Below are 56628 nucleotides of genomic sequence, written 5' to 3' on the forward strand. Positions count from 1 at the left end.
CATCCAGGTGGCCGCCCAGGTGATCGGCAACGACACTACCGTGGCGCTGTCCTCCACCAACGGCGCGTTCGAGCTGAACGTGGGCATCCCCGTGATGGCCGCGAACCTGCTCGAGTCCATCCGTCTGCTCGCCAACTCCTCCCGCGTGGCCGCGGAGAAGATGGTGGACGGGCTGCAGGCCAACGAGGATCGCTGCCGCTTCCTGGCCGAGGCCTCCCCTTCGATCGTGACCCCGCTGAACAAGGCCATCGGCTACGAAGCCGCCGCGAAGATCGCCAAGTACGCCGTGGCCAACAAGGTCACCGTGCGCGAGGCCACCATCGAGCTCGGCTACGTGGACGGCGAGAAGCTCACCGAGGAGCAGCTGGACAAGGCCCTGGACGTCACCACGATGACCGGCAAGCACTGATCCGCTCGTCCCGTAGGGCGCTCACCGGCCCCCGGTGAGCGCCCCGGGAAACAGGGGCGTGCTCGCGGCACCCCGTCAACGGCAGAACTCGGCCACCCGTTCACCGGGTGGCCGAGTTCTTCGTCGCGGCGGGGACCTCCTGACCGCCGAGCGGTCGGGGAGGTCCTACGGAAGGTCACGCCTTCCGGGGTGAGGAGGCCGCGCACCGGGAGACCCCGGTGGCGCCGGCCACGGCGCAGGAACGCTGCGCCCGTGCCACGGTTCGAGCACCCGCACCCGGGTGTTCCCCCACCGCCCCGCTGATGCGCGACATAGCCCGAGGCGCTCCCGCGTTCCCGCGGCCGCTCAGATGCACGTGGAACTGCGGCGCCGTGGTCCCCGCATGGGACACGGTGGGCTCACGATCGGACGGGGTAAGTGTGCGAATGCTCACGGGCTCCATCATGTCATGTGCGGGGCGATCGCGCGGCGGCGCGGGACCGAGCGGCCGCGGGGCCCTCGTGGGACGCCGCACGCACCGGTGTTCCGTTGCCCACAGATCTCTTTGACCGCAAGGATCCGGGACTATCCTGGGTGGCAGAGACATTCGTGATGCCAGCCCGGGTGCTCCCGCGGCGGGCCGTTCCCCCGAGGAGACAGTGTGAAACTTGCAGAGCAGATCGTCCAGCAGCTAGTGGAAGCAGGTGTGGAACGGATCTACGGCGTGGTGGGCGACAGTCTGAACCCCATCGTGGACGCCGTGCGCCGCACCGGCGGCTCCGCCAAGGGTGGGATCGACTGGGTGCACGTGCGCCACGAGGAGGCCGGTGCGTTCGCAGCGAGCGCCGAGGCTCAGCTGACTGGCAAGCTCGCCGTGTGTGCGGGCTCCTGCGGGCCGGGCAACCTGCACCTGATCAACGGGCTCTACGACGCCAACCGCTCCGGTGCGCCCGTGCTGGCGATCGCCTCCCACATCCCCTCGCAGTACATCGGCTCCGAGTACTTCCAGGAGACCCACCCGGACCGGATCTTCACCGAGTGCTCCGTGTACTCGGAGCTGGTGAGCACCCCGCAGCAGTGCCCCGCCGTGGTGAGCTCCGCGATCCAGTTCGCCGTCACCAGCCCGGGCGTCTCCGTGGTCACGCTGCCGGGCGATCTCGCGGACTCGGACGCCGCTGTGGAAGCCCGCCCGTTCGCCGTGCCGGCACCGAGCGCCGTGGTCCCCTCAGACGAGACGGTCGAGCGCATGGCCCAGGCCCTGAACTCGGCCAAGAAGGTCGCGATCTTCGCGGGCATCGGCGTGGCCGGCGCCCACGACGAGGTGATTGCCCTCGCGGACACCCTCAAGGCGCCCGTGGGCCACTCGCTGCGCGGCAAGGACCAGATCCAGTACGACAACCCGTTCGACGTGGGCATGACCGGGCTGCTGGGCTACGGCGCCGCGGCGGAGGGGCTGCACGACGCGGACGTGATGGTCATGCTCGGCACGGACTTCCCGTACGACCAGTTCCTCCCGGACGTCACCACCATCCAGGTGGACACCGATCCCACCGTGATCGGGCGCCGGACCGGCGTGGACATCCCCGTGCACGGTGACGTGAAATCCACGATCCTCAAGCTGCTGCCCGAGCTCACGGTCAAGTCCGACCGCTCGTTCCTGGACAAGACCCTGGCCAAGCACGACAAGCTCATGAACAAGGCCGTGGGTGCGTACACCCGCAAGGTCGAGAAGATCGCGCCTATCCACCCCGAGTACGCCGCGTCCATCCTGGACCAGGTGGCCGCCGAGGACGCCGTGTTCACCGCGGACACCGGTATGTGCAACGTGTGGAGCGCCCGCTACATCAACCCGCTCGGCACTCGTCGCATCCTGGGCTCCTACCTGCACGGGTCCATGGCCAACGCCCTGCCGCAGGCGATCGGCGCACAGCTGGCCCATCCGGGACGCCAGGTCATCTCGATGTCGGGCGACGGCGGGCTTTCCATGCTCATGGGCGAGCTGCTGACGCTGGCGACCTACAACCTGCCCGTGACCGTGGTGGTGTTCAACAACTCCACGCTGGGCATGGTCAAGCTGGAGATGCTCGTGGACGGGCTACCGGACTTCGGCGTGGACGTGCCCCAGGCGAACTATGCGCAGATCGCAACCGCCATGGGCATGCAGGGCATCCGGGTGGAGAAGCCCAAGGACCTCGAGTCCGCGTTCACCACCGCACTTGCCCACCAGGGCCCGTCCGTGGTGGAGGTCATCACCGACCCCAACGCCCTGTCCATCCCCCCGGAGATCAAGAAGGACCAGGTCTTCGGCTTCGCCACAGCGATGTCCCGCATCGTGCTCAACCGCGGCGTCGGTGAGGCCGTCTCCATGGCCCGCTCCAACCTGCGCAACATCCCGCGCGGCTGACCGGCGCGGCAGTCCCGCGCAACTGACCCACGCTCCGGGTCGGAGGCCTGACCCGCTCTTCGGCCCGGGCGACGACGCCGCTCGGCCCGTGCGTCCCGAAGGCCCCGGGGACCCCTGGTTACCCGGGGCCTTCGCCATATCCGGGTCGTGAACCAGCGGGGTGGTGTGAATCACACGCGACGGATATGCTCACATTTGAGAGTGAAGCACTTCACTTTTGTGCCCCTTTTCTCCCACGGATCGTCCGGCACGTGCCTGCCGGGAAAGAGGATCGCCATGTCGAGCGTGCAGTACGAACACGTCACCTGTCATTACCCGGGCGCCGAACGCCCCTCCGTCAGCGATCTCAGTCTGAAAATCGCCGACGGGGAGTTCCTGGTCCTCGTGGGACCCTCGGGTTGCGGCAAGTCCACAACCCTGCGCATGCTCGCGGGCCTCGAGGACGTCAGTGACGGCGCCATCCGAATCGGGGGTGAGGACGTCACCCACGTGGCCTCCCGCGACCGGGACATCGCCATGGTGTTCCAGAACTACGCGCTCTACCCGCACATGAGCGTGCGGGACAACATGGGATTCGCCCTGAAGATTGCCAAGGTTCCCGAGTCCGAGCGCAATCAGCGCATCGAGGAGGCGGCCAGGATCCTGGACCTCACCGACTACCTGGAGCGCAAACCCAAGGCCCTGTCCGGTGGCCAGCGGCAACGCGTGGCCATGGGCCGTGCGATCGTACGCTCGCCCCAGGTGTTCCTGATGGACGAGCCGCTGTCCAACCTGGACGCCAAGCTGCGTGTCCAGACCCGCACCCAGATCGCGTCCCTGACCCGCCGGCTGGGCGTGACCACGGTGTACGTGACCCACGACCAGACCGAGGCCATGACCATGGGTGACCGGGTCGCGGTGCTCAAGGACGGCCGCCTCATGCAGGTCGACACCCCGCGGGAACTCTACGACCGCCCGGCCAACGAGTTCGTCGCCGGGTTCATCGGCTCGCCCGCCATGAACCTGTTCCGCGCCACCGTGAGCCCCCAGCACACCGTGGAACTCGGAACGCTGTCCTGGCAGTTGAGTCCGGCCGCGCGGGAGGCGCTCACGGGTCCCGAGGTCACCGTGGGGGTGCGCCCCGAGGACCTCGTGATCTCCTCCGAGGGTCACGGACTGGCCGTGGTCGCGGACGTCGTCGAGGAGCTCGGCGCGGACGCGTACGTATATGGCCACCTGGACCAGCGCACCGCCCAGCACGTGACCCCCGTGGCCACGTCCCACGGCGAGGACGAGGACACCGTTCCCAACACCGGCCTGAACACCGAGGCGGATGCGAGCCCACTCGTGATCCGCGTGGACGGTCGGCAGCCACCGCGCGTGGAGACCACCGTGTGGGTGGCCCCCGATCCCGAGCGCGCCCACCTGTTCGACACCACCACGGGCCTACGACTGCCCGACTGATCCCACGCCGCGGGCTCCGCTCAGCCGTCGGTGCCCGGACCCCTTCCGAACCGACGAGGAGAACGACACCGTGAGCGACACCTCCTTCCAGATCCCCACCGAGATGCGCGTGAGCGTCCTGAGCGCCCCGGGCGAGATCCACGTGGAGCGCCGACCCGTCCCGCGCCCCGGACCGCACGACGTGCTGGTACGGATCGCGTCCGTGGGCGTGTGCGGATCGGACACCCACTACTTCGAGCACGGGCGGATCGGTAGCTTCGTGGTCAAGCAACCGCTCGTGCTGGGCCACGAACCGTCCGGCACGGTGGTGGCCGTGGGTTCCGAGGTCACGGATCGACACCCGGGCCAGCGCGTGTCCTTGGAACCCGGCGTCCCCTCGGCCTTCTCCCCCGAGACGCTGGGCGGGCATTACAACCTGGATCCCGCGGTGCGCTTCTTCGCGACTCCCCCCGTGGACGGTGTGTTCAGCGAGTACGCCGTCCACCCGGCGACCTTCGCGCACCCCGTCCCGGATTCCGTGTCCGACGACGCCGCCGCCCTCCTGGAGCCGCTGTCCGTGGCCGTGAGCGCGGTGCGCGCCGCGAACGTGACGCTGGGCGACCGCGTCCTGGTCAGCGGCGCGGGCCCCGTGGGTCTGCTCGTGGCACGGTGTGCCCGGCTGGCCGGGGCCGTGGCCGTGGTGGTCACTGACACTCGGGAGGACCGGTTGCGGGTCGCGGAGGCCTACGGCGCCACCGACACCTTCGCGGTCGCGTCCGCTCCCCCGGACTCGGGCCCGTTCCCCGGTTCCGGGTACACCGCCCTGGTGGATGCGAGCGGTGCGGAGGCCGCGATCCTCGCGGGCATGCGCCGCGTGGCCCCACGCGGCAGGATCGTGCTCGTGGGCATGGGCTCGGACACCCTGTCCGTTCCCGTTCCGCTCCTACAGGAACGGGAACTACAGCTCACGGGCATCTTCCGCTACGCCAACACGTGGCCCACCGCGATCGCCCTGGCGGCCTCCGGGGACGTGAACCTGGACGCCCTCGTGACCTCCCGGCACACATTGGACGAGGTCCCCGCGGCCTTGACCGCGGGGACCTCTCCGGGGGCCCTCAAGGCGATCGTCACGCCCTGAGCCCGAGCGCCGTCGACTACTTGATGGCGCCCATCGACAGACCGCGAACCAGCTGCTTCTGGGCGACCCACCCGGCCACCACCACGGGCAGGGACGCCAGCACGCTCGCGGCGGAGAGCCGGGCGAGATAGAGGCCCTCGCTCGTCATGGTGGACACGAGCATGATGGGTGCGGTCGCGGCCTCGGCGGCGGTGAGGTTCAGCGCGAAGAAGAACTCGTTCCACGCGAAGATCACGCAGATCAGCGCGGTCGAGGCGATGCCAGGGGTGACCATGGGGATCAGGATCGAGCGCATGGTGGTCATCAGCGAGGCACCGTCCATCTGGGCGGCCTCGAGGACCTCGCGCGGGACCTCCTGGAAGAACGAGCGCATCATCCACACCGCCAACGGGAGGTTCATGGCGGTGTAGAGGAACACGAGCGTCCACACGTTGTCGAGCACCTTGAGCTTGCCCGCGACCACGTAGATGGGCATGATCACGGCCACCACCGGCAGCATCTTGGTGGAGATGAAGAAGAACAGCACGTCCCGGGTCTTCTCCACGGGGCGGATGCTCACCGCGTAGGCCGCGGGAACGGCCAACAGGATCACCAGCAGCGTGGAGACCACGGTCGCCACCGCGGAGTTCCAGAAGTACCCGCCCGCTCCGGCCTCGAAGACCGCCTTGTACTGGTCCAGCGTGGGATCGAAGAAGAACGTGGGAGGGTCGGACGCGGCGTCGGCCTCCTGCTTGAAGGACGTCAGGACGAGCCACAGGACGGGCATGAAGAACCCGATGGCGACGAGCCATGTGAACAGGGTCAGGGCCGCGGAGCCCGCCCCGGAGGAGTTCCTGCGGGAACGGCGCGGCGCGCGGGACGGCGCGGTGGTCTGGGCGGCGGCGGGGGTCCCGGCCGGGGACGCTGCGGTGCTGGTGCTCATCAGTTCTGCTCCGTGCTCATGAAGCCCTTGAAGATCAGACGCAGGGCGAAGTTGGCGATGATGATGGTGGCGATGACCACGACCACACCCATGGCCGCCGCCTGGCCGATGTCGAAGCCCAGGAACGCGCGCTGGTAGATGTAGTAGGGCAGGTTCGCGCTGCTCGTGCCCGGACCACCGGCGGTCATGAGGTAGATCTGGTCAAACGTGTTGACCACGTAGATCGCGCCCAGCAGGACGGACAGTTCGATGTAGCGGCGCAGGTGCGGCAGGGTGATGTGCACGAACGTCTGCCACCGGGTGGCGCCGTCCATCTGGGCAGCTTCCAGGACGTCACGGGGCTGGGACTGCAGGCCCGCCAGGATGAGGAGCATCATGAACGGCGTCCATTGCCACACGAGCGCGATCAGGATGGACAGCACCGGGTAGGACGAGGTCCAGTCGATCGCCGGGATGCCCACGAGCCCCAGCAGCCAGTTCACCAGCCCGAACGTGGGGTTGAACATGGACACGCCCCACAGGGTCGCGGAGGCCACCGGCATGATCAGGAACGGGGTGATCAACAGGGTCCGTACGATGCCCCGACCCCGGAACTTCCGGTCCAGGAGCAGGGCGAAGACGGTGCCCAGCACCATGGCGGCCAGGACGCAGCCCAGGGTGTAGATCACCGAGTTCAGCGCCACCTGGCGGAAGGTGCTGTCCGTGAAGATCGCCGCGTAGTTGGCCAGGCCCACGAACACGTCCGAGGCGGGGTTCAGCAGGTTCCACGAGCGCAGCGAGTACCAGATGGTGATCAGGAACGGGATCTGGGTCGCGATGATCGTGAAGATCAGCGCGGGCAGCAGCGGGAGCCTGCGGGACCACGCGTCGTGACGACGGCGCTCGTCACCGGTGGCCGGCGAACGGCCGGCACCGTGCGGGCCGGCCAGGGCGCGCACGCGGGTGGAGGTCGAGGAGGACGACATGGTCACTGCCCTTCTTCACGCTGGTAGGTACGGGCCACTTGCTGCGCGTACTCCTGGGACTGCTGCAGGGCCTCGTCCACCGAGGTGCTCCCCGCGATCGCGGCCGACATCTGCTGTCCCACCCGGGTTCCCAGGTCCTGGAACTCGGGGATGGACACGAACTGCAGTCCCTCGTACGGGACGGGGTGCGTCATGGAGGTCTTCTGGGACGCCCCGTCCATGGCGCGTAGGGTCGGCTGGGCGTAGGCCTGGGAAATCTTGCGGTACTCGGGGATCTCGTACGTGGAGTAGCGCGAGCCCGGGGGAACCCGTTCCCACCCGAACCGTTCACCCACGGTCTTGATGTACTCCTTGTCGGTCACCCAACTCACGAAGTCCCATGCGGCGTCCTTGTGCTCGGACGTGGTGGGGATCGCGAGCGACCAGCTATACAACCACCCCGCGGCTTCCGTGTTCATCACGGGCGCGGGTGCGTACCCGTTCTTGTGGGCCACGGTGGAGGACGCCGGGTCCTCGATCGCCGAGACCATGGCGGTCGCGTCGTACCACATGGCCGCGTTGCCCTGGCTGTAGCGGGTGATGCAGTCCCCGTACCCGGACGTCGCGGCACCGGGTTGACCGTGCGTGCGCACGAGGTCCACGTACTCGGTGACCGCTTCCTTGGTCTCGGGGGACGTGAGGGTGGGGTTCCAGTTCTCGTCGAACCAGCCACCGCCGTAGGTGTTCATGACCGTGCTCAGCGGTGCCATGACCTCACCCCAGCCGGCCAGACCGCGCAAGCAGATCCCCGAGACACCGTTCGCCGGATCGTCCAGCTTGGCAGCGAGTTCGGCGACCTGGGGCCACGTGGGCTTCTCGGGCATGGTCACCCCGGCCTTCTCGAAGAGTTCCTTGTTGTAGACCAGGAACGAGGACTCGCCGTAGAACGGGACCGAGTACATGTCCCCGTCCTTGCTCAGGGCGGTGCGGATGGAGCCGATGAAGTCCTTGTCGTCGTAGCCCTCGGTGCGGTCGATGTAGGGCTGGAGGTCCTCGATCCACCCGTTCTCGGCCCAGATGGGGGTTTCGTAGTTGGAGATCATCACCACGTCGAACTCACCGCCGCCCGTGGCCACGGACGCGGTGATCTTGGCCCGCGCCTCGTTCTCCGGAAGGGACACGAATTTCACGTCCACCCCGGGGTGCTCCTTGCGGAACTCGTCCTGCAGCTGCATGGCGTCCTGCATCTGGGGGTTGGACACGATCGCCACGACGATCTGGTCCGTGGTGTCGTCCGCGGCGGCGGCACATCCCGTGAGCGTGAAGCCCGTGAGCACCGCGACGGCGGCCGCGGGCCACCACGCCGAACAGCGCGTCCCATGCCGCCCTCGCCGGGGCGGATGGCCGGAGGCGCAGGGTGGGTCCGTGAATCGTCGACTCATGATCTTCCTTGTCCTCGGGGCACGTGATGCGCGGGAGGAATCACTGGTCGAGCCCCAGAATCTCATCTGAGATCACCGCATTCCTCAAGTGTGATGTGATGCTAGTCATATAGACTCAGATGAGCAAGGCCCTCGGGCACGAATGATGACCCCGGATGCGGTGAGATATGCCAACCACGGCCCCCTGGCCCCCCACTGACCCGGGCCAGCGCCAGCGTCTGCTCGCGCACCTGGCCCACGAGTACTTCGTGGAGGGCACGTCCAAGATCGCGCTCGGCAAGAAGTCCGGGCTCTCTCGCTTCCAGGTGGCCGCGCTGCTGCAGGAGGCACAGGACACGGGGATCGTCCGGATCGAGATCGCGGTCCCGCTCGAGAACTCGGACGAGGGCCTTGCGCGCGCCGCGGGGCTGCAACGCCTCGTCACGGTGGGTTCCGCGCAGTGGCCCGCGGACCGGGAGGCGCTGGCCAAGGCCGTGGCCCGGGAGATCACGCGCGTGCTGCACGACGACGACGTCCTGGGGATCTCGTGGTCCCGTACCCTGCAGCTCGTGGTCCATGACCTACCCGCGCTGCCGCACAACGACGTCATCCAACTCGCGGGAGCCCTCAGCACCGACGACCGCGCGGCGGAGTCGCCACGGCTGCTCGCGTCCCTGCACTGTCGCTCGGTCTGGCCGCTATGGGCACCGCTCGTGGTGGAACAGGCCGATTCGCTCAAGAAGTCCCGCGAGATTGAACTGACGCTACGGCGCGCAGATTCCCTCGACGTCGCCGTGCTGGCCGTGGGCGGGTGGACGCCCGACACCTCCACGGTGTGGCCCCGGATCGCGGACGACGTCGCTCGCGCCGCCCAGCGCGCGGGCACCGTCGCCGAGGTCTCCGGGCACCTGCTGGACGCCGAGGGCCACGAACTGGACACCCCCGTGAGCGGGATGATCGTCGCCGCGAGCGTGGCGCAGCTGCGCGCCGCCCGCCGCAAGGTGGCCGTGGCCTCGGGTGCGGAACGCGCACCCGCGGTGCTGGCAGCCGTCCGGGGCGGTCTCGTGGACCACCTCGTGTGCGACGCCGCCCTGCGCGACGCCCTCGAGGGCCTACTCCCCCGTGCCAATCCGGCCAATGGCGAGTGACACCCGGCCGCACCCATACCCAGCCCGTTCCCACGGAAAGGACCCCATGACCACGGTCGTTGGCATCGATTCCTCCACGCAGTCCTGCAAGGTCGTGGTGGTGGACGAGCGCACCGGGCGGACACTCGCCCAGGCGAGTGCCCCGCACCCGGACGGGACCAGCGTGGACCCCGCGGCATGGTTGGCCGCGCTGCGCACCGCCTGGCGGGACGCCGGGGTCCCGGATCGCGGTGACGTGGTGGGCGTGGCGGTGGCCGGTCAACAGCACGGCATGGTCGCCGTGGACCGCCACGGTGAGCCCGTCCACGATGCGCTGCTGTGGAACGACGTCCGTAGCGCAGCCCAGGCCGCGCGCATGCTCGCCGAGCACGGGACCGAGTGGTGGATGGAGCGCGTGGACATGGCGCCCGTCCCCTCCATGACGCTGTCCAAGCTCGCGTGGTTGCGGGAGAACGACCCCGGGGCCGCCTCACGGGTGGAGCGCGTCATGCTCCCCCACGACTGGTTGACCCTGCAGCTGTGCGGTGAGTTCGTCACCGATCGCTCGGACGCCTCCGGCACGGGGTACTTCGACGCCGCGCACGACCAGTACCGCCCCGAACTGCTCCAGGAGTACTTCGGGGCCGTTCCCCAGCTGCCCCGCGTCCTGGCGGCGGGCGAGGCCGCGGGAACGCTGGGTGAGGAGTGGGGCTGCGGCAGCGGCGTCGTCGTGGGCCCCGGCGCCGGGGACAACGCCGCGGCCGCGCTGGGACTGGGCCTGGGCGAGGGCGAGGTCACGATCTCCGTGGGGACCTCGGGCACGGTGTTCGCGTGCAGTGCCGAACCTCCACGGGACCCGAGCGGGGTGACGGCGGGCTTCGCGGATGCCACGGGCCGGTTCCTCCCGCTGCTGTGCACGATCAACGCCGCGCGCGTCATGACCTCCACGGCGGAGCTGCTGGGCGTGGGGCTCGACGAGTTCACGCGCCTGGCCACGTCCGGCGCGTCGGACGCCGGCGGCCTCACATTGCTGCCGTATTTCGACGGCGAGCGCACGCCCAACCTGCCCAAGGCCACCGGTCGGCTGGACGGGATGACGCGCGCGTCCCTCACGCGGGAGAACCTCGCGCGCGCCGCCGTGCTGTCCGTGGCCAATTCACTCGCGGACTGCCTGAGCGTGCTGCGCGGGCTGGACGTCGCGGTCGAGCGGGTCCTGCTGATCGGTGGGGGCGCCAAGTCCGAGGCGCTGTGCAGCGTCCTGCCGGACACCCTCGGGATGCCGTTGGACGTGCCGGACACGGGCGAGTACGTGGCGCTGGGTGCCGCGCGGCAAGCAGCGTGGGTCGCTACCGGGTCCTTCCCGGAGTGGGAGCGTTCGGTGGGGCGGCGGTTGCACCCCTCCTCCGACACCGGTGCGCAGCGGTTCCGGCAGCGGTACGGGGACGCTCGCGCGAACCTCGAGACCGAGCTCGCGGCGGACCCCACGGAGCAGCGGCCGGAACCGACGGACTGAGACGGCGGGCCGGCACCCCGGCGCACCCCCATGTGCCCTGGCGCGATGCCGGTACCGGGGCCGACCCGTGAGGCCGTACCGGTCTCGCACGTCCTCCGGCTACCGCGCGAACCGGGCGACGGCGTCCTCGATCGTCGCGCGCGCCCCGCGCTCGTGGAAGCTGCGCAGCGCCTCGAGGTAGGGCCGGGTGAATTCCTCGTGGTCCGCGAGATCCCCGAACAGGTCCGTGTCCCGCACGAACGCGAGCTCGTCCTCGGACTGCCGGGCCGCGGCCGCCATGACACGTTCCTTCCGACCGTCCACCACGGTGATGGGTGCTCCGTGCTCGTCCGTGCCCTCCGCGTAGCGCGCCCAGGAGGCCACGATCGTGGCACCGAGCTCGACCGGGCGACCGTGGGCCAGGTTGTCCTTGATCACCGGGACCAGCCACTTGGGGATCCGGTCGGAGGATTCCGCGCACAACCTCGCGAGGGTGTCCCGCACGTGCGGATTGGCGAAGCGCTCGATCAGCTGGTGCTTGTAGGCGTCCAGGTCCACACCGTCCACCGGTCGCAGCGTGGGAGTGGCCTCACGGTTCATGTACGCGAGCAGGTAGGAGACGAACGTGGGGTCCTGGCACACCTCGTGCGCGTACTCGTACCCGGCCAGGAATCCGGGGTAACACAGGGCCTGGTGACTCACATTGAGCAGGCGCAGCTTCATGAGTTCGTACGGCTCCACGTCCGGGACCACCTGTACGCCGACCTCCTCGAACGCGGGGCGCCCGTCGGTGAACGCGTCCTCGAGCGCCCACTGGGCGAACGGTTCCGCGACCACGGGCCACGCGTCCCGGACCCCGAACCGTTCGGCGACCATGAGGCGGTCCTCGTCCGTGGTCACGGGCGTGATCCGGTCCACCATGGAATTGGGGAACGGCACCTCCTGCTCGATCCACTCCGCGAGTTCGGGATCACGCAATCGGGCGTAGGCCGTGAACTGGCGGCGGGCCATGTCCCCGTTGCCCTGGATGTTGTCGCAGGACATGACGGTGAACGGGCGGGTACCCGCGGCGCGCCGTCGGGCCAGTGCTTCGACCACGAGTCCGAAGACCGTGGCCGGGGGTTCGGCCTCTCCACCCTGCGTGGCGACCCGTGCCTGCTCGAGGTCGTGGGCCACCGCCGGGTTCTGGGCGTCGAACTCACCCGTGGCCTGGCTGAAGTTGTACCCGCCCTCGGTGATGGTCAGCGAGACGATGCGCGTGGCGGGATCGGTGAGCCGCGCCATGGCCTGCTCGGCCTCGGCCGGCGCGAACACGTAGTCCACGATGGATCCGATGACCCGCGGTTCCAGGGTCCCGTCCGGGTGCTTGAGCACGAGCGTGTAGAGGTGATCCTGCTCCGCCATGACCTGCTTCATCGCGGCGTCCCCGGGGAGCACACCCATGCCGCAGATGCCCCAGTCCAGGTCCTTGCCCTCGTTCATGAGGCGGTCCGCGTACATGGCCTGGTGCGCGCGATGGAAGCCCCCCACGCCGAAATGCACGATCCCGACCGAGACCTGGGAACGGTCGTAGCCGGGAACCGGGATGTCCAGCTCACCCAGCACGGCCTGGGAAAGTGTCACGGCGTCCTGGGCGGATGTGTCCTGCTGCATGGCTGCTCCCATCAGAGACCCGGGAGTGGCTGATGTGACCCACCCCACGTGCCCAAAATATCAGATGAGAAACATCTCGTGCTCATCAGAGCACCTCCGAGCGGAGTGTGCAGCCTCAGCACTCGAATTCCGTGCGGCCCGTGAACGCCAGCGCGGCCCGCAGGCGCTCCGCCTGGTGCTCCGGCATGGGAGGCAGCTCGTCCACCGGGTACCACCCCACCTGGAGGGACTCGTCGTCCGCCACCCGCGCCTCGCCGGAGACGTAACTGCACAGGAAGGTGTGGTCCAGGAACTGGCAGCGGTCCCCGTTGGGGAATTCGACGACGTCCCCGGCCTTGACCCGCACGAGGTCGTCCACCGTGACCTCCACACCGGTCTCCTCGAGGCACTCGCGGCGCGCGGCGACCCCGGGGTCCTCCCCCGGTTCCACGATCCCGGTGATCAGTCCCCAGTTCCCGTTGTCCGCGCGCTGCCCCAGCAGCACCCGGCCCTCATGCAGGACCACGGCGGTGCACCCGGGCAACCACAACAGGTCGTGATCGATCTTGAGGCGCAGGTGGGCGATGAACTCGGGAACGGGCACGGGTGTCTCCTCCTGGGTGGGTACGACTGCGCGGGCGGCGTTCACAGGAACGCCACGACACCCAAGCTTCCCACGATCATGAACGGCCCCAGGGGGATGCGACTGCTCGCCCGGGCGCGGCGCAGGATCAGCAGTACGGCGCAGAACAGCCCGGCCAGCACGAACGTGGCCGCGAGCGCGAGCACCGTATGGGTCACGGACGAGAATCCCGTGAGTAGCCCCAGGACCCCCGCGAGCCGCACGTCCCCCATTCCCATGCCAGCGGGGTTGATCAACCGCAGGGCCAGGAAGAGTCCCTTCATGATGAGCAGACCCCACAGCATCCACCACAGGCGCACGGTGTCGTGGGCGAGGACGGCGGAGGCGCCCAACAGGAGGGCGGTCACGGGATACAGCGGGCGCACCACCCGCCCCGGCAGGCGGCGGTATCGGATGTCGGTGGCGGCGAGCCACACTCCTGTGCATGCGAGCACCATGACGGCCAGGGCGCATGCCACCGCGGCCAGCTGTGCGCCGACCGTGGCTTCCTGCAGGTGCGCCCCCACGAACCCGCCGATGCCCGTAGTGTCGGGCTGAAGCATGAACTCATCCTAGGCACCCCGCTGTGGTGCGGGTCACGGATTGCGAGCAGTGTGGATAACGGGTTCGTAGACTGGGCCCATGATCGCTCCCTGGCAGAACAGGTCCGCCCGATCGACCGTGTCCGAGGAGTCCTTCGCCGCGCTGTGCCGGTCCTCCCCGTGGCGCTGGGACACGGTGCGGTTCACGCTGTACTGGGTGAGCGAGGATCCGGACAGCGCCGCCCGCCCCGTGCGCGTGTGGCTGCGCCGGCCCTCCGATGTGCGCGTGGAGACACTGCAGGGCGACGTGCTGTACGCGAGTACGTCCCTCGAACGCTCCCGGGACGACTTCTACGTCACGGACACGTCCCGCTCCTGGTTGCTGCCTCCCGCGCTCGTCTCACCGGTCTATGACGACGACGGCCTCGTGGTCCGCCGCCCCGAGGCCGCCTACGGGGACCCGATCTTCGGGGGCGGGCGCTGGCAGGCGATCCTGGACCCCGTGGAATGCGTGGGCCCCGCGCCCACCCCGCCCTACCTACCAGAGCAGCGCCCCTCGCAGTTGTCCTCCGTGGTGGCCGGGGCCTTCGCCAAACGCCGGGTGTGGTGCGCGACCGTGGAGCCCACCGTGCGCTACCGGCCCGTGACCGCGAACCACCCGCTCGCCCCGGGTCCCACGCGGATCGCGGTGGACACCGCGACCGGCGTCTGCGTCTACTCCCACGTGCTGCGCGGACCGTACGCGGGTCAGGGCCACCGACTCGTGATCGAGGCGGTGGACGAATACCAACTGGACGACCTGTTCACGCAACAGGACTTCAACCTCACGGACGTCTCCCGTCACGTGCCGTGGCCCGTGCTCCCAGCCTGAGCCGCCGCCCGCGATCCGCACCGGGCGGATTCCCCAGGGGCCGCGTTTCTCGGGTGTCCAGGGCGCGCAGCCCGTTCGGACCTGACGACGACGCCGCGGGCTCGGGACGACCAGGCCGGGCGGGGGACGACGCCGCCCTCCCGGCCCGGCGTCGTCGGGTCACACGTCCTGGCGCTCGAGCAGGTCGGTCACGAGGGCCGCGATGGGTGAACGCTCGGAGCGCGTGAGGCTCACATGCCCGAACAACCGCTGACCCTTGAGCGCCTCGACCACGGCCATGATGCCGTCGTGACGTCCCACCCGCAGGTTGTCCCGCTGGGCGACGTCGTGGGTGAGCACCACCTTGGAGTTCTGCCCGATCCGGGACAGGGCGGTGAGCAACACGTTGCGTTCGAGCGACTGCGCCTCGTCCACGATGACCCACGCGTCGTGCAGGGACCGCCCGCGGATGTGGGTCAGGGGCAGCACCTCGAGCATCCCACGCGCCACGACGTCGTCCACGACCGCGGGTGAGACCACGGAGGACAGCGTGTCGAAGACCGCCTGACCCCACGGGTTCATCTTCTCCTCCTCCGTGCCGGGGAGGTGGCCCAGGTCCTGGCCACCCACCGCGTAGAGCGGGCGGAACACCATGATCCGGCGGTGTTCGCGGCGTTCCAGAACGGCGTCGAGCCCCGCGCACAGCGCGAGCGCGGACTTGCCCGTTCCTGCGCGACCGCCCAGCGAGACGATGCCCACGGCGGGGTCGGTCAGCAGGTCGATGGCCAACCGCTGTTCGGCCGAGCGTCCCTGCACCCCGAACACGTCCCGGTCCGCGGCGACCAGGCGCGCCTGCCCGTCCGGTTCGGTCCGGGCGAGAGCGCTGCCCGCGGACGAGCGCAGGACCAGACCCGTGTTCACGGGAAGCTCCCGGGCGCCCGGCACTTCCGTGCGGCCCTCGGCGTAGAGGCCGGAGACGACGTCGTCCGCGACGTCCAGATGGGCCACTCCCGTGTACGCGTCGTCACCACCGATCCACTCACCGCGGTACTCCTCCGCGGCGAGTCCCAGGGCGGAGGCCTTGAGCCGCATGGGCAGGTCCTTGGACACCACACACACGTCGTGACCCTCGCCGGAGAGGTTCGCGGCCACGCTGAGGATGCGTGAATCGTTGTCCCGCAGCCGGAAACTCTGGGGCAGCACCGTGTCCGCGACGTGGTTGAGTTCCACCTGCAGGCACCCGCCGTCCGCGAGGTCCACGGGCCGGTCCAGGCCGCCGTGGGTCACGCGGAGGTCGTCCAGCAACCGCAGCGCCTTGCGCGCGAAGTACCCCAGTTCCGGGTCGTGACGCTTGGCCTCGAGCTCGGTGATCACCACCACGGGCAGCACCACGCGGTGCTCGGCGAAACGGAACACGGCGCGCGGGTCCGAGAGCAGCACGGACGTGTCGATCACGTACGTGCGCACACCGGCCGCGGAGCCGTCCTCCTCGAGCGCGCCGGATCGGACGGGGGTTACGGGGGTGTCGATGCTCATGGGGCCCTTTCCCTGCGGAGTCATTGGCCGGTGTGTCCGGCACCTCTCACGCTAGGGAGGCCGATCAAGGGTGGCGCGCCCCACCGGTGAACGGCGCGTGAACATCCGCCACGGGCCCGTGAGCGGGACCGGTAGGGCCCGCTCAGCCCCCGAATCGGCGCTGACGGCGCGCGTAATCGCGCAGGGCCCGCAGGAAGTCGACCCGGCGGAAGTCCGGCCACAGCGCTTCGCAGAAGTAGAACTCGCTGTATGCGGACTGCCACATCAAGAAGCCCGAGAGGCGTTGTTCGCCGGAGGTGCGGATCAGCAGGTCGGGATCGGGTTGCCCGCGCGTGTAGAGGTGTGCGGAGATGTCCTCCACGCTGAGCTCCTGCGCCATTTGCGCGAGCGACGCACCGCGGGCGTCGGCATCGGTGAGCACCTCGCGTACCGCGTCCACGATCTCCTGCCGCCCCCCGTACCCCACGGCGATGTTCAGGTGGGGGCCGGGATTGTCCACCGTGCGCTGTGCGCTGTTCAGCAGTTGCTCCTGGAGCTTCTCCGGGAGGGTTCCCAGGGCACCCACGGGCTGGATCCGGCAGATCCCTTCTTCCTGCAGCTCGCACATGAGGTTGGTGATGATCTCCAGCAGGGCCGTGAGTTCCTCGCGCGGACGGTTGAGGTTCTCGGTGGAGAGGATGTAAAGGGTGACCACCTGGATGTTCAGCTCGTGGCACCAGCGCAGGAACTCCACGATCTTGCGCGCGCCCGCCCGGTGGCCCTCCTCCGTGGTGGCCCCGAACTGGCGCGCCCACCGGCGGTTGCCGTCCACGAGCACACCCACGTGATGCGGCAACTCGTCCGCGGTGAGGGTGCGCGCCAAGCGGTGTTCGTAGAAGGAATACATGACACGGGGAAGTTTCACAGCGTCATTCCTCCCCTGAGTCGGCCCGGTCCACACGGATTCACACCCCTAAACTACCTGTAGGGCAGACCCAATCCAGTAGCACCCCCGAGCTCCGTGTCCGCGGGGCGCCCATGAGAGGCAGTGGTGTCCACCATGTCAGACGAACGCACCGAGAAGCGCACCGTTCCCGGCCCGGTGACGATCGTGCGTCACACGCGTAACGGTCCCCTCACGGTGGAGAAGAAACCGTCCTGGCGCGGGTGGATCCACGCGGGCTTCAGCCCGGTGGCCGCGGTGCTGGGTGTGGTGGCCATCGTCGTGGCACCCACGGTGGAGCTGCGTCTCGCATGTCTGGTCTACACCATCACGGCGATCATGCTGTTCGGTACCTCGGCCGTATACCACCGCTTCTACTGGGGCGCGCGCATGAACGCGGTGCTGCGGCGGATGGACCATTCGAACATCGCCCTGATCATCGCCGGGACGTACACGCCCCTGGCCGTGAGTTTCCTCCCGGTGCGGGGCGCCACGATCCTGCTCGGCGTGATCTGGACGATCGGTGCCCTGCTCGTGATCTTCCGTGTCTTCTGGATGAGCGCGCCGCGATGGCTCTACACCCCGCTCTACGTGATCATGGGGTGCCTGGCCCTGCTCTACCTCCCGGCGTTCTTCGCGGTGAACGTCCTCGCGACCGTCCTGCTGATCTGCGGCGGCGTGTTCTACATCGCCGGTGCGGTGTGTTATGCGACCAGGCGCCCCCGGTTGCTCCCGGCGACGTTCAGCTTCCACGAGGTCTTCCACGCGTGCACGATCGGCGGCTTCGTCTGCCACTACATCGCGATCATGTTCGCGATGTTCGCCGCGTGAGCGATGTGTGACGCTCCGGTCAGAGGTCCGACGGCGCTCGGCGTGCGGGGACCGCTCGGCGCGGTGACGTCTGCGTCGTCCACGCGATGCCGACGACGCAGCGCCCCTGTGCGCTCAGCCCCGCTCTGCGCGGATCCGGGTGACGAGTGCGCTCACGTCCGGCACGGAATGGACGGGAAGTTCGCAGCGTCCCTCCCGGCACAACCACACCGTGTATCCGGGTTCCGATGCCGCAGGAACCCCGTACGGCGCCGCACTCCCGTCCAGGACCAGGACATCCAGCATACGTGCCGCACCGACCGCGTCGAGCGTCTCGCGCCACTGCTCGGCGCTCGCGTCCACGACCTGCAACAGGGCCGGGGGGTGCTCGTCGGCCAGCACGGCCGACACCATGCCCCCGGCCGTCGTGGATGCCTTGAGGACCACCCCGGTCGCGGGCGCGGTCACGGCGTCGACCACCTCCCGGGCCTGGCGCTCACCGATCGTCGGCTGGGACAGCTCCGTGAGCCACCGGGAGAGCACCGCGGAACTGGACGCGGCGACGTCGTCGAACGGCTCCGCACGGCCCGTGGCCCCGGCCGCCGCGAGGGTGGGGTCCACCTCGGCGGACTCGAGCACGGTACTCCCGCGCACAAAACGCTTCACGGCGACCTCGGCGAGCGCGCGGCTGCGCTCGTACCACGCGGTCTCGCCCGTGGCCCGGTACAGCGCGAGCAGCCCGGCGCCGAAGCGCGCGTAGTCCTCGAGCTGGCCCTCGTGGGGGTCCACGACGCCGCCGCGTGACGTGCGCGTGATGCGTCCGGTGGCGGAGTCTCGGTGCCGTTCCCACAGGAAACCGGCGGCCGTGGCGGCCAGCTCGATCCATTCGGGGTGCCCCAGCAGCACACCCGCGTCCGCGAGTCCCGTGAGCGCCATGCCGTTCCAGGCCGTGACGATCTTGTCGTCCAGGTGGGGTGCCGTGCGCGTGATCCGCCGCTGCCACAGCTCCTGCCGTACGGACTCGTCCAGGATCCCCGTGACCGCACCCGCCTCACCCCAAGCCGCCGTGGCCGGCGCGGGGCGACCCCCTGCGGAGCTCCCGGCGTGACCCGAGAACGTGTAGTAGGCGCCCTCACGTTCGGCATGCGGCTCGTCGGACGCGGGATCACTGTCCGCGTCGAGGGATGCGGCGAACGCGCCCTCGGGGGTGATCACCTCCCGTTCGAGCCACTCGACCAGCAGCTCTGCGGCCCGGCGGTAACGGGCCGCGCGAGTGGCGTCCGTGCCGGTGCGTTCCAGCAGCGCCACGGTGCGCGCCAGCACGCCGAGCAGCTGGGCGTTGTCATAGAGCATCTTCTCGTAGTGGGGCAGGGACCAGTCCGGGGTCACCGAGTACCGGAAGAACCCGCCGCCCACATGGTCCTGCAGCGCCCCCGTGACCATCGCGTCGAGCGTGGCGCACAACAGATCACGTGCGGTGCGCGCGTGCTGCGCCGCGGCGTCGTCGTGGCCGGAAGCAGCGTGCGCGCTCGCCGACGCAGGATACCCAGCCAGGGCATCGCGGTGCGCAGTGCTCGCAATGCGCGTGAGGGCGTCCAGGGTGGGCGAGGGCGGGAACTTGGCGCCGGTTCCGAAGCCCTCGTGGGCGGCGTCCCGGGCGACCTCCAGGCCGTCGAGCCAGGCTCCCGTGAGTTGTTCCGCGGCGTCCTCGGCGGCCTCGCCACCCTCCATGCGAACAACCGACGGACCTGCGTCGGCGAGCATCCGGTCCACGAGTTCGGGGTGGCGGGACAGCGCATCGTAGACCTGTTCGGCCCCGCGCAACACCTCGTCACGGCGCTCGGTCCAGGCCTCGGTGACGGCCCGCAGGACCTGCATGAAGGACGGCCTCCCCTGCACGGGACGCGGCGGGTAGTAGGTCCCGGCATGGAACACCCTGCCCTGCGGGGTCAGGAACGCGGTCATGGGCCAGCCGCCCTGACCAGTGAGCAGCTGGGTGGCCGCCATGTAGATCGAGTCCACGTCCGGGCGTTGTTCGCGGTCCACCTTGATCGCCACGAAATGTTCGTTGAGGTAGCGCCCCACCTCCGGGTCCTCGAAGGACTCGTGGGCCATCACATGGCACCAGTGGCACGCGGCATAGCCCACGGACAGCAGGACAGGCACCTCCCGCGCGTGGGCCTCCTCGAAGGCCTCGGGGCAGAACTCCCACCAGTCCACGGGGTTCTCCGCGTGCTGCAGCAGGTAGGGACTCGTGGAGTGGGCCAGACGATTGGACATACCCCACGGTCTCACACGGGAGCGGGGATGACAGCCAGGGGGCTCACGGCTCGAGGGTCATGAGGCGCGGCTCTGGTCGCGGTTGCCCGCCACCGGGTGGTGCGTCGTGCCCAGGAGCGGGGCGCCCGTCGGGTTCGGGCGCAGGCCGGAGCGCCTGTGGCAGTCAGTCGCGGGGCGGACCGTCCCGGCGGTCACCCGCGCGAGGCGGGCGGGCGACATCGCCCTCGCTCGACCCGCCGGTGCGGGACGTGCGCGACGGCGACGCCGCGGCGTCGTCCGCGTAGCCACCCACGTGATCCTCCGCGGCGCGCTGCTCGGCGTACTGGGCGCGGTAGCGCAGTCGCCGGTTACGGCGGTTGAAGTCCATCACGAGCAGGACCACGGCGGCGGCCAGCAGGAACGTCATGAGGAAGCCCACGAGGCCCGGCGAGACCTGGCTGGGGTCCAACCCAGGGCGCAGGGTGTTCTCCGGACTCGGGGCCGGCGTCGCGGCGGTCAGGACGGTCAGCAGCGTGGGCACGGGAAGGCTCATTTCCGGGGGGTCGAGGCAGCGTCGGTGACGCCCGCGAACAGATCCGTCTCGGGCAGGGAGGTCTCCACGCGGGAGTCCGCGAGCGTGTAATCCTCCCACGGCCACACTTCGGCCTGGGTCTCGGCGGAGACCGCGAAGAACAGGCTCTTGGGGTCCACCTGGGTCCGGTGGCTGCTCAGGGCCGCGTCCCGGACGGTGAACTGGTGCGCGCACTCGATCTTGGTGGTGGTCTCGTGGCGCGGCATGGGCGGGCGGTGACCCTCCGGGTCCGACTCCTGGATCGCGGCGATGCGCTGGGCGTACGGGGACTGCAGTCCGCGGGCCTCGAGGGCCTCGTGCAGTGCGATGAACCGCTCCACGTTGAACGCGCGGTCGTAGTACAGCTTGGACGGGGTCCACGGCTCACCCGTCCCGGGGTAAGCCTCCGGATCACCCGCGCGCTGGTACGCCTCCATGGCCACGTTGTGGGTCTGGATGTGGTCCGGGTGCGGGTAACCGCCGTTCTCGTCGTAGCTCAGGATCACGTGCGGGCGGAACTCACGCACCAGCTGCACCACGGGGGCCGCGGCGCGTTCGAGGGGCTGCAGGGCGAAGCAGCCCCACGGCAGCGGGGGCAGCGGGTCCCCCTCGGGCAGACCGGAGTCCGTGAACCCGATCCACCGGTGCTCCACGCCCAAGGCCTTCGCGGCCGCGGCCATCTCGTGACGACGCAGCCCGGGCAGGTCACGCTCGGCCCAGACGTCCCCCTCCATCTCAGCGTTGAGGATCGAGCCGCGCTCGCCACCGGTGCACGTGGCCACCATGACGCGCGCGCCCAGCTGGGCGTAATGTGCCATGGTCGCGGCACCCTTGCTGGACTCGTCGTCCGGGTGGGCGTGGATGGCCAACAATCGAAGCTGTGAATAATCCGTCACCGAACGGATGCCTCCAAGACGTCATCGCGGGAAAAATGCAATCCCCGGTATCTTACGCCGCTCGTGCCGCCGGAGCTGTCGTGCCCATCACGGCTGCCGCGCACCGCACGGCGACCGGCCTCCCAGAAACCGCACACGCGCGCTGGGTACAGTGGTCGCTATGAGTTCTGCCATGCCCCGGCCTACCTCCCGGCCGGAGACGGGCGCCACTGCCCCCGGCACCTCCGCGACCCAGCGGGCGCTCGCACAGCGCTACGGGACCGGACACCGCGCCGTCGCCCGCTCCCCCCGCCGCGGGCCCAGCACCCGTGGCTGGATGCTGATCGCGGCCGCGGCCACGCTGGTGGCGGCGCTGTTCGTGGTGTGGATCGTGTGGGGCAACTCCCAGCGGCCCGTGTTCAAGGACGTGAGCTTCCAGATCACGGACTCCGCGCACGTGTACGCGGACTTCGACCTCACCAAGGACCCCGACCAGACCGTCACGTGCGCGGTGCAGGCCCTCAACGAGCAATACGCCGTGGTGGGTTGGACCGAGGTCATGATCGGCCAATTGCCGGACGACCAACTCAACGGCCGCACGAGCACCCACCGGGTACCCCTGCGCACCACGAACCTGGCCACCACAGCGGGGGTCGACTCGTGCTGGGAGAGTGCTGGCTGAGCCTCCCGCGGTGGTCGGGTAATTCCTGACTGACCATCCGCGCAGCTTCGGACCGGCCACATCCGTGACGGGAACCATGACGTCTGATTGCACGACCCACCGCACCCCGCACGCGCTTTGGGCCGCGGGCGCGGACTCCACTAGACTGGACAGAGATCACATCCCCGACCCGGACGCGCTGGGCCACTCGGCTCGCCCCGGGGCGGGGTTTTTCTACACGTGTCCGTCAGGGCGACGGACACCAGAGAACGGAGGCACCGTGGCTACTAATGAGGGAGCCTGGCTCACCCAGGAAGCCTACGACCGGCTCAAGAAAGAGCTTGACCACATCTCCGGGCCGTACCGCCAGGAGATCGTGGACCGGATCGAACAGGCGCGTTCCGAGGGTGACCTCAAGGAGAACGGCGGCTACCACGCTGCACGCGAGGAGCAGGGCAAGAACGAGGGCCGGATCGCCCAGTTGACCCAGCTGCTCGAGAACGCCCAGGTGGGCGAGGCCCCCGCGGACGACGGCGTGATCGAGGCCGGCATGGTCGTGACCGCGGAGATCGCGGGCGACGAGATGACCTTCCTCATGGGTTCCCGCGAGGTCGCCGAAGACCTCACCGGCGGTTCGGACCTCGAGGTCTTCTCCGAGCGCTCTCCCATGGGTGCCGCGATCAACGGCCACAAGGTCGGTGACACCGTGAGCTACAAGGCCCCGAACGGCAAGGACATCACGGTGAAGATCCTGAAGGCCAAGCCCTTCAGCCGCTGATCGACCCCGGTTCATCACGAAGGCCACCTCGCCCGTGCGAGGTGGTCTTCGTCGTGCGCGACCCGATGCGGCCCAGGAGTCTTACGCGGCTCGACACGGTCCATGAGTCGCCCGGGTGTGGCCCGTAGGATCGAAGCACGCCCCGTCGAGCCCCGCTAGGAGTTTCCCCCGTGGTCACACACTGGAACCGGACCCCCAACTCGTGGACGGTCCCGCTGATCATCCTCACCGCGCTGCTGGGGATCGCCGCGATCGTCGTGCACTTCCTGGGTCAGGACGACCCCGCACTGAACGCGACCGGCGGCCTGCGCAACATCCTGTGGTTCGCCACCTTCGTGGCCGCGTTCGTCACGTACTTCACGGCCCGGCGCGGACGACGCCGCTGACGCACGCGCGCCGCGCGGGTCACCTCCCGCTCAGTGCACCACCACGGGTCGGTAGCCGTGGGACTCCAGGGCGTCGATCACGTGATCACAGTGCCCGTGGCCCTTGGTCTCCATGTCAATCGTGATGGACACGTCCCCCATGGACAACGAGCCCCCGATCCGGGTGTGATTCACCCCGGTCACATTGGCGTCCATGTCCGCGATGATCTGCGAGATCTGGGCGAGCTCACCGGGGCGGTCCGTGAGCATCATCTTGATGGTCATGTAGCGCCCCGCCGCGGAGAGACCCCGCTGGATCACCTTGAGCATCAGCATGGGATCGATATTGCCGCCCGAGAGCAGCACGACAGTGGTCCCCAGATCCGGGTACTCGCGCTTGAGCGCCCCCTCGAGGATCGCCGCCACACCCACGGCCCCCGCGGGTTCCACGACCATCTTGTTGCGCTCGAGCATGAAGATCAGCGCCTGGGCGAGCGAGTCCTCGGAGACCGTGACGACGTCGTCCGCGAGATGGCGGATCACGTTGAACGGCAACTGTCCGGGCCGGCCCACGGCGATGCCGTCCGCGATGGTGGAGACCTTGGACAGCGTGACGATCGCGTCCCCGGCGAGTGAGGGCGGGTAGGCCGCGGCGTTCTCCGCCTGCACCCCGATGACCCGGATGTCCTTGCCCTGCTCCTGTGCCTTGGCCTTCAGCGCCACGGACACTCCCGCGAGCAGGCCTCCCCCGCCCACACCGGCGATGACGGTGTCCACGGTGGGCAGCTGGTCGAGGATCTCCAGACCCAGGGTGCCCTGGCCGGCGATGATGTCCGGGTGATCGAACGGGTGGACGAACACCGCGCCGGTCTCATCCGCGTAGCGCTGGGCCTCTGCGAGCGCCTGGTCCACGTTCGACCCGTGCAGCACGACCTCCGCACCGTGGTCCTGGGTGGCCGCGATCTTTGGCAGCGCCGCTCCGCGGGGCATGTAGATCCGCGCCGTGATCCCCAGTTTGGCCGCCGCGAGCGCCACACCCTGGGCGTGGTTGCCCGCCGACGCCGCCACGACGCCCCGTCGCTTCTCCTCGTCCGAGAGCTGGGCCATGCGCACGTACGCACCGCGGACCTTGAACGATCCCGCACGCTGGAGGTTCTCGCACTTGAGGTACACCTCGGAACCGAGCATGCGGGACAGCGCGCGCGAGTGCGCGAGCGGCGTCATCTCGATCACCCCGTCGAGCAAATGCGCGGCGTGGCGGACGTCGGCCACCGAGACGGGCAAATCAGTGAGGCCCACAGAGAACTTCTTTCGTGGTAGTCGGCCGTTGCGGCTCGTTCGAAACGCGCGAACCCGGGGTGGATCACGACCTCGAGGCTCGGCGCGGACACACAGAACGCGGCGTCCGGGGTGAGGACGCCGCGTTCCATGGTATTACGCCGTGCGGGACTAGACGTTCCGGGAGTCCCCCGAACCCACCTCGTCCGCCTCGATGGACGCGTTGTGCTTGGTTTCCTTCTTGTGCTTCTCCTCGCGCTTCTTCTCCGCGTTCTGGCGCTCACGATGGCGCTTGCCGCGGAAACGCTGCAGCTGGGCCATGACCTGTTCGCGCGTGAGGTCCTGCTTCTTGGCTGCCTTCTTGATCTCCCACGGGTACATGAAGGGCTGCCATGCGATCTCCTCGTCCCGCTCCCAGGCGCGGCTGCCGAGGTAGCGGATGATCGTGTTGAGCATGGCCATCAGGGGCACGGCGAACAGCGCACCGGCGATCCCGAAGAGCACGCTACCGGCGGCCACCGCCAGGAACACGGCCACGGGGTGCAGGGCCACGGCCTTGCCCATCACGAGCGGCTGCAGGACGTTGGACTCGACCTGCTGGACGAGCAGCACCACACCGAGCATGGCGAGCGCGATACCGGGCCCGATCGCCACGAGGGCCACCAGGACGGCCACCGCACCGGTCAGCACGGCACCCACGATGGGGATGAAGGACGCCAGGAACACCAACACACCGATCGGCAGCGCCAGCGGCACACCCAGCAGGAACGCACCAAGCCCGATACCCACGGCGTCCACGAACGCCACGAACACCTGGATGCGCACGTACTGCGCGAGCGAGATCCAGCCCTTGCGCCCGGCACCGTTCACGGCGGGGCGGGCGCGGCGGGGGAACAGTTTGACCATGAACAGCCAGATGTTCTCGCCGTCCATGAGGAAGAACAGCAGGACGAACAGCATGATGATCATGCCCGTGACGATGCTGGTCGCCGTGGAGCCGAAGGTCATCGCGCCGGAGAGGATGGCGTCCGAGTTGCGCTGCAGCGTGGCCCCGATGTCCGAGAGCCACTGGTTGATGTTGTCCGTGGAGATGTTGAGGGGGCTGTCCTCCAGCATTCCGATCAACTGCTGGAAACCGGCCACCGCGCTGTCGGAGAGCTGTGCGAAACCGGCGATCATCTGCTGACCCGCGAGCACCAACAGGCCCAGGACCCCCAGGATCAGTCCGAGCTCCACGGTGATCGCGGCCAGCGCGGACGGGAAGTGCTTGGAGCGCAGCCAGCGGACGGCCGGCGAGAGCAACCCCGCGAGCAGCGCGGCCAACAGCACCGGGATGAACACGGTGGTCACGTGGCTCAGCAGCCACCCCACCACACCCACACCGGCGATGATGAGCAAGATCCGCCACGACCACGCGGCCGCGATCCGGACCGGGGTCGTGACCATGGTCCGCGCGTCAGGGGCGCTGGGCCCCGTGGAGGGGGGCGACGCGCCGTCGTGCTGGGTGACGAGTTCGGAGGACGTGTCGGACTGGGGACGTTTGACCACGGGGTTCGGGGATGAGCCCGCGTGGGACGTCGTAACACTGGATGACATGCCCTTATCATGACACCATCGCGCAACGTGCTGATACCGGCGTGCGGGGCCGAGGGTGACAAAATGGGCGTCATGTCCACCACACTGCTGCGCGTCCTGTCCCAACGCCGCCCCGCGAGCGTCCTGACACAGGAGGCCCCGCGGCGCGAGGAGCTCGAGGCCATCCTGCGGGCCGCCGCCGGCGCCAAGTACGACGAGCGCCCCACGGGTTGGCGCGTGGTTGCGACGAGCGGGCAGGCCGCGTCCCTGCTGGCCGCGGCCATGGCGGGCCTCACGTCCGTCCCCGCCCTCTCGGGCCCCGTCCCCCGGTTGAAGGGTCGCAAGATCCGGGTCCTGGCCGCGTATCGCGGGAGCCTGCAGTGGGCGTCCCGGGGCGGGGTGGCCCTGGCCATCATCTTCCGCCACCACCCGGAACTGCCGCAGTCCAAGAAGGACCAGCGCGGGGACGTGTACGCCGCCCGCGGGATCCTCGAAGCCGCGTTCTACGCGCAGGGATGGGCCACCGTCTGGTCCCATCGCGAGCCCTACGACCGGGACGTGGTGCGCGAGTTCTACGGTCTGGACGAGCACGAGGAGATCCTGGGCTGGCTGTTCGTGGGACGAGCCGCGAGCAATAACATCCCCGCCCGCGCGATCAACCTGCCCCCGCGCGAACTCGAGATCCGCTACATGTGAACGATCCCCACAACGCGAGAAGCGGCGACCCACTGGGCCGCCGCTTCTCATTCCGGCGTACGTCACCGGGCCCTGAGGGCCCCGAGCGACGCGCGGGGATGGGAGTCAGTCGCTCATGGAGCGGATGATCGAGAGCACGCGCAGGATCTCCACGTAGGCCCAGATCAGGGTCACGGTCAGCCCGAACGCCGCGGACCATGCCGCCTTCTTGGGAATACCGCGCTTGACGCCGTCGCTGATGTTCTCGAAGTCGAGCACGAAGCTGTAGACGGCCAGCAGGATGGCGATCGCGCCCACGAACAGCCCCAGCGGGATGCCGAAGATCGTGGCGTCGTAGCGCATGTTGTAGCCGCCCAGCAGGCTCGTGCCCAGGTTCACCAGGGCGAACAGGGCGTAGGCCAGCAGTGCGACCATGAAGAACTTGGTCACGCGCGGGGAGGAGCGCAGCACGCCCACCTTGTAGAGCACCAGCACGGAGACGAACACCGCCAGGGTGCCGATCACCGCCTGGACCACGATGCCCGGGTAGGCGCCCTCGAACATGCGGGAGATGCCACCCAGGAACAGGCCCTCGGCGAGCGCGTAGAGCGTGATCAACAGCGGGCTGGGCTCACGCTTGAACGCGTTGACCAGACCCAGCACGAGACCCACGATGGCGCCCGGCAGCGCGAGCACCGGGGCGACCCAACCCACCACGGCCGTGACGATTACGCAACCGAGCACGAGCGAGGTGCGCATGACGACGTCGTCGTAGCTCATGCGTCCGGTGCGGTCCGGACCCGCGGCGGGCGCGTTGTAGAGGTTCTCCAGGTTCTCGGGTGAGTAACGGGGGTCGCGGGAGATATCCGGGGTGGTCGCGGTGCCGTTCTTCTTGTTGAAGTCGCGTAGCAGTGGGTTTCCGCCGGCCATGGGACGTCCTTTCGAGGCGTGGGCGAGCTGTTCGTTCAGCCTAACATTGACGCGTCACAGGAACCTGGGAGTTTGTGCTGAGCGAACAGGGCCCCCGCGGGTGCGGAATCGGTGCCCCCACTGGGACTCGAACCCAGACTGAGCGGATTTTAAGTCCGCTGCCTCTGCCGATTGGGCTATGGGGGCGTGACCGAGCCGGTGAGTCCGCGCGGGTGCGCGGGCCCACCGGCTCGGTGCGATGGAGTGTTACAGGCTCGCCTTCTCGGCCGGGACGTCCGCGCCCGCGGCCTTCTGGAAGGCACGGCGGGGGTCCCGCAGGTGACGCAGCGGGGTGGTGTCACGACCGAAGAGCAGGTTCACTCCCCACTCCGTGAACACCCGCACCTTGCGCTCCACCGTGGGGATCGCGTACCCGTGGTAGAGGCGGTGCATGGCCCACGCTGGCAGACCGCCGAGGTCGATGCCGCGGATGGTGGCGGCACCCTTGTACAGACCCAGACCCGCCACGGACCCGAGGTTCTCGTGATAGTAGTCCTCGAGCGGCTCGCCCTTGTGCGCGGCCATGATGTTCTTGGCCATGGTCGCGGCCTGGCGCACGGCGTGCTGCGCGTTGGGGACGCAGAACCCGCCGGGGCCGGCGCCCGTGAGATCCGGGACGGCGGCGATGTCACCGGCGGCCCAGGCACCCTCGAAGGGCCCGTCGTCGCCGGTCACGCGCAGGTCCGCGCCCACGCGCACGCGTCCGCGGTCGTCGATGGGCAGGTCGCTGTTCTTGGCGAAGGACGCAGCCTGCACGCCGGCCGTCCAGATCAGGGTGTCCGTGGCCATCTCGCCGGCCGGGGACTTGTCCTGCATGTTGATGAGCTTGACCAGGTCACCGTCCACCTCGGACAGGGACGTGTTCAGCAGCACCTCGATGCCGCGGGCACGCATCTCGGCCACGACCTTCTCGGCACGATCCTCGGAGACCTCGGGCATGATCCGGCCCATGGCCTCGACCAGCACGAAGCGCAGGTCCGAGACCTTCAGGAGGTCGTTGCGCTGCACGGCCGAACGCGCCATGTCCTCGAGCTCGGCGATGGTCTCGGAACCGGCGTAGCCGCCGCCCACCACGATGAAGGTCAGCGCCTTGCGCTTCTCGTCCTCGTCGTTGGTGAGGGAAGCCACCTCGATGCGCTCGAGCACCCAGTTGCGCACGGACACGGCCTCTTCGATGGTCTTCATGCCGATGGCCTTGTCCGCGAGCCCCGGGATGGGGAACGTGCGGGTGTTGGAACCGCCGGCGAGCACGATCTCGTCGTACGTGAGCTCGAACTCGGGGCCCTCGTCGATGCCGTGGACGGTGACCGTACGGTTGGCGTGGTCGATGCTCTCCACGCGGCCGGTGATCAACTCGCAGTCGGCCAGGTGCTGACGGTGCGGGATCACGGCGGAGCGCGCCTCGATGTTGCCGGCCGAGACCTCGGGCAGGAACGGGAGGTAGGTCATGTACGGGTTGGGGTCCACCACCGTGACCACGCCGCCGGACTCCTTAATGCGGGTCTGCAGCTTCTGCGCCAGTGTGAAACCGACGTAACCGCCACCCACGATGAGAAGGCGCGAACGGTCCTTAGCAAGTTGATTGAAAGCCATACCCGAAAGTTTACTCACCGTGGCACGGTTTTGCCGACGCGGTGTCAGCGGCCCGGTGAGTTGATCGTGAAATCAGCGCGAGAGCCTGCGGATGTGCAGGACCGCGGCTACGGTGAGGCCCGCGACGATCACCCCGAAGCTGACGAGGATCACCACGGGTAGCGCGCCGGTCTCGTTGAGGGGTGCCTGCGCCACGGGCGGGGTGGCCTCCCCGGTCACCTGCCGCGTGTCCGGCGCGGGCGGGGTCGGGGAGCTGCTCGGGGTGGGTGTCTGCGAGGGCGGGCGGTTCTGCGCAATCCATTGCCGCACGCTGCCCAGGGGATTGGTGTCGGAGATCCGGACGTCGTCCTCTACGGCCGCGCGTACATCCAGGATCCCATACCCGTAGAGCGGGTCCTTGCCATGCGCTCCCGCGTCGTGCGCGGTGTCCACGATCCGCTGGGCGATCCCAGCGGCCGTGAGGTCGGGGTGCTTCTGCTTGATCAGCGCCGCTGTCCCGGCCACGAGGGGCACAGTGGCGGAGGTCCCGGACCACCGGGCGTAGCCGTCCCCCGGGATCGCACCCACCATCTCCTCGCTGGGCCCGGCCACCGCGATCGAGATGCCCTGGGAGGACGAGTCCCAACTCGCCGTGCGCGACCGGTCCACGCCGCCCACGGACAGCACCCCCGGAATCGTGGCGGGCGCCCCCACCTGGTTGAGCCCCGATCCCCGGTTGCCCGCCGCCGCGACCACGAGAACACCCTTCTCCTCCGCGTACGCGAACGCCGAGTCCCATGCGGGGGGCCAGCCCGTGGCGTTCGAGCCCAGGGACATGTTGATCACGTTCGCGCCGTGGTCCACGGCCCAACGCACGGCGTCCGGGATCTGTTCGTCGATGTCGCGGGCGCCGGGGTGTTCGCTGCCCACCCACAGGGACACGGGCAGGATCTCCGCCTCCGGGGCCACGCCGATGATGCCCCGCGTGCCACCCGGACCGTCCGGGTTCTCGGATCCGTGACCGCGTCCCGCGGCGAGCGAGGCCACCAGGGTCCCGTGTTCGGGTTCCGCGCCCAGGCCCTCCTGACCGTTCGCGCGGCCCACGCCCGAGACGTCCGTCCCCTCACCGACCGCGCCCCGCAGATCCTGGTGGGAGCCGTCTACGCCGGTGTCGATCACGGCGATCTTCACGCCCTTGCCGGTCGAGGACTTCCACGCGTCCCGCACGCCGTAGTCGTCCAGCCAGTACTCCTCCTTGCGCACGTCCACCGGCTCCACGGGGACCTTGCCGTTCGGGGGCGGTGCCACGGGGGTCTCCACGGGCACCGACGGCGCAGGCATGGGTTCCACCGCGAGCGCCGGGGCGACACCGGTCCCGCCGAGCAGCAGGCCCACCGCGGCGAGTGACAGCGCGCAGCGTGTTCTCAGCCGTCCCATGATGCCTCTGCTTTCCCGCGCTGCACGCGCGTCTTCGACCGCTCCCGGCGGCCGATGTACCGGACCCCCGCCCGGCGTCACGACGACGTCGCCCGCTGACCCGTCCACTCCGGCTCGCTTCCGCTCCGGGCCCGTCCACACCGGGTGCCGGCGCGGGCGTCCGCTCCCCCGCGCGCCCGCAGGTGGTGTGCCGGGGTGCGACGGCGACTGGCCCGTGATCTCAGGCCGCGAGGGACAGGGCGATTCCGTCCAAAATATCGTGTTCGCTCGCGGTCACGGTGCTGACGCGCCCGTTGGTCGCGTCCGAGACACGTTCGATGATCCGGCGCCACACGAGCGCACCCGCCCCGATGACGTCCACGCGGCCCTCGTGCATGAACCCGAGCTCGGCGCGTTCCTCCCGCGTCATCCCGGTCAGGTCCCGGCACGCCCGGATAACGACGTCGCTGCCCAGGACGCTGCCGTTGATCCGGTCCTCGTCGTAGCGGCTCAGACCCATGGCCATGGCACTGACCGTGGTGACCGTCCCGGCGACACCAACGAGCCGGGTGGTCAGTTCGAGCGGTACGGTGCGGGCCACGGTGTCCATGGCCTCGTCCACGTCCCGCAGCACGAGACGTTGCTGTTCCTCGGTGGGCGGGTTGGACCCCAGGTGGCGTTCGGTCATGCGCACGCACCCCACGTCCACGCTGCGGGCGGCGATCACGTGATCCGGGGAGCCCAGGACGCACTCGGTGGAACCACCGCCCAGGTCCACCACGAGCACGCGGTCATCCGGGGTCAGGCCCGCGGCCGCATTGAGCGCGCCGCGGAATGACAACGCCGCTTCCTCGTCACCGCTCACGACCTCCGGGGTCACCCCCAGGCGGGACCTGATCCCGTCCACGAAGACCTGCCGGTTGCCGGCGTCGCGCGTGGCGGACGTGGCCACGAACCGGACGGCGTCCACCTTGTGCTTGGTGATGAGCCGGGCGTACTCCTCGGCGGCGGCGAAGGTCCGCTCCAGGGCGGCCTCGGCGAGCCAGCCGGTGGCGTCCACACCCTGGCCCAGGCGCACGATGCGCATCTCGCGCACCCTGTCCTTGAGCTCGAGGTGGCCGTCCTTGTCCTTCACGTCCGCGATGAGCAGACGGATGGAGTTCGTACCGCAGTCGATGGCCGCAACGCGCATGGGTGATGGATCCTCGGTTCGGTGGGAGCGTGCCGGTTGACCGGCCCGGCACCAATTTACCCGCGTCGCGGGGCACTTCCGCCCCCTCCCCCGTAAATCACCTGCGCAGCCCGTGACCCGCGATCCGAGGAGCCGATGTGTTCGAGATCCTGCTCACCGCGGTCTTCGTGGTGCTCCTGGTTGATGTCGTGGTCGCGTTCGTGGTCACGGCCCGCCGCCCCGTCACCGACCGCTGGCTGTTGTCGCTGCTGCTGAGCGGTACCACCGGCGCCGCGCTCGTGGCGCTGCTGACCGTGCTGCTGGGCCCGCGGCGTCGTCGCGATTCCCGGACGTGGCCGTGGTGCTGATCGGGCTGGCCTCGCTCACGGCCGTCGTCCGACTGACCGCGGCGCGCACCCCCCCGGTGCCGCTCGGGGCGCGAGGACGAGCCCCGCGCCGCTTGGAGGCGGTGACGGCGCATGATCACCGGCCTCAGCGCCGTCCTGATCGTGTGCGGAGTGTTGTTCTTCACCGCGGGCACGGCAGATGAGCCCAGCGCGCCCGGCACCGCGGACCCGAGGCGGCCCGCCCCGTGACCGAACTCATCGCCCTCGACGTGGCCCTCGGCGTCGCCGTGCTCGCGACCACCGCGGCCACCGTGCTCCCCCGCGCGCAGCGTGCAGGCCATGTCCTTCCTGGGTCTGGGGGGTGCTCATGATCCTCGTGTGGCTGCGGCTGGGCAGCTCGGACTCCGGCGGTGCGTTTCAGTCCGGGGCTGTGCTGGCAGGCGCGCTCATCCTGCTGCGCAGCGCCGGGGTGCCCCTGGACCGGCTGACCGGCCGGTGGCTACGGCCCCTGCTGATCGTGGGCATGATCGGTTTCATCCTGACCGGGGCGCTGGCCGTCTCGCTCGGTGACGCGCGGCTGGGGTGGTCCCCGGAATGGTCCTTCGCGGCCATGCTCATCGTGGAGATCGCGCTGACCGCCGGGATCGTGCGTGTGGTGGACGACGTGTACGGGATCCACGTGGCCTCGGAACTGGGCGTGCTCACCCCGTTGCTGATCGTTGCGTGCTTAACCATCCTGTACGGCTCCTACCAGGCCCTGCGCCAGGAGGACCTCAAGAAGCGGCTCGCGTACTCCACCGTCTCGCACGTCAGCTACGTGGTGGTCGGGATCTCCCTGGTCACGCTCGCGGGGACCACGCGCGGTGTGGTGCACCTGGTGCACCAGGGACTCATGAAGATCGCCCTGTTCTTCTGCGCGGGACTGTTCGCCGAGGCCCTGGGCATCACCAAGCTTTCGCAGATGCACGGTCTGGGTCGGCGCATGCCGTGGACCTCCGCGGCCTTCACCGTGGGCGCTTTCGGCATGATCGGTCTGCCCGTGACCGCCGGTTTCGTGTCCAAGTGGATGCTGGGCCTGGGTGCCCTGGAGTCGGAACACCCCTGGGTCGTGGGCGTGCTGATCGCCTCGTCTCTGCTCAACGCCATGTATTTCCTGCCGGCGGTCTACCACATGTGGTTCCGCGACCCCGCTGACCAGGATGCTTCCCCTGCGACGTCCGGCGGCAGCACGGCCGCGCAGCCCGGTGCGACCGTCGTGATGCGGGAACCGGCCAGCCTGCTGGTGCCCACCGTGATCACCGCGGCCGCGTCCGTGTTCGTGGGTCTCGCGGCATCGCTCGAGTTCGCTCCGCTGCAGATCGCCCGCCAGGTTGCAGAGGGGGTGCTCGGCTGATGCTCTTCGCCCTCACGTTCCTGGTCCCGATCGCGGTGGTCGCCGTCGTGGTGCTCGCGGGAGTGCTCCCGGCACAGCGCGCGGCGCCCGTGCGCCGCGGCGCCGCCCTATGTGCCCCACTGGCCGCGGTGCCGGCCGGGCTGCTGGCGGTGCTCGGTGGCGGCGAGTCCGTGGACGTCCCGTGGTTGTTGTTCGGCACCCGCTTCTCAGTGGACGCCGTGGTCCGGCCCCTGTTGTTGATCGCCGCGCTGCTGTACGGCGGGTCCCTGCTGGCCCTGACGTAGCTCAAACTGCGCCACACCGAACGGCACCACGGTGCGCTCACCGCCTTCATGCTCTTGTCCTTCGTGGGCAACATCGGCACGTACCTGGCCGCCGTCGCTGGCGCCCCGCTGACCCCGGACGCGTTCGACACGCACGTGTCCAAGGAAACCGTATCGCCCATCTCCGTACTGGGAGTGGGCCTGGACTCGATCCTGCCGCTCGTGGCCACCGGTTCCACCCTGCTGCTCATGCGGTTCACATGGCTGGTATGAACGGCGGAGCGCGATCCGCGCCGCAGGCCCGACGGCGAATTGGTCTCGTGGTTGCTCGTGGCCGCGGCGGGCATCGTGGTGCCGTGGCACGGGGCTGGGGTCGTTCTGAACCGCGGCCGCGCGCACGTGGCTCCGGCGCGCGGCGGGGACGCTCACGTTGCTCGGGTGGTTCTTGTGGCAGTCCGCGCGCGGCGGTGTGGACGTGGCGCTGCGCGCCGTGGACCCCGACCCGGGACTCTGACCAGCGAACGCGCCACCGCCCATGCCCGCGGTGGTCACGGCACACGCATGATCGCGCATGAGTGATCGGGGCAGTCATGATCGGACCGCCCCTCGAGAACGTCACCCCACCGGGACGAACGCCATACGAGGGTCAGTCCGCGCTGCGCCACGCGGGATCGCATGCGCAGCGGTCCCGGGACCAGGTGTCGGAGATCAGCTCGAGAGTCTCGTCCCCCAGGGGGTTCACCCCCGGACCGGCCGCGAGGCTGTGCCCCACGAGCACGTGCAGGCACTTCACACGCGTGGGCATGCCGCCCGCGGAGATCCCCTCGATCTCGGGAACCTCGCCGATCCCCGCTTCCTCCCCGATCCGGCGCCGCTGCTCCAGGTAGTGCTCGTGCGCGGCCCGGTACCGCTCGGCGAGTTCCGGGTCCTCGGTGATCCGGTCGGACATGCCGTACATGGTGCCCTCGGCCTCGAGCCGGGACACCGCGGACGTGATCACGGGGTGCGTGAGGTAGAAGACCGTGGGGAACGGGGAACCGTTGCTCAACCGGGGGGCCGTGGCCACGACCAGCGGGTTCCCGCACACGCAGCGCGCCGCGATCTCCACGACGTCCCGCGGGGGCCGACCCAGCTGGTGTCCCACCACGGTGCGGTCCTGATCGGTCACGGACGGGCGGTGTTCATGGGCCGCTGCGGTCACTGATTGCCACTTCCTCGGGTCTGCGGTTCAAGGGTGATCTGTTCGGGCGGGTACGCGGAGTCCACCACGGACTGCCACAGCCCGTCCGCCCACGCCGGCTTGCTAGCCTCGACCTGCTCGGCGGAGGATTCGACGCTCTGGCGCACGCCCGGTTGCGCGCCGAGCACCAGGTAGGCGTTCTCCCCCGGCATCACGTAGGACATCCGCTCACGCGCTTGTTGCTCCACGTAGGAGTCGTCCCCCCACAGTTGTTCCTCGTGCTTGAGCTGCTGTTGTCGCTCTTGTTCGTGGGCGATGCTCTGCTGCAGCGCGGAGATCTGCGCGCGCTGGTCGAAGAAGATCTTGGTGGTGGGCGCGGCCAGGAACACGATGAGCGTGGCCACCACGATCAGGGCCACGAGGCGCCCGTTGAACGAGTGGGCGGGTGTGGGGGCCGCGAGCGTCGACGAGCCGCCAGCGCTGTCCTGGGAGGGGGTGTCCCTCAGCGAGTCCCGTTTCGCGGACCGTTGCGTGTCCCGCGGAGGGTTGCGCCGAGCGTCCCGCGAGCGCCCGCCGCGCGGTTCGCGCGGGGTGTCGTCAGCGGGTTCGGGGCCCATACGGGGGATCCGCGGGCGGGGTCCGACCATGGGTGCCTCCCGGGTGACGTGGGTGGTTCGTGCTCGGTCAGTCTACCCGCAGCACGACGCCGCCCGGCCCCGGGAACGGGGCGAGCGGCGTCGTCATCAGGGAACCCACGGCGGCACGGGGGCCGCCGCACAGCTCACTTGCCGGTGAAGCGGGGGAACGCGGAAGCGCCGGCGTAGGTCGCGGAATCGCCGAGCTCCTCCTCGATGCGCAGCAGCTGGTTGTACTTCGCCACGCGCTCGGAACGCGCCGGGGCACCGGTCTTGATCTGACCCGCGTTCACGGCCACGGAGATGTCCGCGATCGTTGTGTCCTCGGTCTCGCCGGAACGGTGGGAGATCATGCAGCGGTAGCCGTTGCGCTGGGCGAGCTCGATCGCGTCGAAGGTCTCGGTGAGGGAGCCGATCTGGTTGACCTTCACGAGCAGGGCGTTGGCCACGTGCTCGTCGATGCCGCGACCCAGGCGCTCCGGGTTGGTCACGAAGAGGTCGTCACCCACGAGCTGGACCTTGTCCCCGATGTGCTCGGTGAGCGCTGCCCAGCCCTCCCAGTCGTTCTCGTCCAGGGGGTCCTCGATGGACACGAGCGGGTACTTCTCGACCAGCTCGGCGTAGTACCGGGACATGTCTTCGGCCGAACGCTTCTGGCCCTCGAAGGTGTAGGAACCCTTCTCGTGGAACTCGGAGGACGCCACGTCCAGGGCCAGCGCGATCTCCTGACCGGGCTTGTACCCGGCCTTCTCGATGGCCTCGAGGATCAGGTCCAGCGCGGCGGCGTTGGACTCCAGGTTCGGGGCGAATCCGCCCTCGTCACCCAGACCGGTGGACAGCCCGCGGTCCTTGAGCACGGACTTGAGGCTGTGGTAGACCTCCACGCCCCAGCGCAGGGCCTCGGAGAACGTGGGAGCACCGATCGGGGCGATCATGAACTCCTGGATGTCCACGTTGGAGTCCGCGTGGGAACCGCCGTTGAGGATGTTCATCATGGGCACCGGCAGCACGTGCGCGTTGGGCCCGCCCAGGTACTTGTACAGTTCCAGGTCCGCGGAGCTCGCAGCCGCACGGGCGATCGCCATGGAGGCGCCCAGGATCGCGTTGGCGCCCAGCTTGGCCTTGTTGTCGGTACCGTCCAGTTCCAACATGGCCTGATCCACGGCGCGCTGGTCGGAGGCGTCCAGGCCCACCACGGCCTGCTCGATCTCCTCGTCCACGGCGTGGACGGCGTCCAGCACGCCCTTGCCCAGGAAGACCTTCTTGTCGCCGTCGCGGCGCTCCACGGCCTCGAACTCACCGGTGGACGCGCCGGAGGGCACGGCCGCGCGCCCGAAGCTGCCGTCCTCGAGCAGTGCCTCAACCTCGACCGTGGGGTTGCCACGGGAGTCCAGAATCTGGCGGGCTTGCAGCGCAATGATCATTGCCATGAAAATCTCCTTGTCGGTCGTCGACCCGTGGGGCGGTCCCCCGGTCATTAGCCTACCGAGCGTCGCTGGGTGCGGGCGATAAAGGTGCGTCGTGGTCACGCACGAACCGTCGCACCGCCGTCCGCAATGCGCGCTCCGCGTCGAGGCCGCGCGCGGAGCTGTCCTGCACGCGGCGGAACAACTCCTCCCCCAGCGCGTCCTCCTCCGCCTGCCGGTCCTGCTCGTCCGACTCGGGGCGCGGTTCCGGGAGCCCGGCCACGCCGTGCCGGCGCGCCTTGGACAGGGCCTTCTCGGCGTACGCGAGCGCGGGCAGCGCCGGCGGGATGCCGTCGAAGATCCGCGTGCGCTGGGGTTTCTCGCGGCGTTTCACGGCGTCCCAGCGTGCGGCGAGTTCCGCATCGCTCGGTGTCCCGTTGCCGACGACGCCGCTCGCGCCCGTGACATCCGAGCCAGTGCCGCCTGGGCTGGCACTGTCCAGGGTGGTGCCCTCGACAACGGTGCTGTCCGCAGCGGTCGCCTTCACAGCGCCCGCAGTCGCAGCGGTCGTCCCCGCGGCCTGGCGCGCCGCGGCGTCGTCGCCCGGTGGGAACACCGCGGGGTGGCGCCGCACGAGCTTGTCCGTGACCGCGGCCAGCACGTCCGAGATGTCGAAGCGCTGCCCGTCGGGGTGTTCCTGGCCGATGCGCGAGTGGAAGACGACCTGCAGCAGCACGTCCCCGAGTTCCTCCACGAGCTCGGTACGACGCCGCTCGGACGGCTCGAGCGCCTCGACCGCCTCCACGACCTCGTAACTCTCCTCCACGAGGTAGCGCAGCAGCGACTCGTGGGTCTGGGCGGCATCCCACGGGCACCCGCCCGGCGAACGCAAGCGGTCCATGACGGCGAGCAGCCGCTCGAACTCCGCGCCCGGTGCGGAGCCTCGGTCCGGCGCCACCGGGTCATGGGCGGTCATGTTTCCCGTCCTGGCTTTCTGCGCCGACTCATCGTGCGGGGTCACAGACCCCGCGGGCGCCTCTCGTGTCGGTTCCTCGGGCGCCGTCATGCGTCCTCACCCGTCACGTGGCGTTCGAGCCATTCCTGATAGGCCCGCGGCACGAACGCCGCGCGGGCCGCGTTGCGCTGCACCGCGACCAGATCGGCCTCGTCCCACCCCGCCTGCTCACGCAACAGCTCGAGCTCGTTGCCCACGGAGGTGTCGCTCATAAGCCGGTTATCCGGGGAGATCGTGACCGCGAAGCCGTGCCGCAGAAACCGGGTGGCCGGGTGATGGGCGATGTCGTCCCCCCACACCGCGCTCGCACCGGTCTGCAGGTTGGAGCACGGGCAGACCTCCAGCGCGATCCTGCGGTCGCGGATCCACCGGGACAGCGGCGACCGCGCGTCGGGGTCCTCGTTGAGCAACTGCACGCCGTGACCCAGGCGCAGGGCGCGCCCGGCGGTGAGCGCATCCGCCATGGACTCCGCACCGTCCGCTTCACCCGCATGCAGCGTCACGGGGATGAAGTTCTCCGCGAGTAGGTCGAGGGCCGATTGGTGGTCCGACGCCGGGAAACCGCGCTCGGGTCCGGCGAGGTCGAACGCGACCACCGACCCGGGTGCAGGTTCGCCGGGGACGCCCCCGTGCGACGTCGTGGTGTCAGACGCCGCGTGGTCGGAGACCGCGTGATCGGACGCCGCGGCACGCACGCGGCGCACCACGAGCTCGGCGATCTCGAGAGAGCGGTCCAGGTGGCGCATGGCGCACAGGATCTGCACGACTGAGAGGTGACCGCCCGCGGCCTTGACCTCGGCCACGCCCTCGGCGAGACCGGCCTGCACGGCATCCACGGCGGCGTCGAGCGTGAGCCCACCGGCCACGTGCTGTTCCGGGGCCCAGCGCACTTCCGCGTGCACGATCCCGTCCGCCGCGCAGTCCGCGACGTACTCGCGGGCCACCCGGCGCAGCGCGTCCGCGGTCTGGGTCACGGCCACGGTGTGCGTGAAGGTCTCGAGATATCGCTCCAGACTGCCCGAGTTCGCGCTGTCCCGGAACCAGCGACCGAGCGCGGCGGGGTCCGTGGCGGGCAGCTCATGGCCGAAACCTGCGGCGAGGTCGATGATCGTGGCCGGTCGCAGCGCGCCGTCCAGGTGATCGTGCAGGCAGATCCGGCGGTGTGGCCCGAGGCCCCCGTCCGTGGTGCGGTCGGGGGCCTCGGGAGTGGTTCTCGTGGTCATGGATCAGTAGTTCCAGTCCTGCAGTGCCTCGTTCACGTGCTCCGGGATGTTGGAGCCGGTGCGCGGGTACATCCGCAGCTCCTCGAGGTAGTTCTGCCCCGGCAGGCGCTGCTCGTAACGAACGAAGGCCTCCTCGTCCGAGTAGTCGAACGTGACCTCGGGCGGAACGCCCGGGCGGAAGCGGAACATCATGGCCAGCGGTGCGCCGGAGCCCTCCACGTAGGAGTCGTCCTTGAGCTCCTGGACCTTGAGCAGGTCCTCGGGGACCAACTCGAAGGTCGGGCGCTGATCCCAGAACCCGTTGAGGCGCACGTGGGTCAGGGCGTCGTAATAGGTGCCCAGGGCGCGCACGCGGATCAGCACGGTGGAGACGTCCCGCGCGGTGCCCTCGGAATCGAACAGGTGCCGCTGCGCGTCCGCCAAGCGGGAGACCACGTCACCCGTGGTCAGCGCGAGGTTGCCCGGGGCCAACGCGTCCGGGTCGAGTCCCTGCTCCGGCTCGGCCCCGCGGTACGACGGCGCCACGTCCGTGGCGAGCGCGACCTGCGGTGCGCTCGCGGGGTCGTCCTCGGTGTCCTGCGCAGAGGCGGCGGGCACGAGGTTCTCGGCGGGTTCCATGCCGAACTCGGACTCGTCCACGTGGGCCGGGAGGTCCTCGGGGCTGGACTCATCGGTCTCGGTGGCCCGTTCCTCGGTCGCGTCGATCACCTCGGGACGATCCTCGGTGGTCTGCGCGACGGGCTCGGCGGCGAGGGCCGACTCCCGCTGCTCGAACTGTCCCCGCTCGTCGAGCGGCTCCGACCGCTGGAGCTGCTCGGCCTCTTCCTGCTGCGCCGTGAGCTCGGCGGCATCCCGATCGACCACCGCGGGCGTTTCAAGGGACTCGTCCTGCACGACCGGGGCCGCGGGCTCGGACTGCTCGTGCTCCACAACGGGCGCGGGGTCGGTGTCCTCGGCGACCACGGGGGCCGCGTGACCGGCCGTGAGCACCTCGCCGTTCTCGGCGGGTTCGCTCGGCCCATGCTCGGGCACCATCCGCACGGCGTCGTCGTCGACCTGAGCGGTGTCGGCCGGGACCGTCCCGGCGGCGGGCCGGGAGTCCTGGGCGAGCGCGCCGTTGACGACGGGGGCCCCGGCCACCGGGTCATGCTGCGACGCCTCCGCCGGGGCGCCGTGCACGTACTGCTCCGTGCGGGACTCTCCGTTGGGGAAGTCGTAGGTCACGGTGATCTCGCGCTGCCCGTCGTGCGGGTTGGCGGCGATCAGGTCCAGCTGACGCCACGGCCCCACGGGGGTGTTCATGGCCTGGGTGTAGAGATCCGCGACGTCGTCGAACAGCGGCGAGCCCTGGTCCACGGTGCCGTTCTCGACCTCGTCCTGGGCGTCCCCGACGGCCTGGCGGGTCTGGTGCGTCATGATGTTGCCCGACTGCACGAGGGTCAGCCGCGCACGGTCCGCGCCGCGGGACAGCAACAGCTCCACGAGGTTGCGCAGCGCACCGGACTCCGGCAGGGCGACTGCGTTCGGATCATGACGACGCGGCGCGTTCTCCTGCGCCTGCTGCGGTGCCTCGGGAGCGCCCTGCGCACTCTGGGGAGCGGCCGCAGGGTCGACGGGGCGGGCGCCGGGAGCCGGCTGGGGTGTCGGGGTGTCGTTCTTCTTGCTGCGGAACAGATCTCTCAGACCCACGTGTTCGTTTCCCTTTCAGAGCCGGGCTTGGTTTCCTGCAAAGTATAGGTGGCGCGGGCTCCGCCGATACCGGGGACCGGGCCCGTGCGCCGGTCCGTGACGGGCTCGACGTCGCTCCGCCCCGGTTACAGGTTCTCCGGCCCGAAAGCGTCCGGGAGCACCTGGTCCATGGTGCGGACCCCGCTGACCGTGAGCAGTTCCATCCCCGGGGCCCGGTGTTCGTAGAGCAGCTGCCGGCAGCGCCCGCACGGCATGAGCACCTCTCCGTGACCGTCCACGCACACGAACGCCACGAGCTTGCCCCCGCCGGACATGAACAGCGCGCTCACCATGGAGCACTCGGCGCACAGGGTCACCCCGTAGGACGCGTTCTCGATGTTCGCGCCCGTGACCACGCGGCCGTCATCCACGAGTGCGGCCGCCCCCACCGGGTATCGGGAGTACGGCGAGTAGGAGTGGGCCAGGGCGTCCGTGGCGGCACGCTGCAGTTCGCGCCACGTGGCCTCGTCCACCGGGTTGCGGGTGCCACTCATGATCGTTGCCTCTCCTCGTCGCTCGAACGTCAGGATTGCTCGGTTCCGGAACTGCTCGGTCTCGCGTTTTCACCACCGGTCGACGACGCCGCGTGGCCATGCGAGCGGCGCATGCGCCGGCGTCGTCGTACCGTGGTGCGCGTCATTCCTTGGTGTACGGCTCGCCCGAGGCGGCCGGACCGCGGGAACGGCCCACGAGACCCGCCACCGCGAGGATCGTGACCACGTACGGCAGCATGGCCAGGAACTGGCTGGGCACAGGGGTGCCCAGGAAGGACAGGATGGATTCCAGGTTGGATGCGAAACCGAACAGCAGGGACGCGAGCAGCGCACCCACGGGGTTCCAGCGGCCGAAGATCAGCGCGGCCAGGGCGATGTACCCGGCGCCCGCGGTCATATCGCGCGTGAACGCGGAGACCGAGACGAGCGTGTAGAACGCCCCGCCCAGACCGGCCACGGCACCGCCCAACAACACGTTGCGCACGCGCAGCGCATTCACCGAGACACCCAGGGTGTCCGCGGCCTTGGGATGCTCCCCCACCGCGCGGGTACGCAGACCCCATCGGGTCCGGTACAGCGCGAACCACACCACGATCACCGCGAGGTACATGATGTAGCCGATCACCGACTGGTCGAACAGCACGGGACCCACCACGGGGATCTCGGCGAGGACCGGAATGCGCACGTGCGGCAAGCGGTCCGGTGCGTTGAAGGACGCGGCGTTGGGCTCGAGCACGGTCGCGAAGAGGAACCCGGTCAGGCCGGAGACGAGCACGTTGAGCACCACGCCCACGATCACCTGGTTCACGCGGTAGCGGATCGCGAACAGCGCGAGCACGGCGGCGACCAGCACCGCTCCCAGCATCGCCGCGAGCAGACCCACCCAGGGGTTGCCGGCCACGGTCCCGGCGACCGCGGCGGAGAACGCACCGAAGAGCAGCTGGGCCTCGATCGCGATGTTCACCACGCCCGAGCGCTCACACAGCAGACCGCCCAAGGAACCGAACACGAGCGGTGTGGCGAGTGCCACGGACCCGGCGAGCAACGCCGTGATGGAGATGCTGGGCGTCTGGGCGGTGCCCACGATCCACACCAGGAACCCGGTCACGAAGAAGAAACCGGCCACGATCACCGCCCAGCGCGGCAGCTTGCGCGCCTGCACGGCCGCGTACACCGCGAGGGCGGCGAGCACGATCGTGACTACCCAACCGTAGGGGGCGGAGGGCACGGAGACGTCGGGCAGGCGGATGGCACCGCCGTCATTCGAGAACCGGAAGTCCACCCTCTGCCCGGAGGCGTTCAGCGCGAAGACGATCAGGGACACGAGCGCCAGGACACCCAGGCCGATCGCGGGCCGCAGGGTCCGCACACCCACGGCGCGGTTCGCGGCGGAGGTGGCCAGAGCGGCTTCGGGCGCGTGCTCCGGAGATCCGGACGAAGGACCGGAGGACTGCGAAGTGATAGCGGTACTCACGCGGCGGCCTCCTGCGAGCGACGGGTAGCGAACTTGAATAGCGGGGGCAGCGCCACGAACAGCACGATCAGGGACTGCACGACCAGCACGATGTCGATGTTGGTCCCCGTCATGGACTGCATGGTCACGCCACCGGCGCGGAAGGCCCCGTAGAGGATGCCCGCGAAGAACGTCCCCCACGGACGCGAGCGGCCGAGCAGGGCCACGGTGATCGCGTCGAAGCCGAAGGACGCGGCCACGCCCGAGGTCAGCGAGTGTTCCGTACCGGCGATCTGCGCGGTACCCGCGAGCCCGGCCAGCAGGCCGGCGAGGAGCATGACGACAACGAACCCGCGGGTCACGGAAATGCCCGCGGTACGCGCGGCGCGGGGGTTCGCTCCCACGGCGCGCAGCTCGAAGCCCACGGTGGAACGGTTGAGCAGCCACGCCACGGCCACGGTGGCCAGCACGGCCACCACGAAGCCCCAGTGCAACCGGAAGTGGTCACCCAGCAGCTTGGGGAACATCGCCGTGTCCGCGACGGGCGGGCTGATGGGGTTGGACGAGCCCTCGCGCTGAAACCCCGGCAGCGTGAGCAACCACGCCACGAGGTTCAGGGCCACGTAGTTGAGCATGATCGTGAGGATGACCTCGTGCGCGCCCGTGCGCGCCTTGATCAGTCCCACGATCCCGCCCCACACGGCACCGCCCGCGGCACCGGCGACGACGACGGCGAGCAGGTGCAGTCCCACGGGCAACTGCCACGCGAAACCGACCCACGCCGCGAGCGTGGCACCGATCAGGATCTGCCCCTGCGCGCCGATGTTGAACAGCCCGGCCCGGAACGCGAGGGCCACGCCCAGACCCGCGAGGATCAGGGGGGTCGCCACGGTCAGCGTCTCGGTCAGCGGGTACAGCCGGTCCGCGAGCGTGCTGCCGTTCGGGTTGTACACCGCGCCGTAGAACATGGCGATGTACGCGCTCGACGCCGCGCGCCACATCGCGGAGAGCGTGTCCCCGGGGCGGGCGAAGAAGTACCCCGCGGCCTGGCGGACCCGCTCGTCCGTGACCGCGATCAGCAGTCCGCCCAGGATCAGCGCCACGACCACGGCGAGCACCGACTGCAGCGTGGAGCCCAGCAGGGTCCGGCGCGGGTCCGCGGCGGAGAGTTCGGTGGGTGGCGGGGCCGAGACCTGATCGGAGGTGGCCGGTGTGGTGGACGCGCTCATGCCGTGCGGTTCCCCTCGGGTCGGTCGGTGGTTCGGTCGGCGGGATCGGGGGCGGGATCGGGGGCGGAGGCCTCGGTGGAGGTGGTTCCCTCCGGGCGAGCCGCGCCGGCCGCGGGAGCAGCACCGTCCGCGGGGACGGGCGCGGATGCGGCCGCCGAGCTGCCCGCCGGGGTGGCCGTCGCGGTCTGCCCGGGCGCGACGACGCCGGACCCGCCGTCGTCGTGCGAGTGATCCCACGGCGCGGGCGGCAGCACGCTGTCCGCGGGCTCACCGGCCATCATGCGCCCAAGGGCCTCGCGCGGGGTGTCCGGGCCCACGATACCCATGAGGCGACCGTGGAAGAACACCGCGATGCGGTCCGCGAGTGCGTAGATCTCGTCCAGTTCGGTGGACACGATGAGCACCGCGGTGCCCTTGTCCCGCTCGGCCACGATGCGCTTGTGGATGAACTCGATGGATCCCACGTCCACGCCGCGCGTGGGCTGGGACGCCACGAACAGTTTGAGGGGCCGCCCGAGCTCGCGGGCGATCACGACCTTCTGCTGATTGCCGCCGGACAGCGTGGCCACGGGAGAGTCCACGGATCCGGTGCGGATGTCGTACTCGTTCACCTCAGAGCCGGCGTGCCCACTGATCGCACCGAGGCGCAGGGACGGTCCCGCCGCGAACTCCCGTTCCCGGTAGCGGTCCAGCACGAGGTTCTCGGCCACGGTGAAGGTGCCCACGAGTCCGTCCATGGAACGGTCCTCGGGCACGAAACCCACACCGCTGGCCAGGATCTCCCGGGTGCGCAGCCCCACGAGTTCCTGCCCGTCCAGGCACGCGGAACCGCTCACCTGCTCCTCGAGTCCCACGAGGGCCTGGGTGAGCTCGGTCTGGCCGTTGCCCTGCACACCGGCCACGGCCAGGATCTCGCCGGGCGCGACGTCGAATTCCACGTCGTCCAACAGGACGACGCCGTTGTCCCCCACCACGGTGAGCCCGCGCACCTCGAGCGCGGTACCGGTGGTGTGGGCGGTGTCCTTGGCCACGGTCAGGGAGACGTCACGGCCCACCATGAGCGCCGCGAGCTCATCCGTGGACGTCTCAGGGCCCACCTGTCCGACCACTTCCCCGCGGCGGATCACGGTGATCACGTCCGACACGGCCCGGACCTCGCGTAGCTTGTGGGAGATGAACACGATGGACGTGCCGTTGTCCCGCAGTTGCCGCATGATCTCGAGCAGCTCGTCCGTCTCCCGCGGGGTCAGCACGGCCGTGGGCTCGTCGAGAATCAGCACCTTGGCGTCCCGCACGAGGGCCTTAATAATCTCGACCCGCTGTTGGACGCCCACGGGCAGGTCCTCGACCACGGCGTCCGGGTCCACCGCGAAGCCGTAGCGTTCGGAGATCTCCCGGATCCGGGCCCGGGTGGTCTCCAGGTCCAGGGACATCCCGCGCGTGTTCTCGTGACCCAGGGCCACGTTCTCGGCGACCGTGAAGACCGGGATCAGCATGAAGTGCTGGTGCACCATGCCGATCCCGGCCGCCATGGCATCGCCGGGGCCGGAGAAACTGACGGGCGCGCCGTCGATCTCGATCGTGCCGAACGTGGGCTCGTACAGCCCGTACAGCACGTTCATGAGCGTGGACTTGCCCGCACCGTTCTCACCGAGCAAACAGTGGATCTGATGTGGTTCCACCGTGAGGTTCACACGGTTGTTGGCGGTGAAGTCACCGAACTTCTTGGTGACGTCCGTCAGTTTCAACTGCACTGTTCTGCTCCTGCCGGGCCCGCCCGCTCAGGCGGTGGGGGCGTTCTTGGACTGCACCGTGACCTTGCCGTCGATGATGTCCTGCTTGAGCTGCTGGACCTGCTTGTCGAGGTCCTCGCTGACCTCGTCCTGCTGGTCGTGGTAGGGGGCCAGGCCCACACCACCGTTCTCGAGCGTGCCCACGTACTGGGTGTTGTCGAAGTTGCCGTCCGCGGCCTGCGTCACGACGTCCTCGACCGAGGTGGACATCTCCTTGAGCACCGAGGTCAGCAGGAACTCCTTGCCGGCGTCCAGGGTCTCGTAACCGTCGGTGTCGGGCCAGATCAGCCGGACGTCCTTGCCGCTGCGGTTGGCCTCGGTCACGGCGTCCACGGTGCCCTGGGCCGCCTGACCCGCGACCGGCAGCACCACGTCAGCGCCCTCACCGATCAGGTTCTGGGTGACGGTCTTGGCCTTGGAGGAGTCCTGGAACGAGCTCAGGAACGTGCCGTTCTGGGAGTCCTTGTTCCACCCCAGGACCTGCACGTCCGCGTCGTTCTTCTCGTTGTAGTACTTCACCCCGTCCGCGAAACCGTCCATGAACACGGTCACGGTGGGGATGTCCATGCCGCCGTACGTGGCCACCTTGCCCGTCTCGGAGGTACCCGCCGCGAGGTAGCCGGCCAGGAACGCGGCCTGGGCGGTGTTGTAGACGATCGGCTTGACGTTGTCGGCCTTGATCGAGTTGTCGTCCACGATCGCGAAGTGCTTGTCCGGGTTGGCCTCGGCCACCTTCTTGGTGGTGTCCGCGAGCAGGAAGCCCACGGAGACCGTGAGGTTGCAGCCCTGCTGCGCCATGGAGGTCAGGTTGGGCTCGAACTCCGTCTTGGACTGGGACTCGGCCTGGCTGATCTGGATGCCCTTGTGCTCCTCGGCGGCCTTGAGGCCCTCATAGGAGCTCTGGTTGAAGGAACGGTCCTGGAAACCGCCGTCGTCGGAGACGATGCAGCCCTTGAAGTCGGAGGCCCGGGCGCTGCTGTCGCCGGCGTTGTCCGGGGCGGCACCGCAACCCGCCAGGACCAGGCCGGTGACCCCGGCCAGGCCAAGCGTCCCCAGGGTGCGCAAACGTCGAGTGGTCATGAGGTCCTCCGGTCGGACTGGGATCAGATGCGGGTCGTGACCCGGGAACACAGTGCACGGGCCACCGGCCCGTGCCCCGGGCGGTGACCCGTGCAGTGAGCCGGATCATAGGTCAGCTCAGTGTAGCCCCGGAAGTACCCCGTAGGACGCTCACCGCGGGCGTGTCAGGACTGCGGTGCGTCCGGCGTCGTCATGGCGTCCGAGAGCTCGCGCACGCGCAACCGGATGGCGCGCAACGCCGTGGAGGCCATGACCTGCACACCGCAGCGGATCGCCTCCTCCTGGGGTGCGTAGTCGGACTGGTGCAGGTCGTAGGTCCGGCCACCAGGAGCACGCGTACCCAGGCGCATCATGGCCCCGGGGACGTGCTGCAGGAACCACGCGAAGTCCTCCCCGCCCATGGACTGCTCCACCAGCAGGATGCTCTCCTCCCCCAGCTCGGCGCGCGCGGCGATCTCGAACAGGGTGGTCTCGGTCTCGCCGTTGACCACGGGAGGCACGCCCCGGATGTGCTCGAGGTCCACGTTCACGCCGTACGGTGCGGCCACCTGCTCCACGACCTCGTCCAGCATGTCCCCCGCGCGCGACCACGCGTCCGCGTCCAGGCAGCGCATGGTCCCGGACATGAATCCGGACATGGGGATCGCATTGGGCGCCACGCCCGCGTGGATCTGACCCCACACCACGGCCACCCCCGAGCGCACGTCCACGCGGCGGGAGAGCACCGCGGGAACGTTGATCGCGATCTGGCTCATCGCGTAGACCAGGTCCTCGGTCAGGTGCGGGCGGGACGTGTGCCCGCCGCGCCCGGACAGCTCGATCCGGATGGTGTCCGAGGCGGACGTGATCGCACCGATGCGCGTGCCCACCTGACCCACGTCCACCTTGGGTTCGCAGTGCAACGCGAACATCCGCGGTACACCGGCCAGCACGTCCTGCTTGATGATGGTCAGCGCCCCGCCGGGCAGTTTCTCCTCGGCGGGTTGGAAGACCACCCGCACGGTGCCCGCGAACGGGGACGAACGGTGCAGGTCGGCGAGCACGCGCGCCACCCCGAGCATCACCGTGGTGTGGATGTCGTGACCGCACGCGTGCATCACGCCCTCGTTGACGGACGCGTAGTCCAGGCCCGTGTCCTCGAGGATGGGCAGGGCGTCGATGTCCGCGCGCAGGCCCACCATCACGGGCCCGCGACCCACGTCCACGTAGCACCCGGTGCGTTCGAAGCGCACGGGGTGCAACCCGGCGGCCTCGAGGGCGTGCACGATCCGGTCCGTGGTGCGGTACTCCTCGTAGGACAGTTCCGGGTGCTTGTGGATGTCCCGGCGGAAGCGCACGAGGTCCGGGAGGTAGTGCGAGAGCAGGGGGCCGATGGCCGGGGGCAGTCCGATGTCGTCGGCGGACGGCAGAGGCAGATCCAACATGTGTGTCACAGTACCGCCGGGACCCCGCGCGGTGATTCAGCGCGGGCGGCGGCGGGGCTCACAGGACGTCCGTGTCGCCGTTGCGCTTGAGGGAGTCCACCGCGTTCTTGACCCGTTGCGCGTGCTCGGCCGTGGTGACCAGCAGGGCATCCGGGGTGTCCACGACCACGATGTCCGCCACGCCGATCAGCGCGATCAACCGCCCCGTGTCGGACACGACGATCCCGGAGGACTCGTCCGTGAGCACACGGTTGTTCTGGCCCAGGATGGACACTGGCGCGTCCGTGCGCGGGTCCACCTTGTTGAGCCGGTTGATCGCCGCGAAGTCCCCCACGTCCTCCCACGTGAAGTCCCCGGGGACCATGGCCACGTCCCCGGCCGCGGCGGCGGGTTCGGCCACGGCGTAGTCGATCGCGGTCTTGGTCAGGGTGGGCCACACCTTGTCCACGACGGCGTCCCGCTCGGGGGTCTCCCACGCGTCCGCGATTCGGTCCAGGCCCCGCGCGAGCTCGGGTTCGCTGCGGCGCAGGTAGGAGAGCATGAGACCCACGGGCGCCACGAACATGCCCGCGTTCCACGTGTACTTTCCGCTGGCCACGTAAGCGCGCGCGGTCTCCTCGTCCGGCTTCTCCACGAACTGCTCCACGGCGAGCGCGTGGGGTGCCTGATCGAGTCCCAGGGACTGCCCCGCCTTGATGTAGCCAAAGCCCGTGGCGGGCGACGACGGCGTGATCCCGATCGTGACGATGCGTCCGGTGTCCGCCGCGCGCACCGCTTCCTTGACGACCTCCTGGAACGCCGAGGCGGGCTCCACCACGTGGTCCGCCGCGAACGAACCGATGATCGCGGTGGGGTCGCGGCGCTCGATGAGCGTGCACGCGAGGCCGATCGCCGCCGCGGAGTCCTTGGGGGACGGCTCGAGCACGAGGTCGTCCGCCGTGAGCTCGGGCAGCTGTTCCTGCACCGCCCCGGCGTGGGAGCGCCCGGTCACGACCATGACCGGACCGGCGGACAGACCCGCGAGCCGGTCAAAGGTGGCCCGCAGCAGGGACGAGCCGGAGCCCGTGAGGTCCAGCAGGAACTTGGGGGCATCCGCACGGGACAGCGGCCACAGCCGTGAACCCACCCCGCCCGCGGGGATGAACGGATGGAAACGTTGCAATGGCGAAGTCACGACGGTCAGTGTACGGCCCCCTCCCCCGGCGGCCCTGGATGCGTCACCCGTGACATCCCGGGGTACGGGCCGCACACGGGCCGGGTGTGCCCACCCACGACGCGGCCGGCCGGCCCACGGGGACTTCCCGTGAGCCTTCGCGGACCCGACCCCTCGCCCGGGCGAGAGAGTCCCGCGAAGGCCCCGTGAGACGTCGCCGGCGGACCTTACGCACGGGGGTCGTGGGGCCGCTCGGGCGCGTATCACGGGCCGCTTGGGGGCCGCTTGACGGCCGCTCGCGGGGCGTTCGGACGGCGCACGGCCGGAGCCGATTCAGACACAGAACAATGCGCTAATTCCGCGCTATTCCGGGGGGCACACTTGCAGACACGTTGTCAGGAAATGTGCGGGGGGCTGGTATCTTTGACGAGAACTACCGCATCATCCATGACAGAGCCAGCCAGGGCTCCGCCATCGCCGTGCACTCGCGCGAGAACGCTGCCTTCTTCTTCGACCATTCTTCGGTGCGCACGACGACGAGCGACACAGGGAGGACATTCCGTGGCGAACTCAACCAGGGGCACCCTTTACCGCGGCCAGTACGGCATGTGGTCTTGGGTCGCCCACCGTATTACCGGCGTGGCCATCTTCTTCTTCTTGCTGGTCCACGTCCTCGACACCGCTCTCGTGCGTGTATCCCCCGAGGCGTATAACGCAGTGATGGCGACCTACAAGAACCCCGTGATGGGTCTCGGCGAGGCCGGCCTCGTGGCCGCGATCGTCTACCACGCCTTCAACGGCCTGCGCATCATCCTGATCGACTTCTGGAAGGGTGGGACCAAGAACCAGAAGGGTCTGCTCTGGGGCGTCCTCGCTCTCTGGGTCATCGTGATGATCCCGTTCCTCATCCGTCACCTCTCAGTCGTTTTCGGGGGTTAATTCCGTGAGCACTCCTCTTAAGACCAAGATCAGCGTCCCCCGCAGCCGGGACCTTCAGGTGGACGGCGTGAAGTACAACCGCGCCGGTTCGTCCCGCAGCAGCTTCGAGATGATCGCGTGGCTGTTCATGCGCATGTCGGGCGTGGTGCTGCTCGTGCTCGTGTTCGGTCACCTCTACGTCAACCTCATGGTGGGGGACGGCGTGCACGCGATCGACTTCGGATTCGTGGGCGGCAAGTGGGCCAACCCGTTCTGGCAGGTCTGGGACCTGGTCATGCTGTGGCTGGCCATGCTCCACGGCACCAACGGTATCCGCACCATCATCGACGACTACGCCGATCGCAACACCACCCGCTTCTGGCTCAAGGTGCTGCTCTTCGTGGCCTCGGGCTTCGTGATCCTGCTGGGCACCATGGTGATCTTCACCTTCGAGCCGTGCCCCGCCGGTGCGGACCCCGCGCTGCTGGCGTCCTTCTGCCCCGGAGCGTGATCGCGGCCACGGCAGAGCCCCGGCTCCGCCGTCGTGCGTCGTCCCGGCCCGAGCGGCCGGGCCCGATACTTCTCCCACTCACCCACATAGAAAGAACATCTGGTATGCAGGTTCACAAGTACGATGTGGTAATCGTCGGCGCCGGCGGCGCCGGCATGCGTGCCGCCATTGAATCCGGCCAGCGCGCCCGCACTGCCGTACTGACCAAGCTCTACCCCACGCGCTCCCACACCGGTGCGGCCCAGGGCGGCATGTGCGCCGCCCTCGCCAACGTCGAGGAGGACAACTGGGAGTGGCACACGTTCGACACCGTCAAGGGTGGCGACTACCTGGTGGACCAGGACGCCGCGGAGGTCATGGCCAAGGAAGCCATCGACGCGGTGCTGGACCTGGAGCACATGGGACTGCCCTTCAACCGCACCCCCGAGGGCAAGATCGACCAGCGTCGCTTCGGTGGGCACACCCGCGACCACGGTAAGAACCCCGTCCGCCGCGCGTGCTATGCCGCGGACCGTACCGGTCACATGATCCTGCAGACCCTCTACCAGACGTGCATCAAGCACAACGTGGAGTTCTACAACGAGTACTACGTCCTGGACCTGATCATGGTGGACACCCCGGAGGGCCGCCGCCCCGCCGGTGTGGTCTCCTACGATCTCGCGACCGGCGAGCTGCACGTGTTCCAGTGCAAGTCCGTGATCTTCGCCTCCGGTGGCGCGGGCAAGGTCTTCAAGACCACGTCCAATGCCCACACCCTCACGGGCGACGGCATGGCGATCGCGTTCCGCAACGGCCTGCCCCTCGAGGACATGGAGTTCGTGCAGTTCCACCCCACGGGCCTGGCGGGCCTGGGCATCCTGGTCTCGGAGGCCGCCCGTGGTGAGGGTGGCATCCTGCGTAACTCCGAGGGTGAGCGTTTCATGGAGCGCTACGCCCCCACCATCAAGGACCTGGCCCCCCGTGACATCGTGGCCCGTTCCATGGCCAACGAGGTCCGTGAGGGCCGCGGTTGCGGCCCCAACAAGGACTACGTCCTGCTGGACCTGACCCACCTGGAGCCGGCGCACATCGACGCCAAGCTCCCGGACATCACCGAGTTCGCCCGCACCTACCTGGGTGTGGAGCCCTACACTGAGCCGGTGCCCGTGTTCCCCACCGCGCACTACTGCATGGGTGGCATCCCCACCGACATCAAGGGCGAGGTCTTCCAGGACTCCGAGAACACGGTTCCCGGTCTCTACGCCGCTGGTGAGGTCGCGTGCGTGTCCGTGCACGGCTCCAACCGTCTGGGCACCAACTCGCTGCTCGACATCAACGTGTTCGGCAAGCGCTCCGGAATCTACGCCGCGGAATACGCGCGGGACGCCGAGTTCCTGCCGATCCCCGACAACGCCACCGAGCGCACCGAGGCGCTGCTCAACAACGCGCGCAGCCCGCACGGTGACGAGAAGGTCGCGGCCATCCGCAAGGACCTGCAGGACACCATGGACGCCAACATGCAGGTGTTCCGCACGGCCGAGACCATCCAGACAGCCCTGGACGACATCGCCGCTCTGGAGGAGCGCTACTCCCACATCTCCATCCAGGACCAGGGCAAGCGGTTCAACCTGGACCTGCTGGAGGCCGTGGAGCTGGGTTTCCTGCTGCAGCTGGCCAAGGTGATGTCCGTGGCCGCCCTTCACCGCGAGGAGTCCCGCGGTGGTCACTTCCGCGAGGACTTCCCCAACCGAGACGATGAGAACTTCATGGTCCACTCCATGGTGTACGAGGACCCGTCGTCCCCCACCGCGGGAATCCGGCAGGAGACCAAGCCGGTGATCATGACCCGCTACGAGCCGATGGAGCGTAAGTACTGATGTCCACTGCAGCCACCGAGAACCAGACCCAGGACGCCCAGAAACCCGGCGACAAGGGCGAGGAGTCGATCCCCACGTACGACGTGGTGCTCAAGGTCCGCCGCTATGATCCCGAGTTCAGCTCCGAGGCGCACTGGGATGAGTGGAACCTGACCATGTACGGCACCGACCGCGTGCTGGACGCCCTGCACAAGGTCAAGTGGGAGCTGGACGGTTCCCTGTCCTTCCGCCGCTCGTGCGCGCACGGCGTGTGCGGTTCGGACGCCATGCGCATCAACGGCCGCAACCGGCTCGCGTGCAAGACCCTTCTCAAGGACCTGGACCTGTCCAAGCCCATCCTCGTGGAGCCCATCAAGGGCCTCCCGTGCGAGAAGGACCTGATCGTGGACATGGAACCGTTCTTCCAGTCCTACCGCGAGATCATGCCGTTCCTGGTTAACGAGGACCACACCCCTACCGGAGAACGCTTCCAGTCCCAGGAGGACCGCGCGCGCTTCGACGACACCACCAAGTGCATCCTCTGCGCCGCGTGCACGTCCTCGTGCCCGGTGTTCTGGACGGACGGGCAGTACTTCGGCCCGGCCGCGATCGTCAACGCGCACCGGTTCATCTTCGACTCCCGTGACCAGGCCGGTGACATGCGCCTGGAGATCCTCAACGATAAGGAAGGCGTGTGGCGCTGCCGCACCACCTTCAACTGCACCGAGGCGTGCCCCCGCGGCATCCAGGTGACCAAGGCCATCGCCGAGGTCAAGAAGGCGGTCTTCGCCTCCGCATTGTGACCCCTCGTCGCACGACCGCGGCCCCGGGATCCCTCATGGATCCCGGGGCCGCGGTCTTTCCCGGGCTTTCAGCTCTCCGACGACGACGCCGCGGGGCCACTACCTACCGCGGGGCTGCTGCCCGCCGCCGGCCTGTCGAAGCGGACGGGAGTTGCGTGTCCGAGGCCCCGAGCGGCATCGGGCAGGGAGGTCGCCGCCACGACCGTGACGGCCCGGTCCTCGCGCTCCGGCTGGGCGCGGGCCCCTCGGATGTCCGCCTGCACGAGCGCGCCCACGGCGGCCGCGAGCAACAGAACCTGCCCGTAGAGGTTGAACCACAGCAGTACACCCACGAGCACCGCGAACGAGAGCAGATAGGGGTTGTCCGCGCTGCGGGCGATGATTTCGCTGCCGCCGTAGCGCAGCACCTGCGAGCCCAGGGCACCCGTGACGATGGTGGCCAGCAGGGCCTTGCGATGCAGTTTGAGCTGGGCGACCCCGCTCACCAGGGCCAGGCTCATCAGGATGTCCACGAGCAGACCCACGCCGAGCGTGACCGCGGACTTGGCCCCGCCGTCCAACCACGGCTGCAGGCGCGTGAGACCGAGCTGACCGAGCCACCCCAGCACCCCGTCCACGGCGCCGGACGCGAAGACGCTCACGGTCGCGGAGGCGAGCAGCAGGATCCCGATCACCACGAGCCACGCGAGATCGCGCGGTACGGCCGCCACGGGCACCCCGGGGGCGGGCGGCAGTTCGAACATCCGCCGCGTGGCCAGCCGGATACCGGCCACCCAGCGCCACGCGGTGAACAACAACACCGCGAGCGCCACGGTGGAGGCCACGGTGAAGGGCCCCGTGTTCTCGAGCAGGCTCAGCGGGATGACTCCCCCGTTACCGTCCCCCACGTCCAGGAGTCCGGGGATGTTCTGCACCAGACCCGCCACGAGCGTCTGCTGCAGCGGCGAGTCGGTTCCCAGGAACGTGGCGAGTGCTGCGAAGCAGATCACCAGCAGGGACGAGGACGCGAAGAGCAATTGGTACGCGAGCCCGGCGGACATGAGCGGCCCGCCGTGGAACATGTAGTGCGCCACCACGCGCACGGGGAACACCGACATGAACCGCGCGAAGAACCACGCACCCAGGGCGCCGGCCCGCCTGCCCAGGGGTGCCCCCTCGGCGGCGAGCTGTCGGCGTACTTCGCGCAGGCGCCGGTGTTCCGCGTGCAGTCCAGTGCGGTCCGTGAGGGCGGGGACCACCGGGGGCGGGTCAGTGTGCGTCACGGTCGTCCGTGCCGGCCCCGCCGAAGGGGATGCGGTCCCGCACGTGCCACGCACCGTGTTCGTCCCCCTCGTAGAGGTCGATGTGGTCCACCAGGAAGGACGCGTGGTACGTGCGCAGCACGTGCTGGGCGCGGTCCAGCCCCTCCTCCGTGGTGCCGTGGGCCAGCGTCACGTGGGGGTGGAAGTCGAAGGGGGACGCGGACTCCAGGTGGTGCTCGCTCAGATCGCAGTGCAACTGCACGCATTGGTCGTGACCGCCCTCGATGCGCAGGTAGACCACCGGGGTCACGGGTCGGAACGTCCCCGTGCCGCGGATCTCCACGTGGAACGGTTGCCAGCGGTCGGCAACCTCCCGGATGTGGGACACGAGGTCCGCCCAGTCCTCCCCGCGCTCGGCGATCATGAGTGTGATGTGCGCGGGGACCGAGCCCGCTTGCGCGTCCCCGAAGGACGAACGCCAGTCCTGCAATTCCTGGCCCATGGGTTCGGGCAGCCGGATGACCACACCCGCGTACACCCGGCCCGGGCGCACGGTGGGGGAAGGATGTCCCTCGCTCACACGATCCTCCTCAGGTCGGCCCCGTCCAGACTATCCCACGGCGTCTGGCGCCACACGGCGTGCCGCACGGGGCCCCGCCCGGCGACTCACGCGCCGAGGAGGAAGCCCATCCGCTCGTAGACGTCCGTGACCGTGCGGGCCGCGATCTCCCGGGCCTTGTGCGCGCCCCGGGCCAGCAGCCGGTCCAGCTCGGCGGGATCGTCGAGCAGTTCCTGGGCGCGCTTCTGGATGGGGTCCAGGGTCTGGGTGACCACCTCGGCCAGGTCCACCTTGAGGTGGCCGTACATCTTGCCCTCGTACTCGGCCACGAGGGTGTCCACCGGGGTGCCCGTGAGGGACGAGTAGATGGTCAGCAGGTTGGAGATCCCCGGCTTGGCCTGGCGGTCGAAGCGCACTTCGGTGCCGTCGTCCGTCACGGCGGACTTGATCTTCTTGGCGTTGGATTTCGCGGGATCCAGCAGGCGGATGAGCCCGGCATCCGACGGCGCGGACTTGGACATCTTGGCCGTGGGGTTCGCGAGGTCGTAGACCTTCGCGGAGTTCTCGAGAATCTTGGCGTCCGGGACCACGAACGTCTCACCGAACCG

At 69.3% G+C, this 56628-nt stretch carries 53 protein-coding genes and 1 tRNA gene (2 of these 54 running past the window's edge); 20 read left to right on the plus strand and 34 right to left on the minus strand.

Annotation, left to right across the window (positions count from 1 at the left end):
* The 4 genes from ACW9PK_RS02310 to ACW9PK_RS02325 all read left to right on the plus strand — a co-directional run.
* Nucleotides 1-409: the 3' portion of a class II fumarate hydratase gene (locus ACW9PK_RS02310; protein WP_457016361.1), read on the plus strand. Its footprint begins 998 nt before the window's first position; only the last 409 of its 1407 coding nucleotides appear in the window; its start codon lies off the left edge, out of view; the stop codon is at nucleotides 407-409.
* Between the two features lie 640 nt (nucleotides 410-1049).
* Nucleotides 1050-2792 (plus strand): pyruvate dehydrogenase, encoded by a 1743-nt coding sequence (locus tag ACW9PK_RS02315; protein ID WP_457016362.1) that lies wholly within the window; start codon nucleotides 1050-1052, stop codon nucleotides 2790-2792.
* A gap of 276 nt (nucleotides 2793-3068) precedes the next feature.
* The gene (locus ACW9PK_RS02320) at nucleotides 3069-4235 is read left to right on the plus strand and encodes an ABC transporter ATP-binding protein (protein ID WP_457016363.1); all 1167 of its coding nucleotides are present in this window, start codon (nucleotides 3069-3071) and stop codon (nucleotides 4233-4235) included.
* Between the two features lie 70 nt (nucleotides 4236-4305).
* Nucleotides 4306-5352, plus strand: a complete 1047-nt coding sequence (locus tag ACW9PK_RS02325) for an NAD(P)-dependent alcohol dehydrogenase (RefSeq protein ID WP_457016364.1) — start codon at nucleotides 4306-4308, stop codon at nucleotides 5350-5352.
* 16 nt (nucleotides 5353-5368) lie between these two features.
* Here the strand turns inward: ACW9PK_RS02325 and ACW9PK_RS02330 are convergent, their stop codons facing one another.
* The 3 genes from ACW9PK_RS02330 to ACW9PK_RS02340 are packed head-to-tail and all read right to left on the minus strand — an operon-like array spanning nucleotide 5369 to nucleotide 8660.
* Nucleotides 5369-6274: a carbohydrate ABC transporter permease gene (locus ACW9PK_RS02330; protein WP_457016365.1), complete on the minus strand. Its 906-nt coding sequence runs from the start codon at nucleotides 6272-6274 to the stop codon at nucleotides 5369-5371.
* Nucleotides 6274-7239, minus strand: a complete 966-nt coding sequence (locus tag ACW9PK_RS02335) for a carbohydrate ABC transporter permease (RefSeq protein WP_313362539.1) — start codon at nucleotides 7237-7239, stop codon at nucleotides 6274-6276. Before ACW9PK_RS02335 ends, ACW9PK_RS02330 begins: the two co-directional genes overlap by 1 nt.
* Before the next feature lie 2 nt (nucleotides 7240-7241).
* Complete coding sequence (locus ACW9PK_RS02340; protein ID WP_098055378.1) at nucleotides 7242-8660, minus strand: ABC transporter substrate-binding protein; 1419 nt, start codon at nucleotides 8658-8660, stop codon at nucleotides 7242-7244.
* Between the two features lie 167 nt (nucleotides 8661-8827).
* Between ACW9PK_RS02340 and ACW9PK_RS02345 the strand changes: the two genes are divergently transcribed.
* A complete protein-coding gene (locus tag ACW9PK_RS02345) occupies nucleotides 8828-9787 on the plus strand; it encodes a sugar-binding transcriptional regulator (protein WP_457016366.1) in 960 nt (319 codons plus the stop codon).
* 46 nt (nucleotides 9788-9833) lie between these two features.
* Nucleotides 9834-11279 carry a xylulokinase gene (gene xylB, locus ACW9PK_RS02350; RefSeq protein ID WP_457016367.1) on the plus strand — a complete coding sequence of 482 codons (1446 nt, stop codon included), beginning with the start codon at nucleotides 9834-9836 and terminating at the stop codon, nucleotides 11277-11279.
* 99 nt (nucleotides 11280-11378) lie between these two features.
* Here xylB and ACW9PK_RS02355 read toward each other — a convergent pair whose 3' ends face one another.
* The 3 genes from ACW9PK_RS02355 to ACW9PK_RS02365 all read right to left on the minus strand — a co-directional run bounded on the left by ACW9PK_RS02355 (nucleotide 11379) and on the right by ACW9PK_RS02365 (nucleotide 14075).
* Nucleotides 11379-12911 carry a mannitol dehydrogenase family protein gene (locus ACW9PK_RS02355; RefSeq protein ID WP_457016368.1) on the minus strand — a complete coding sequence of 511 codons (1533 nt, stop codon included), beginning with the start codon at nucleotides 12909-12911 and terminating at the stop codon, nucleotides 11379-11381.
* Nucleotides 12912-13026: 115 nt separating this feature from the next.
* Nucleotides 13027-13494, minus strand: coding sequence for an NUDIX hydrolase (locus ACW9PK_RS02360; RefSeq protein ID WP_457016369.1), 468 nt, complete (start codon nucleotides 13492-13494; stop codon nucleotides 13027-13029).
* Nucleotides 13495-13535: 41 nt separating this feature from the next.
* A complete protein-coding gene (locus ACW9PK_RS02365; protein WP_457016370.1) occupies nucleotides 13536-14075 on the minus strand; it encodes a prepilin peptidase in 540 nt (179 codons plus the stop codon).
* Between the two features lie 79 nt (nucleotides 14076-14154).
* Here ACW9PK_RS02365 and ACW9PK_RS02370 point away from each other — a divergent pair, with 79 nt between their 5' ends.
* Nucleotides 14155-14925 carry a hypothetical protein gene (locus ACW9PK_RS02370; protein ID WP_144998729.1) on the plus strand — a complete coding sequence of 257 codons (771 nt, stop codon included), beginning with the start codon at nucleotides 14155-14157 and terminating at the stop codon, nucleotides 14923-14925.
* 159 nt (nucleotides 14926-15084) lie between these two features.
* On the opposite strand, the gene ACW9PK_RS02375 is transcribed toward ACW9PK_RS02370, so the two are convergent.
* The gene (locus ACW9PK_RS02375; protein WP_457016371.1) at nucleotides 15085-16440 is read right to left on the minus strand and encodes a PhoH family protein; all 1356 of its coding nucleotides are present in this window, start codon (nucleotides 16438-16440) and stop codon (nucleotides 15085-15087) included.
* A gap of 142 nt (nucleotides 16441-16582) precedes the next feature.
* Nucleotides 16583-17344: an isoprenyl transferase gene (locus ACW9PK_RS02380; RefSeq protein ID WP_085106979.1), complete on the minus strand. Its 762-nt coding sequence runs from the start codon at nucleotides 17342-17344 to the stop codon at nucleotides 16583-16585.
* Nucleotides 17345-17479: 135 nt separating this feature from the next.
* On the opposite strand from ACW9PK_RS02380, the gene trhA reads away from it, so the two are divergent.
* The gene (gene trhA / locus ACW9PK_RS02385; RefSeq protein WP_368844462.1) at nucleotides 17480-18193 is read left to right on the plus strand and encodes a PAQR family membrane homeostasis protein TrhA; all 714 of its coding nucleotides are present in this window, start codon (nucleotides 17480-17482) and stop codon (nucleotides 18191-18193) included.
* A 114-nt stretch (nucleotides 18194-18307) separates the two neighbouring features.
* Here trhA and ACW9PK_RS02390 read toward each other — a convergent pair whose 3' ends face one another.
* The 3 genes from ACW9PK_RS02390 to mca all read right to left on the minus strand — a co-directional run bounded on the left by ACW9PK_RS02390 (nucleotide 18308) and on the right by mca (nucleotide 21898).
* A complete protein-coding gene (locus ACW9PK_RS02390) occupies nucleotides 18308-20452 on the minus strand; it encodes a thioredoxin domain-containing protein (RefSeq protein WP_457016372.1) in 2145 nt (714 codons plus the stop codon).
* A gap of 163 nt (nucleotides 20453-20615) precedes the next feature.
* Nucleotides 20616-20984: a hypothetical protein gene (locus ACW9PK_RS02395; protein WP_260849323.1), complete on the minus strand. Its 369-nt coding sequence runs from the start codon at nucleotides 20982-20984 to the stop codon at nucleotides 20616-20618.
* Complete coding sequence (gene mca, locus ACW9PK_RS02400) at nucleotides 20981-21898, minus strand: mycothiol conjugate amidase Mca (protein WP_457016373.1); 918 nt, start codon at nucleotides 21896-21898, stop codon at nucleotides 20981-20983. Before mca ends, ACW9PK_RS02395 begins: the two co-directional genes overlap by 4 nt.
* Before the next feature lie 160 nt (nucleotides 21899-22058).
* On the opposite strand from mca, the gene ACW9PK_RS02405 reads away from it, so the two are divergent.
* From ACW9PK_RS02405 to ACW9PK_RS02415, 3 genes are all read left to right on the plus strand, one after another.
* The gene (locus ACW9PK_RS02405) at nucleotides 22059-22559 is read left to right on the plus strand and encodes a DUF4307 domain-containing protein (RefSeq protein WP_368844459.1); all 501 of its coding nucleotides are present in this window, start codon (nucleotides 22059-22061) and stop codon (nucleotides 22557-22559) included.
* 259 nt (nucleotides 22560-22818) lie between these two features.
* Nucleotides 22819-23316 carry a transcription elongation factor GreA gene (gene greA / locus ACW9PK_RS02410; protein ID WP_085106982.1) on the plus strand — a complete coding sequence of 166 codons (498 nt, stop codon included), beginning with the start codon at nucleotides 22819-22821 and terminating at the stop codon, nucleotides 23314-23316.
* 170 nt (nucleotides 23317-23486) lie between these two features.
* Entirely contained in the window at nucleotides 23487-23702 is a 216-nt protein-coding gene (locus ACW9PK_RS02415; RefSeq protein ID WP_064846168.1) for a hypothetical protein, read from the plus strand.
* Nucleotides 23703-23732: 30 nt separating this feature from the next.
* Here ACW9PK_RS02415 and ilvA read toward each other — a convergent pair whose 3' ends face one another.
* Nucleotides 23733-24980, minus strand: a complete 1248-nt coding sequence (gene ilvA, locus ACW9PK_RS02420) for a threonine ammonia-lyase (protein WP_457016374.1) — start codon at nucleotides 24978-24980, stop codon at nucleotides 23733-23735.
* A gap of 150 nt (nucleotides 24981-25130) precedes the next feature.
* The gene (locus tag ACW9PK_RS02425; protein WP_457016375.1) at nucleotides 25131-26555 is read right to left on the minus strand and encodes an AI-2E family transporter; all 1425 of its coding nucleotides are present in this window, start codon (nucleotides 26553-26555) and stop codon (nucleotides 25131-25133) included.
* Nucleotides 26556-26627: 72 nt separating this feature from the next.
* On the opposite strand from ACW9PK_RS02425, the gene ACW9PK_RS02430 reads away from it, so the two are divergent.
* Nucleotides 26628-27230, plus strand: coding sequence for a nitroreductase family protein (locus ACW9PK_RS02430; protein WP_457016376.1), 603 nt, complete (start codon nucleotides 26628-26630; stop codon nucleotides 27228-27230).
* A 105-nt stretch (nucleotides 27231-27335) separates the two neighbouring features.
* Here ACW9PK_RS02430 and ACW9PK_RS02435 read toward each other — a convergent pair whose 3' ends face one another.
* From ACW9PK_RS02435 to ACW9PK_RS02455, 5 genes are all read right to left on the minus strand, one after another.
* Nucleotides 27336-28139: a Bax inhibitor-1/YccA family protein gene (locus ACW9PK_RS02435; RefSeq protein ID WP_035963708.1), complete on the minus strand. Its 804-nt coding sequence runs from the start codon at nucleotides 28137-28139 to the stop codon at nucleotides 27336-27338.
* Between the two features lie 112 nt (nucleotides 28140-28251).
* Nucleotides 28252-28325 (minus strand) — tRNA-Leu (locus tag ACW9PK_RS02440).
* Between the two features lie 60 nt (nucleotides 28326-28385).
* Nucleotides 28386-29771 (minus strand): NAD(P)/FAD-dependent oxidoreductase, encoded by a 1386-nt coding sequence (locus ACW9PK_RS02445; protein ID WP_457016377.1) that lies wholly within the window; start codon nucleotides 29769-29771, stop codon nucleotides 28386-28388.
* A gap of 72 nt (nucleotides 29772-29843) precedes the next feature.
* A complete protein-coding gene (locus tag ACW9PK_RS02450; RefSeq protein WP_457016378.1) occupies nucleotides 29844-31187 on the minus strand; it encodes a S8 family peptidase in 1344 nt (447 codons plus the stop codon).
* 220 nt (nucleotides 31188-31407) lie between these two features.
* A complete protein-coding gene (locus ACW9PK_RS02455) occupies nucleotides 31408-32358 on the minus strand; it encodes a Ppx/GppA phosphatase family protein (RefSeq protein ID WP_367402293.1) in 951 nt (316 codons plus the stop codon).
* Between the two features lie 137 nt (nucleotides 32359-32495).
* Here ACW9PK_RS02455 and ACW9PK_RS02460 point away from each other — a divergent pair, with 137 nt between their 5' ends.
* The 4 genes from ACW9PK_RS02460 to ACW9PK_RS02475 all read left to right on the plus strand — a co-directional run bounded on the left by ACW9PK_RS02460 (nucleotide 32496) and on the right by ACW9PK_RS02475 (nucleotide 34613).
* Entirely contained in the window at nucleotides 32496-32705 is a 210-nt protein-coding gene (locus ACW9PK_RS02460) for a hypothetical protein (RefSeq protein ID WP_457016379.1), read from the plus strand.
* A 346-nt stretch (nucleotides 32706-33051) separates the two neighbouring features.
* Nucleotides 33052-34077, plus strand: a complete 1026-nt coding sequence (locus ACW9PK_RS02465; RefSeq protein ID WP_368844454.1) for a proton-conducting transporter transmembrane domain-containing protein — start codon at nucleotides 33052-33054, stop codon at nucleotides 34075-34077.
* On the plus strand, nucleotides 34077-34361 hold the full coding sequence (locus ACW9PK_RS02470) for a hypothetical protein (protein ID WP_457016380.1): 285 nt from the start codon (nucleotides 34077-34079) through the stop codon (nucleotides 34359-34361). Before ACW9PK_RS02465 ends, ACW9PK_RS02470 begins: the two co-directional genes overlap by 1 nt.
* Before the next feature lie 48 nt (nucleotides 34362-34409).
* Nucleotides 34410-34613: a hypothetical protein gene (locus ACW9PK_RS02475; RefSeq protein WP_457016381.1), complete on the plus strand. Its 204-nt coding sequence runs from the start codon at nucleotides 34410-34412 to the stop codon at nucleotides 34611-34613.
* A 373-nt stretch (nucleotides 34614-34986) separates the two neighbouring features.
* On the opposite strand, the gene ACW9PK_RS02480 is transcribed toward ACW9PK_RS02475, so the two are convergent.
* The 13 genes from ACW9PK_RS02480 to ACW9PK_RS02540 form a co-directional block, all read right to left on the minus strand.
* On the minus strand, nucleotides 34987-35541 hold the full coding sequence (locus tag ACW9PK_RS02480) for a DUF501 domain-containing protein (RefSeq protein ID WP_206399522.1): 555 nt from the start codon (nucleotides 35539-35541) through the stop codon (nucleotides 34987-34989).
* Nucleotides 35538-36167 (minus strand): FtsB family cell division protein, encoded by a 630-nt coding sequence (locus ACW9PK_RS02485; protein WP_064847171.1) that lies wholly within the window; start codon nucleotides 36165-36167, stop codon nucleotides 35538-35540. The genes ACW9PK_RS02480 and ACW9PK_RS02485 overlap by 4 nt, the downstream gene beginning before the upstream one ends.
* 134 nt (nucleotides 36168-36301) lie before the next feature.
* On the minus strand, nucleotides 36302-37585 hold the full coding sequence (gene eno, locus ACW9PK_RS02490) for a phosphopyruvate hydratase (protein ID WP_035963725.1): 1284 nt from the start codon (nucleotides 37583-37585) through the stop codon (nucleotides 36302-36304).
* A gap of 52 nt (nucleotides 37586-37637) precedes the next feature.
* On the minus strand, nucleotides 37638-38537 hold the full coding sequence (locus ACW9PK_RS02495) for a MazG nucleotide pyrophosphohydrolase domain-containing protein (protein ID WP_457016382.1): 900 nt from the start codon (nucleotides 38535-38537) through the stop codon (nucleotides 37638-37640).
* An 86-nt stretch (nucleotides 38538-38623) separates the two neighbouring features.
* Nucleotides 38624-39799, minus strand: a complete 1176-nt coding sequence (locus ACW9PK_RS02500) for an adenosine deaminase (protein WP_368844449.1) — start codon at nucleotides 39797-39799, stop codon at nucleotides 38624-38626.
* A 3-nt stretch (nucleotides 39800-39802) separates the two neighbouring features.
* Entirely contained in the window at nucleotides 39803-41488 is a 1686-nt protein-coding gene (locus ACW9PK_RS02505; RefSeq protein ID WP_457016383.1) for a hypothetical protein, read from the minus strand.
* Between the two features lie 125 nt (nucleotides 41489-41613).
* On the minus strand, nucleotides 41614-42021 hold the full coding sequence (locus tag ACW9PK_RS02510) for a cytidine deaminase (RefSeq protein ID WP_098055423.1): 408 nt from the start codon (nucleotides 42019-42021) through the stop codon (nucleotides 41614-41616).
* A 142-nt stretch (nucleotides 42022-42163) separates the two neighbouring features.
* Nucleotides 42164-43495 carry an ABC transporter permease gene (locus tag ACW9PK_RS02515; RefSeq protein WP_370520527.1) on the minus strand — a complete coding sequence of 444 codons (1332 nt, stop codon included), beginning with the start codon at nucleotides 43493-43495 and terminating at the stop codon, nucleotides 42164-42166.
* On the minus strand, nucleotides 43492-44703 hold the full coding sequence (locus ACW9PK_RS02520; RefSeq protein WP_457016384.1) for an ABC transporter permease: 1212 nt from the start codon (nucleotides 44701-44703) through the stop codon (nucleotides 43492-43494). Before ACW9PK_RS02520 ends, ACW9PK_RS02515 begins: the two co-directional genes overlap by 4 nt.
* Nucleotides 44700-46457, minus strand: a complete 1758-nt coding sequence (locus ACW9PK_RS02525; RefSeq protein WP_457016385.1) for an ABC transporter ATP-binding protein — start codon at nucleotides 46455-46457, stop codon at nucleotides 44700-44702. Before ACW9PK_RS02525 ends, ACW9PK_RS02520 begins: the two co-directional genes overlap by 4 nt.
* 27 nt (nucleotides 46458-46484) lie before the next feature.
* Nucleotides 46485-47576 (minus strand): BMP family lipoprotein, encoded by a 1092-nt coding sequence (locus tag ACW9PK_RS02530; protein ID WP_457016386.1) that lies wholly within the window; start codon nucleotides 47574-47576, stop codon nucleotides 46485-46487.
* A gap of 164 nt (nucleotides 47577-47740) precedes the next feature.
* Entirely contained in the window at nucleotides 47741-49000 is a 1260-nt protein-coding gene (locus ACW9PK_RS02535; protein WP_457016387.1) for an amidohydrolase, read from the minus strand.
* Nucleotides 49001-49058: 58 nt separating this feature from the next.
* On the minus strand, nucleotides 49059-50174 hold the full coding sequence (locus ACW9PK_RS02540) for a mannose-1-phosphate guanylyltransferase (RefSeq protein WP_085107023.1): 1116 nt from the start codon (nucleotides 50172-50174) through the stop codon (nucleotides 49059-49061).
* A gap of 540 nt (nucleotides 50175-50714) precedes the next feature.
* On the opposite strand from ACW9PK_RS02540, the gene sdhC reads away from it, so the two are divergent.
* The 4 genes from sdhC (at nucleotide 50715) to ACW9PK_RS02560 (ending at nucleotide 54220) form a co-directional block, all read left to right on the plus strand.
* Complete coding sequence (gene sdhC, locus ACW9PK_RS02545) at nucleotides 50715-51092, plus strand: succinate dehydrogenase, cytochrome b556 subunit (RefSeq protein ID WP_457016388.1); 378 nt, start codon at nucleotides 50715-50717, stop codon at nucleotides 51090-51092.
* A 4-nt stretch (nucleotides 51093-51096) separates the two neighbouring features.
* Nucleotides 51097-51582, plus strand: coding sequence for a succinate dehydrogenase hydrophobic membrane anchor subunit (locus ACW9PK_RS02550; RefSeq protein ID WP_035963740.1), 486 nt, complete (start codon nucleotides 51097-51099; stop codon nucleotides 51580-51582).
* A 104-nt stretch (nucleotides 51583-51686) separates the two neighbouring features.
* A complete protein-coding gene (gene sdhA / locus ACW9PK_RS02555) occupies nucleotides 51687-53438 on the plus strand; it encodes a succinate dehydrogenase flavoprotein subunit (RefSeq protein WP_064847180.1) in 1752 nt (583 codons plus the stop codon).
* A complete protein-coding gene (locus ACW9PK_RS02560) occupies nucleotides 53438-54220 on the plus strand; it encodes a succinate dehydrogenase iron-sulfur subunit (RefSeq protein WP_064847181.1) in 783 nt (260 codons plus the stop codon). Before sdhA ends, ACW9PK_RS02560 begins: the two co-directional genes overlap by 1 nt.
* 68 nt (nucleotides 54221-54288) lie before the next feature.
* Here ACW9PK_RS02560 and ACW9PK_RS02565 read toward each other — a convergent pair whose 3' ends face one another.
* The 3 genes from ACW9PK_RS02565 to trpS form a co-directional block, all read right to left on the minus strand.
* Nucleotides 54289-55482, minus strand: a complete 1194-nt coding sequence (locus tag ACW9PK_RS02565; protein ID WP_144931211.1) for a YihY/virulence factor BrkB family protein — start codon at nucleotides 55480-55482, stop codon at nucleotides 54289-54291.
* Nucleotides 55469-56041: a 2'-5' RNA ligase family protein gene (locus tag ACW9PK_RS02570; RefSeq protein WP_240918937.1), complete on the minus strand. Its 573-nt coding sequence runs from the start codon at nucleotides 56039-56041 to the stop codon at nucleotides 55469-55471. Before ACW9PK_RS02570 ends, ACW9PK_RS02565 begins: the two co-directional genes overlap by 14 nt.
* An 86-nt stretch (nucleotides 56042-56127) precedes the next feature.
* Nucleotides 56128-56628, minus strand: partial view of a tryptophan--tRNA ligase gene (gene trpS / locus ACW9PK_RS02575; protein ID WP_167319190.1) — the 3' end only. Its footprint extends 537 nt past the window's final position; 501 of the gene's 1038 nt are visible here — the last part of the coding sequence; the start codon falls outside the window, past its right edge; the stop codon is at nucleotides 56128-56130.

It is taken from the genome of Kocuria sp. MNB10, assembly GCF_054073685.1.

Excerpts from the sequence above, each read along its gene's own strand:
- ACW9PK_RS02320 (WP_457016363.1), top strand. The coding sequence starts at position 3,069 with ATGTCGAGCGTGCAGTACGAACACGTCACCTGTCATTACCCGGGCGCC.
- ACW9PK_RS02330 (WP_457016365.1), bottom strand. The coding sequence starts at position 6,274 with ATGAGCACCAGCACCGCAGCGTCCCCGGCCGGGACCCCCGCCGCCGCC.
- ACW9PK_RS02335 (WP_313362539.1), bottom strand. The coding sequence starts at position 7,239 with ATGTCGTCCTCCTCGACCTCCACCCGCGTGCGCGCCCTGGCCGGCCCG.
- ACW9PK_RS02340 (WP_098055378.1), bottom strand. The coding sequence starts at position 8,660 with ATGAGTCGACGATTCACGGACCCACCCTGCGCCTCCGGCCATCCGCCC.
- ACW9PK_RS02345 (WP_457016366.1), top strand. The coding sequence starts at position 8,828 with ATGCCAACCACGGCCCCCTGGCCCCCCACTGACCCGGGCCAGCGCCAG.
- xylB (WP_457016367.1), top strand. The coding sequence starts at position 9,834 with ATGACCACGGTCGTTGGCATCGATTCCTCCACGCAGTCCTGCAAGGTC.
- ACW9PK_RS02355 (WP_457016368.1), bottom strand. The coding sequence starts at position 12,911 with ATGCAGCAGGACACATCCGCCCAGGACGCCGTGACACTTTCCCAGGCC.
- ACW9PK_RS02365 (WP_457016370.1), bottom strand. The coding sequence starts at position 14,075 with ATGCTTCAGCCCGACACTACGGGCATCGGCGGGTTCGTGGGGGCGCAC.
- ACW9PK_RS02370 (WP_144998729.1), top strand. The coding sequence starts at position 14,155 with ATGATCGCTCCCTGGCAGAACAGGTCCGCCCGATCGACCGTGTCCGAG.
- ACW9PK_RS02375 (WP_457016371.1), bottom strand. The coding sequence starts at position 16,440 with ATGAGCATCGACACCCCCGTAACCCCCGTCCGATCCGGCGCGCTCGAG.
- trhA (WP_368844462.1), top strand. The coding sequence starts at position 17,480 with ATGTCAGACGAACGCACCGAGAAGCGCACCGTTCCCGGCCCGGTGACG.
- ACW9PK_RS02390 (WP_457016372.1), bottom strand. The coding sequence starts at position 20,452 with ATGTCCAATCGTCTGGCCCACTCCACGAGTCCCTACCTGCTGCAGCAC.
- ACW9PK_RS02395 (WP_260849323.1), bottom strand. The coding sequence starts at position 20,984 with ATGAGCCTTCCCGTGCCCACGCTGCTGACCGTCCTGACCGCCGCGACG.
- ACW9PK_RS02405 (WP_368844459.1), top strand. The coding sequence starts at position 22,059 with ATGAGTTCTGCCATGCCCCGGCCTACCTCCCGGCCGGAGACGGGCGCC.
- ACW9PK_RS02425 (WP_457016375.1), bottom strand. The coding sequence starts at position 26,555 with ATGTCATCCAGTGTTACGACGTCCCACGCGGGCTCATCCCCGAACCCC.
- ACW9PK_RS02430 (WP_457016376.1), top strand. The coding sequence starts at position 26,628 with ATGTCCACCACACTGCTGCGCGTCCTGTCCCAACGCCGCCCCGCGAGC.
- ACW9PK_RS02435 (WP_035963708.1), bottom strand. The coding sequence starts at position 28,139 with ATGGCCGGCGGAAACCCACTGCTACGCGACTTCAACAAGAAGAACGGC.
- ACW9PK_RS02445 (WP_457016377.1), bottom strand. The coding sequence starts at position 29,771 with ATGGCTTTCAATCAACTTGCTAAGGACCGTTCGCGCCTTCTCATCGTG.
- ACW9PK_RS02450 (WP_457016378.1), bottom strand. The coding sequence starts at position 31,187 with ATGGGACGGCTGAGAACACGCTGCGCGCTGTCACTCGCCGCGGTGGGC.
- ACW9PK_RS02455 (WP_367402293.1), bottom strand. The coding sequence starts at position 32,358 with ATGCGCGTTGCGGCCATCGACTGCGGTACGAACTCCATCCGTCTGCTC.
- ACW9PK_RS02465 (WP_368844454.1), top strand. The coding sequence starts at position 33,052 with ATGATCCTCGTGTGGCTGCGGCTGGGCAGCTCGGACTCCGGCGGTGCG.
- ACW9PK_RS02470 (WP_457016380.1), top strand. The coding sequence starts at position 34,077 with ATGCTCTTCGCCCTCACGTTCCTGGTCCCGATCGCGGTGGTCGCCGTC.
- ACW9PK_RS02475 (WP_457016381.1), top strand. The coding sequence starts at position 34,410 with ATGCTCTTGTCCTTCGTGGGCAACATCGGCACGTACCTGGCCGCCGTC.
- ACW9PK_RS02485 (WP_064847171.1), bottom strand. The coding sequence starts at position 36,167 with ATGGTCGGACCCCGCCCGCGGATCCCCCGTATGGGCCCCGAACCCGCT.
- eno (WP_035963725.1), bottom strand. The coding sequence starts at position 37,585 with ATGGCAATGATCATTGCGCTGCAAGCCCGCCAGATTCTGGACTCCCGT.
- ACW9PK_RS02495 (WP_457016382.1), bottom strand. The coding sequence starts at position 38,537 with ATGACCGCCCATGACCCGGTGGCGCCGGACCGAGGCTCCGCACCGGGC.
- ACW9PK_RS02500 (WP_368844449.1), bottom strand. The coding sequence starts at position 39,799 with ATGACCACGAGAACCACTCCCGAGGCCCCCGACCGCACCACGGACGGG.
- ACW9PK_RS02510 (WP_098055423.1), bottom strand. The coding sequence starts at position 42,021 with ATGAGTGGCACCCGCAACCCGGTGGACGAGGCCACGTGGCGCGAACTG.
- ACW9PK_RS02520 (WP_457016384.1), bottom strand. The coding sequence starts at position 44,703 with ATGAGCGCGTCCACCACACCGGCCACCTCCGATCAGGTCTCGGCCCCG.
- ACW9PK_RS02530 (WP_457016386.1), bottom strand. The coding sequence starts at position 47,576 with ATGACCACTCGACGTTTGCGCACCCTGGGGACGCTTGGCCTGGCCGGG.
- ACW9PK_RS02535 (WP_457016387.1), bottom strand. The coding sequence starts at position 49,000 with ATGTTGGATCTGCCTCTGCCGTCCGCCGACGACATCGGACTGCCCCCG.
- sdhA (WP_064847180.1), top strand. The coding sequence starts at position 51,687 with ATGCAGGTTCACAAGTACGATGTGGTAATCGTCGGCGCCGGCGGCGCC.
- ACW9PK_RS02560 (WP_064847181.1), top strand. The coding sequence starts at position 53,438 with ATGTCCACTGCAGCCACCGAGAACCAGACCCAGGACGCCCAGAAACCC.